This is a genomic window from Thioalkalivibrio sp. AKL10 (genome assembly GCF_000381845.1).
In the GTDB taxonomy this organism is placed as follows: Bacteria; Pseudomonadota; Gammaproteobacteria; order Ectothiorhodospirales; family Ectothiorhodospiraceae; genus Thioalkalivibrio; species Thioalkalivibrio versutus.
Genome location: NZ_KB907145.1, coordinates 56415 through 112556, shown reverse-complemented (window position 1 = coordinate 112556; position 56142 = coordinate 56415). Strand labels below are relative to the sequence as shown.

The 56142-nt window shown below is 66.7% G+C and carries 53 protein-coding genes, 1 tRNA gene and 2 pseudogenes (1 of these 56 cut by a window edge); 19 read left to right on the top strand and 37 right to left on the bottom strand.

Going from position 1 to position 56142, the window contains the following annotated elements; all coding sequences use genetic code 11:
* A protein-coding gene (rnr, locus tag G333_RS0111575) for a ribonuclease R (RefSeq protein ID WP_019628525.1) crosses the window boundary here: on the bottom strand, nucleotides 1-1924 show its 5' portion. Its footprint begins 965 nt before the window's first position; the window shows 1924 of its 2889 coding nt (coding positions 1-1924); its start codon is at nucleotides 1922-1924; its stop codon lies beyond the left edge, outside the window.
* Between the two features lie 245 nt (nucleotides 1925-2169).
* Here rnr and G333_RS0111570 point away from each other — a divergent pair.
* Nucleotides 2170-2256, top strand: a tRNA-Leu gene (locus G333_RS0111570).
* 152 nt (nucleotides 2257-2408) lie between these two features.
* Here G333_RS0111570 and G333_RS0111565 read toward each other — a convergent pair.
* From G333_RS0111565 to rpoE, 18 genes are all read right to left on the bottom strand, one after another.
* Nucleotides 2409-3710 carry an adenylosuccinate synthase gene (locus G333_RS0111565; protein WP_019628524.1) on the bottom strand — a complete coding sequence of 434 codons (1302 nt, stop codon included), beginning with the start codon at nucleotides 3708-3710 and terminating at the stop codon, nucleotides 2409-2411.
* The gene (locus G333_RS0111560; RefSeq protein WP_019628523.1) at nucleotides 3710-4894 is read right to left on the bottom strand and encodes an ATP phosphoribosyltransferase regulatory subunit; all 1185 of its coding nucleotides are present in this window, start codon (nucleotides 4892-4894) and stop codon (nucleotides 3710-3712) included. Before G333_RS0111560 ends, G333_RS0111565 begins: the two co-directional genes overlap by 1 nt.
* Before the next feature lie 133 nt (nucleotides 4895-5027).
* A complete protein-coding gene (hflC, locus tag G333_RS0111555; protein WP_018938413.1) occupies nucleotides 5028-5912 on the bottom strand; it encodes a protease modulator HflC in 885 nt (294 codons plus the stop codon).
* Nucleotides 5912-7126, bottom strand: coding sequence for an FtsH protease activity modulator HflK (hflK, locus tag G333_RS0111550; RefSeq protein ID WP_018144056.1), 1215 nt, complete (start codon nucleotides 7124-7126; stop codon nucleotides 5912-5914). Before hflK ends, hflC begins: the two co-directional genes overlap by 1 nt.
* Nucleotides 7127-7253: 127 nt before the next feature.
* Nucleotides 7254-7652 carry a holo-ACP synthase gene (gene acpS / locus G333_RS0111545; RefSeq protein ID WP_019628522.1) on the bottom strand — a complete coding sequence of 133 codons (399 nt, stop codon included), beginning with the start codon at nucleotides 7650-7652 and terminating at the stop codon, nucleotides 7254-7256.
* Between the two features lie 7 nt (nucleotides 7653-7659).
* Nucleotides 7660-8427, bottom strand: a complete 768-nt coding sequence (locus G333_RS0111540; RefSeq protein ID WP_019628521.1) for a pyridoxine 5'-phosphate synthase — start codon at nucleotides 8425-8427, stop codon at nucleotides 7660-7662.
* A 35-nt stretch (nucleotides 8428-8462) separates the two neighbouring features.
* Nucleotides 8463-9119, bottom strand: coding sequence for a recombination protein O N-terminal domain-containing protein (locus tag G333_RS0111535; RefSeq protein WP_018168144.1), 657 nt, complete (start codon nucleotides 9117-9119; stop codon nucleotides 8463-8465).
* Entirely contained in the window at nucleotides 9116-10036 is a 921-nt protein-coding gene (era, locus tag G333_RS0111530) for a GTPase Era (RefSeq protein WP_019628520.1), read from the bottom strand. Before era ends, G333_RS0111535 begins: the two co-directional genes overlap by 4 nt.
* Nucleotides 10033-10710: a ribonuclease III gene (rnc, locus tag G333_RS0111525; RefSeq protein ID WP_026289529.1), complete on the bottom strand. Its 678-nt coding sequence runs from the start codon at nucleotides 10708-10710 to the stop codon at nucleotides 10033-10035. Before rnc ends, era begins: the two co-directional genes overlap by 4 nt.
* 43 nt (nucleotides 10711-10753) lie before the next feature.
* Nucleotides 10754-11110 (bottom strand): DUF4845 domain-containing protein, encoded by a 357-nt coding sequence (locus tag G333_RS0111520; protein WP_018144062.1) that lies wholly within the window; start codon nucleotides 11108-11110, stop codon nucleotides 10754-10756.
* Nucleotides 11111-11169: 59 nt separating this feature from the next.
* The gene (gene lepB, locus G333_RS0111515; RefSeq protein WP_018144063.1) at nucleotides 11170-11940 is read right to left on the bottom strand and encodes a signal peptidase I; all 771 of its coding nucleotides are present in this window, start codon (nucleotides 11938-11940) and stop codon (nucleotides 11170-11172) included.
* 67 nt (nucleotides 11941-12007) lie between these two features.
* The gene (lepA, locus tag G333_RS0111510) at nucleotides 12008-13816 is read right to left on the bottom strand and encodes a translation elongation factor 4 (protein WP_018144064.1); all 1809 of its coding nucleotides are present in this window, start codon (nucleotides 13814-13816) and stop codon (nucleotides 12008-12010) included.
* Nucleotides 13813-14052: a glutaredoxin family protein gene (locus tag G333_RS0111505; RefSeq protein ID WP_018144065.1), complete on the bottom strand. Its 240-nt coding sequence runs from the start codon at nucleotides 14050-14052 to the stop codon at nucleotides 13813-13815. The genes lepA and G333_RS0111505 overlap by 4 nt, the downstream gene beginning before the upstream one ends.
* A gap of 110 nt (nucleotides 14053-14162) precedes the next feature.
* Entirely contained in the window at nucleotides 14163-15587 is a 1425-nt protein-coding gene (locus G333_RS0111500) for a DegQ family serine endoprotease (RefSeq protein WP_018938409.1), read from the bottom strand.
* 81 nt (nucleotides 15588-15668) lie between these two features.
* On the bottom strand, nucleotides 15669-16157 hold the full coding sequence (locus G333_RS0111495; RefSeq protein WP_019628518.1) for a SoxR reducing system RseC family protein: 489 nt from the start codon (nucleotides 16155-16157) through the stop codon (nucleotides 15669-15671).
* 22 nt (nucleotides 16158-16179) lie between these two features.
* Nucleotides 16180-17166: a MucB/RseB C-terminal domain-containing protein gene (locus tag G333_RS0111490; protein WP_018144068.1), complete on the bottom strand. Its 987-nt coding sequence runs from the start codon at nucleotides 17164-17166 to the stop codon at nucleotides 16180-16182.
* A gap of 6 nt (nucleotides 17167-17172) precedes the next feature.
* On the bottom strand, nucleotides 17173-17739 hold the full coding sequence (locus G333_RS0111485) for a sigma-E factor negative regulatory protein (RefSeq protein WP_019628517.1): 567 nt from the start codon (nucleotides 17737-17739) through the stop codon (nucleotides 17173-17175).
* A gap of 12 nt (nucleotides 17740-17751) precedes the next feature.
* Nucleotides 17752-18333 carry an RNA polymerase sigma factor RpoE gene (gene rpoE, locus G333_RS0111480; RefSeq protein WP_018168138.1) on the bottom strand — a complete coding sequence of 194 codons (582 nt, stop codon included), beginning with the start codon at nucleotides 18331-18333 and terminating at the stop codon, nucleotides 17752-17754.
* 144 nt (nucleotides 18334-18477) lie between these two features.
* Here rpoE and nadB point away from each other — a divergent pair, with 144 nt between their 5' ends.
* Nucleotides 18478-20118, top strand: coding sequence for an L-aspartate oxidase (gene nadB / locus G333_RS0111475; protein ID WP_019567746.1), 1641 nt, complete (start codon nucleotides 18478-18480; stop codon nucleotides 20116-20118).
* Between the two features lie 234 nt (nucleotides 20119-20352).
* On the opposite strand, the gene G333_RS0111470 is transcribed toward nadB, so the two are convergent.
* Genes G333_RS0111470 through G333_RS0111460 form a run of 3 tightly spaced genes read right to left on the bottom strand, consistent with a single transcriptional unit; the run spans nucleotide 20353 to nucleotide 22788 of the window.
* On the bottom strand, nucleotides 20353-21081 hold the full coding sequence (locus G333_RS0111470; RefSeq protein WP_019567747.1) for a ferredoxin--NADP reductase: 729 nt from the start codon (nucleotides 21079-21081) through the stop codon (nucleotides 20353-20355).
* Nucleotides 21078-21992 (bottom strand): nucleoside triphosphate pyrophosphohydrolase, encoded by a 915-nt coding sequence (mazG, locus tag G333_RS0111465; protein ID WP_019628515.1) that lies wholly within the window; start codon nucleotides 21990-21992, stop codon nucleotides 21078-21080. Before mazG ends, G333_RS0111470 begins: the two co-directional genes overlap by 4 nt.
* Before the next feature lie 43 nt (nucleotides 21993-22035).
* Entirely contained in the window at nucleotides 22036-22788 is a 753-nt protein-coding gene (locus tag G333_RS0111460) for an MBL fold metallo-hydrolase (RefSeq protein ID WP_018168135.1), read from the bottom strand.
* 216 nt (nucleotides 22789-23004) lie between these two features.
* On the opposite strand from G333_RS0111460, the gene G333_RS0111455 reads away from it, so the two are divergent.
* The 6 genes from G333_RS0111455 (at nucleotide 23005) to lipA (ending at nucleotide 27749) form a co-directional block, all read left to right on the top strand.
* Nucleotides 23005-23244 (top strand): BolA family protein, encoded by a 240-nt coding sequence (locus G333_RS0111455; protein WP_018144075.1) that lies wholly within the window; start codon nucleotides 23005-23007, stop codon nucleotides 23242-23244.
* Between the two features lie 20 nt (nucleotides 23245-23264).
* A complete protein-coding gene (locus tag G333_RS0111450) occupies nucleotides 23265-23669 on the top strand; it encodes a hypothetical protein (protein ID WP_019628514.1) in 405 nt (134 codons plus the stop codon).
* Nucleotides 23666-24220: a hypothetical protein gene (locus G333_RS0111445; protein ID WP_019628513.1), complete on the top strand. Its 555-nt coding sequence runs from the start codon at nucleotides 23666-23668 to the stop codon at nucleotides 24218-24220. Before G333_RS0111450 ends, G333_RS0111445 begins: the two co-directional genes overlap by 4 nt.
* Nucleotides 24221-24306: 86 nt before the next feature.
* Nucleotides 24307-25518: an HDOD domain-containing protein gene (locus G333_RS0111440; protein ID WP_018952211.1), complete on the top strand. Its 1212-nt coding sequence runs from the start codon at nucleotides 24307-24309 to the stop codon at nucleotides 25516-25518.
* A gap of 6 nt (nucleotides 25519-25524) precedes the next feature.
* On the top strand, nucleotides 25525-26730 hold the full coding sequence (locus G333_RS0111435; RefSeq protein ID WP_018952210.1) for an HDOD domain-containing protein: 1206 nt from the start codon (nucleotides 25525-25527) through the stop codon (nucleotides 26728-26730).
* A gap of 62 nt (nucleotides 26731-26792) precedes the next feature.
* The gene (gene lipA / locus G333_RS0111430) at nucleotides 26793-27749 is read left to right on the top strand and encodes a lipoyl synthase (protein ID WP_019571158.1); all 957 of its coding nucleotides are present in this window, start codon (nucleotides 26793-26795) and stop codon (nucleotides 27747-27749) included.
* A gap of 346 nt (nucleotides 27750-28095) precedes the next feature.
* Here the strand turns inward: lipA and G333_RS15295 are convergent.
* The 10 genes and pseudogenes from G333_RS15295 to ppa all read right to left on the bottom strand — a co-directional run bounded on the left by G333_RS15295 (nucleotide 28096) and on the right by ppa (nucleotide 37497).
* Nucleotides 28096-28301: pseudogene (locus tag G333_RS15295) on the bottom strand (hypothetical protein).
* A 359-nt stretch (nucleotides 28302-28660) separates the two neighbouring features.
* On the bottom strand, nucleotides 28661-29365 hold the full coding sequence (gene lipB / locus G333_RS0111425; protein WP_018951492.1) for a lipoyl(octanoyl) transferase LipB: 705 nt from the start codon (nucleotides 29363-29365) through the stop codon (nucleotides 28661-28663).
* A complete protein-coding gene (locus tag G333_RS0111420; protein ID WP_018144082.1) occupies nucleotides 29362-29625 on the bottom strand; it encodes a YbeD family protein in 264 nt (87 codons plus the stop codon). Before G333_RS0111420 ends, lipB begins: the two co-directional genes overlap by 4 nt.
* The gene (locus G333_RS0111415; protein WP_019628512.1) at nucleotides 29622-30509 is read right to left on the bottom strand and encodes a D-amino acid aminotransferase; all 888 of its coding nucleotides are present in this window, start codon (nucleotides 30507-30509) and stop codon (nucleotides 29622-29624) included. The genes G333_RS0111420 and G333_RS0111415 overlap by 4 nt, the downstream gene beginning before the upstream one ends.
* A gap of 14 nt (nucleotides 30510-30523) precedes the next feature.
* A complete protein-coding gene (locus G333_RS0111410) occupies nucleotides 30524-31771 on the bottom strand; it encodes a D-alanyl-D-alanine carboxypeptidase family protein (protein ID WP_018951494.1) in 1248 nt (415 codons plus the stop codon).
* A gap of 85 nt (nucleotides 31772-31856) precedes the next feature.
* Complete coding sequence (locus tag G333_RS0111405; protein WP_081624540.1) at nucleotides 31857-32870, bottom strand: septal ring lytic transglycosylase RlpA family protein; 1014 nt, start codon at nucleotides 32868-32870, stop codon at nucleotides 31857-31859.
* Nucleotides 32827-33858, bottom strand: coding sequence for a lytic murein transglycosylase B (gene mltB / locus G333_RS0111400; RefSeq protein ID WP_019628510.1), 1032 nt, complete (start codon nucleotides 33856-33858; stop codon nucleotides 32827-32829). The genes G333_RS0111405 and mltB overlap by 44 nt, the downstream gene beginning before the upstream one ends.
* Nucleotides 33855-34973 carry a rod shape-determining protein RodA gene (gene rodA / locus G333_RS0111395; protein WP_018938396.1) on the bottom strand — a complete coding sequence of 373 codons (1119 nt, stop codon included), beginning with the start codon at nucleotides 34971-34973 and terminating at the stop codon, nucleotides 33855-33857. Before rodA ends, mltB begins: the two co-directional genes overlap by 4 nt.
* Entirely contained in the window at nucleotides 34970-36847 is a 1878-nt protein-coding gene (gene mrdA, locus G333_RS0111390; RefSeq protein WP_019628509.1) for a penicillin-binding protein 2, read from the bottom strand. Before mrdA ends, rodA begins: the two co-directional genes overlap by 4 nt.
* 113 nt (nucleotides 36848-36960) lie before the next feature.
* Nucleotides 36961-37497 (bottom strand): inorganic diphosphatase, encoded by a 537-nt coding sequence (gene ppa / locus G333_RS0111385; RefSeq protein WP_018144089.1) that lies wholly within the window; start codon nucleotides 37495-37497, stop codon nucleotides 36961-36963.
* A gap of 239 nt (nucleotides 37498-37736) precedes the next feature.
* Here ppa and G333_RS0111380 point away from each other — a divergent pair, with 239 nt between their 5' ends.
* From G333_RS0111380 to G333_RS15400, 9 genes and pseudogenes are all read left to right on the top strand, one after another.
* A complete protein-coding gene (locus G333_RS0111380) occupies nucleotides 37737-38378 on the top strand; it encodes an adenylate kinase (protein ID WP_018144090.1) in 642 nt (213 codons plus the stop codon).
* A gap of 7 nt (nucleotides 38379-38385) precedes the next feature.
* Entirely contained in the window at nucleotides 38386-40635 is a 2250-nt protein-coding gene (locus tag G333_RS0111375; protein WP_019628508.1) for an LPS-assembly protein LptD, read from the top strand.
* Nucleotides 40619-42061: a peptidylprolyl isomerase gene (locus tag G333_RS0111370; RefSeq protein WP_019628507.1), complete on the top strand. Its 1443-nt coding sequence runs from the start codon at nucleotides 40619-40621 to the stop codon at nucleotides 42059-42061. Before G333_RS0111375 ends, G333_RS0111370 begins: the two co-directional genes overlap by 17 nt.
* Entirely contained in the window at nucleotides 42027-43085 is a 1059-nt protein-coding gene (gene pdxA, locus G333_RS0111365; RefSeq protein ID WP_019628506.1) for a 4-hydroxythreonine-4-phosphate dehydrogenase PdxA, read from the top strand. Before G333_RS0111370 ends, pdxA begins: the two co-directional genes overlap by 35 nt.
* The gene (rsmA, locus tag G333_RS0111360; protein ID WP_019628505.1) at nucleotides 43082-43885 is read left to right on the top strand and encodes a 16S rRNA (adenine(1518)-N(6)/adenine(1519)-N(6))-dimethyltransferase RsmA; all 804 of its coding nucleotides are present in this window, start codon (nucleotides 43082-43084) and stop codon (nucleotides 43883-43885) included. The genes pdxA and rsmA overlap by 4 nt, the downstream gene beginning before the upstream one ends.
* Before the next feature lie 34 nt (nucleotides 43886-43919).
* Nucleotides 43920-44897 carry a glucokinase gene (locus G333_RS0111355; protein ID WP_018951501.1) on the top strand — a complete coding sequence of 326 codons (978 nt, stop codon included), beginning with the start codon at nucleotides 43920-43922 and terminating at the stop codon, nucleotides 44895-44897.
* Between the two features lie 58 nt (nucleotides 44898-44955).
* Nucleotides 44956-45354 carry a Co2+/Mg2+ efflux protein ApaG gene (gene apaG, locus G333_RS0111350; protein WP_018144096.1) on the top strand — a complete coding sequence of 133 codons (399 nt, stop codon included), beginning with the start codon at nucleotides 44956-44958 and terminating at the stop codon, nucleotides 45352-45354.
* A gap of 9 nt (nucleotides 45355-45363) precedes the next feature.
* Nucleotides 45364-46197 (top strand): symmetrical bis(5'-nucleosyl)-tetraphosphatase, encoded by an 834-nt coding sequence (locus G333_RS0111345; protein ID WP_019628504.1) that lies wholly within the window; start codon nucleotides 45364-45366, stop codon nucleotides 46195-46197.
* A gap of 393 nt (nucleotides 46198-46590) precedes the next feature.
* Nucleotides 46591-46796: pseudogene (locus G333_RS15400) on the top strand (hypothetical protein).
* 229 nt (nucleotides 46797-47025) lie between these two features.
* Here G333_RS15400 and ilvA read toward each other — a convergent pair.
* A complete protein-coding gene (gene ilvA / locus G333_RS0111340; RefSeq protein WP_018952087.1) occupies nucleotides 47026-48540 on the bottom strand; it encodes a threonine ammonia-lyase, biosynthetic in 1515 nt (504 codons plus the stop codon).
* A gap of 103 nt (nucleotides 48541-48643) precedes the next feature.
* Here ilvA and rpiA point away from each other — a divergent pair, with 103 nt between their 5' ends.
* Both rpiA and G333_RS0111330 read left to right on the top strand, forming a co-directional pair.
* Nucleotides 48644-49306, top strand: a complete 663-nt coding sequence (gene rpiA / locus G333_RS0111335; protein WP_026313012.1) for a ribose-5-phosphate isomerase RpiA — start codon at nucleotides 48644-48646, stop codon at nucleotides 49304-49306.
* Between the two features lie 19 nt (nucleotides 49307-49325).
* Nucleotides 49326-49535 carry a DUF2905 domain-containing protein gene (locus tag G333_RS0111330; RefSeq protein WP_018168112.1) on the top strand — a complete coding sequence of 70 codons (210 nt, stop codon included), beginning with the start codon at nucleotides 49326-49328 and terminating at the stop codon, nucleotides 49533-49535.
* A 72-nt stretch (nucleotides 49536-49607) separates the two neighbouring features.
* On the opposite strand, the gene G333_RS0111325 is transcribed toward G333_RS0111330, so the two are convergent.
* The 4 genes from G333_RS0111325 to G333_RS0111310 form a co-directional block, all read right to left on the bottom strand.
* On the bottom strand, nucleotides 49608-50441 hold the full coding sequence (locus G333_RS0111325; RefSeq protein ID WP_019628503.1) for a rhodanese-like domain-containing protein: 834 nt from the start codon (nucleotides 50439-50441) through the stop codon (nucleotides 49608-49610).
* A gap of 186 nt (nucleotides 50442-50627) precedes the next feature.
* The gene (locus G333_RS0111320; protein ID WP_019628502.1) at nucleotides 50628-54470 is read right to left on the bottom strand and encodes a DUF3683 domain-containing protein; all 3843 of its coding nucleotides are present in this window, start codon (nucleotides 54468-54470) and stop codon (nucleotides 50628-50630) included.
* 181 nt (nucleotides 54471-54651) lie between these two features.
* A complete protein-coding gene (locus G333_RS14905; RefSeq protein WP_018144103.1) occupies nucleotides 54652-54801 on the bottom strand; it encodes a DUF3096 domain-containing protein in 150 nt (49 codons plus the stop codon).
* An 88-nt stretch (nucleotides 54802-54889) separates the two neighbouring features.
* Nucleotides 54890-55807 (bottom strand): MBL fold metallo-hydrolase, encoded by a 918-nt coding sequence (locus tag G333_RS0111310; RefSeq protein WP_018144104.1) that lies wholly within the window; start codon nucleotides 55805-55807, stop codon nucleotides 54890-54892.
* Nucleotides 55808-56142 lie beyond the last annotated feature (335 nt).

Genomic DNA, 56142 nt, shown 5'->3' with positions numbered 1-56142 from the left:
CGACCTTGTCCTGCATGTACTCGGCCTTCAGCCAGGCCACCGCGTCGCGGGTCGCGTCGTCGGCGCGTCGCTCGGCCATCGAGCAATGCTCACCCAACTGCTCCATGTCGCCATGCGAGTACGGAAAGGCCTTGCCACTGCCCTTGCGCAGCACATGGCGAATACCGCGATGCACCAGCAGGTCCGGATAGCGGCGGATCGGCGAGGTGAAGTGCGCGTAGTCGTCCAGCGCCAGACCAAAGTGGCCATCGAGCTCCGGGGCATACACGGCCTGGCTCAGCGAACGCAGCAGCACGGTCTGGATCAGCTGCTGGTCGGTGCGCTGGCGCGCTGCCTTCAGGACTTCGGTGTAGTCGGCGGGGCTCGGCTCGTCACCACCGCCCAGGCTCAGACCCGCGCCATTGAGGAAGTCGCGCAGGTCATCGATCTTGTCCGACGGCGGCTGATCATGGATGCGGTACAGCGCCGGCACCTTGTGCTTCTTGAGGAAGCGCGCGGCGGCCACGTTGGCCATGATCATGCACTCCTCGACCAGGCGATGCGCATCATTGCGCACCGTCGGCACGATCTTCTCGATCTTGCGGTCCTCGCCAAAGACGATCTTGGTCTCGGTGGTGTCGAAATCGATCGCGCCCCGGCGATTGCGCGCCGCGTGCAGGGCCTTGAAGGCCTGGTGCAGGGTCTCCAGGTTCGGCATCACATGCGCGTTCTGCTCACGTTGCGCCGCGTCGCCGTCGAGCATCGCGGCCACGTCCTCGTAGATCAGGCGGGCGTGCGAACGGATCAGTCCCTCGTGGAAGCGATAGCTCTTCAGCGCCCCGCGCGCACCGATCTCCATCTCGCAGATCATGCTCAAACGATCCACGTTCGGATTCAGCGAGCACAGACCGTTGGACAGGGCCTCCGGCAACATCGGGATCACGTTGTTCGGGAAGTACACCGAGGTGCCGCGCGTGCGCGCCTCGCGATCCAGCGCGGCGTCACGCTGGACGTAGTGCGACACGTCGGCGATCGCAACCCACAGCCGCCAGCCCTTGCCTTCCGGCTCGCAGTACAGGGCGTCGTCGAAGTCGCGGGCGTCGTCGCCATCGATGGTGACAAACGGCTTCTCGCGCAGGTCCAGGCGATCCTTCTTGTCCGCCTCGGCCACCTCGGCGCCCAGCTCGTCGGCCGCCGCGGTGACCTCGTCCGGCCACTCGTGCGGCAGGGCGTGGGCACGGATCGCGATGTCGATCTCCATGCCCGGTGCCATGTGCTCGCCCAGCACTTCCTGCACGTCCCCACGCAGGCGCGCCGTGCGCGAAGCGGATTCACGGATGCGCACGACCACGATCTGGTCGTCCTCCGCCTCGCCCAGGCCGTCCGGCGGCACCAGGATGTCGTGGGTGATGCGCTTGTTGTCCGGGGTCAGGATGCCGACACCGTCCTCGATCTTCAGGCGCCCGACCACCTGGGTGGTGTTGTGCTCCAGGACCTCGACAATCCCGCCCTCGCGGCGGCCGCGACGATCAACGCCCATGACCCGGGCCAGAACCCGGTCGCCATGAAATACCCCGCGCATCTGCTTCGGCGACAGGAACAGGTCGTCATCCTGCTCGTCCGGCACCAGAAAACCAAAACCATCCGGGTGACCGATCACGCGCCCACGGATCAGGTCTTCCTGGTTGACCGGCAGATAGGCACCGCGACGGTTGCAAAGGGCCTGCCCATCGCGCTCCATCGCCTTCAGGCGGCGGCGCAGGGCCTCGAGGCGATCGTCGTCGTCGATCTTCAGACGTTCCGCGATCTCGTCGTAGGACAACGGATTGTCGGCTTCCTGCAGAAGCCCGAGGATGAACTCGCGACTGGGGATGGGGTTGTCGTATTTCTGCGCCTCGCGCTCGAAATTGGGATCGGCGGGGGTCTTGCGACGTTGTCTTGGCATTCAGTGAACTCTGTGGATGTTGCAATGGGCAGCCCCTCGCCGGGAATCCGGCTGGGCGCGCAAAGCGCCCATTATGAGGCATGCGGAATTTTGTTGCGCAGGGGACGCGTTTGCGCGCCCCCTGCCGACCACACCGGAGGGAAACATTCCCGCTCCGGGGCGTTGACAGCCCCCCAGCCGCGCACTATATTGCGCGCTCCTGAAGCGCAGGACACACGGTTTCCTCATTGTGTGTCGTCCCTCGTGCCGAGGTGGCGGAATTGGTAGACGCGCTAGCTTCAGGTGCTAGTGGGGGTAACCCCGTGGAGGTTCAAGTCCTCTCCTCGGCACCATTTTTCAGCTGTATTCGAACCCCTGTTATACGTGAAGCGACACCCGTGAGGGTGGCGGCTTTTTTGCGTGGCGAATCCCACCTGCTCCGCCACTCGGCTCGCCGGAGCCCGCACGGTGGTGCGCGCCCCGACGTGCCCAGGGAGACAGTCAATCAGCTGTCGAACGGGTCGCGCAACACCAGGGTCTCGTCACGATCGGGCCCCGTGGAGACCATGTCGACCGGCACCCCGACCACCTCGCTCAGGCGCTCCAGATAGGCGCGGGCATTAGCCGGCAACTGGTCATACTCGCGGATCCCGACCGTGGATTCCGTCCACCCCGGCATCTCCTCGTAGATCGGCGTGCAGGCCGCATAGGCCTCGGCGCCGGACGGCGGCGCCTCGCGGGTCTCGCCATCGCAGTTGTAGCCCACGCAGATCTGCACGTTCTCCAGGCCGTCCAGCACATCCAGCTTGGTCATGCACAATCCGCTGATGCTGTTCACCTTGACTGCTCGCTTCAGCGCGACGGCATCGAACCAGCCGCAGCGCCGTGCGCGCCCCGTGGTGGAACCGAACTCATTGCCCTGCCGCGCCAGGTGTTCACCCATGTTGTCGAACAGCTCGGTCGGGAATGGTCCGGCGCCCACCCGGGTCGTGTAGGCCTTGGTGATCCCCAGCACGTAGTCGAGGTCGCGCGGCCCCACACCCGACCCGGTGGACGCACCACCGGCGGTGGTATTCGACGAGGTCACGAACGGATAGGTGCCGTGGTCGATGTCCAGCAGCGTGCCCTGGGCCCCCTCGAACATGACGTCCTTGCCCTGCTCGCGCAGCTTGTGCAGGCGGCCCGCCACGTCGGTGACCATCGGCTGCAGGCGCTCGGCGTGCGCCAGGCACTGCTCCAAGACATCTTGTTGGTCGATGGTCGGGGCCTTGAAGTAATGCTTCAGCGCGAAGTTGTGATAGTCCATCACCTCGCCCAGCTTGGCCGCCAGGCGTTCGCGGTGGAACAGGTCGTCCAGGCGCAGGCCCCGGCGCGCAACCTTGTCCTCGTAGGCGGGACCAATGCCGCGCCCGGTGGTCCCGATCGCGGCCTTGCCACGGGCCTTTTCGCGCGCCAGGTCGAGGGCCACATGGTAGGGGAGGATCAGCTGGCAGGCATCCGACAGGCGCAGACGGTCCGCCACCGGCACACCCTTGGCCTCCAGTTCTTCCATCTCGGTGATCAGAGCCTCGGGCGAGAGCACCACGCCATTGCCGATCATGCATTCCACGCCCTCCCGCAGGATGCCCGACGGGATCAGGTGGAGCACGGTCTTCTCGCCATCGATCACCAGGGTATGCCCGGCATTGTGCCCGCCCTGGAAGCGCACGACGGCCGCGGCATCCTCGGTCAGACGATCGACAATCTTGCCCTTGCCCTCGTCACCCCACTGGCTGCCCAGTACGACTACAAAACGTCCCATCGCCATCAATGCTCCACTACTGTCCATTCCCCGGCGCGCTGCTCGAGCCGCGCGCCCCCGGGTACTTCGTTGTCCTGGCCTTCCAGCTCGCGCACTACGCGCACGCCGCGGGCACGGAGATCCGCAATGGCCGCTTCCAGCGCCACATCGCCGGTGGCCGGGGCCAGCACCGTCTGACGAGGCGTCATCGGCGCCCCGGCCTCGCGGCGCACGAAGGCGCGCAAATCGGTGCTGAAACCGGTGGCCGCCCGTGCGCGGCCGAAGACGCGACCGATCTCGTTATAACGGCCACCGCGCGCGATCGCCTGGCCGGAGCCGGGCACGAAGGCCGCGAACACCAGACCGGTGTGATAGGCATAGCCACGCAGCTCGGCCAGGTCCAGGTGCAGGTCCAGGCCCGGCTCGCTCGCCTCAAGCCGTGCGACCACAGCCTGCAGGTGATCCAGCGCCACCGCCACCTCGGCGGGTGCACCGGCCAGGGCGCGACGGGCAGCGTCGAGTACCGTGGCATCGCCATTCAGATCCACCAGCGCGCGCAGCCGCGCACAGGCCGCCGGATCCATGCCGCCGGCCTCCCAGGCCGCGAGGGTCTGTTCGATCTCGGGCACGCTCTTGCGCTGGAGTTGATCGAAAAATTCCTGCTCCTGGCTCGCATCCAGACCCGCATCCTGCGCCAGGGCACGATAGATCCCGACGTGGCCGAGATCCATGCTAGGACGCTCCACTCCGCAGGCGGCCAGGGTCGCCAGCATCAAGCGGATAATCTCGAGATCACTATCGATCCCGTCATGGCCAAACAGCTCGGCCCCGGCCTGGAGCGGACTGCGTGAACCCGACCATTCATCTGCCCGAGTACGCAGCGCACTGCCCACGTAACAAAGCCGATTCGGGCCCTGGACACGAAGACGGTGAGCATCGATCCGCGCCACTTGCGGGGTCAGGTCGGCGCGCACGCCCATCATGCGGCCAGTGAGCTGATCCGTCAGCTTGAAGGTCTGCAAATCCAGTGCGTGCCCGGCACCAGTCAACAGGGACTCCAGATACTCCGCCAGCGGCGGCATCACCAGGTCATAGCCCCAAGTGTCGAACTGGTCCAGCACGCGCCGGCGGAGGTCCTCCAGACGGCGCGCAGCATCCGGAAGGGCCTCCTCCAGCCCGTCCGGCAGCAACCAGCGGTTGATATCGGTCATCTCGTCCCTGCTCTTGTGCTGTGATCCGCCACGCCCGAGTGGCGGCCCGGCAAAAATCGGGCCCGGAATCTTCCGGGCCCGTTGCAAACGGCCACCTTCGAGGCGGCCACGGCGGACCGCCTCCGCCCCTCCTTTACCGGGTCGGCAACGGCGCCGGGCGTTCGCCACCGGGGGCGTTGAAGAACTGGAAGAACTCGGAGTTCGGTTCCAGGATGAAGGTGCTGTTCTCGCCACTCATGCTATTGCGGTAGGCGATCAGGCTTCGATAGAAGCGGAAGAACTCCTGATCCTCGCCAAACGACCGGCCGAGGGTCTCGGTGGCGATCGCATCACCGGCACCGCGGATCTCTTCCGAGTCCCGATAGGCGTTCGCCAGGATGACCGTGCGTTCACGGTCGGCGCGCGAGCGGATGCGCTCGGCCTCTTCCTGACCACGGGCGCGGAAGTCCTGGGCGACCCGCTGACGTTCGGCGCGCATGCGCTCGTACACCGACTCGGACACCTCTTCCGGCAGGTCCATGCGGCGGATGCGGACATCAACCAGGTCGATCCCCAGCTCCTGCGCGGTCTCCAACGCAGTCTGGCGCACCGCACCCATGATCGTCAGGCGTTCGCCAGCGACCACGTCCTGCAACTCGAAGCGCGCAAACTCGTTACGCATCCCGTCGCGCAGGATCTGGGCCAGGCGCTCCTCGGCCAGACGCTCGTCACCACGGGTGGCACGGTAGAACTGACCGACATCGTCGATCCGCCACTTGGCGTAGAAGTCGACAATGATGTTCTTCGCCTCGGAGGTCAGGAACCGGTCCGGCGGGATATTCAGCGTCATGATCCGGGCGTCGAACTTCTCGACGTTCTGGATCAGCGGGAACTTGAAGTGCAGCCCAGGGGCCGGGTCGACCTCCCGAATCTCCCCGAGGGCGAACTTGATCACGCGGTCACGCTCGTCGACGGTGTAGGTCGACAGCGCGACCACGATCCCGAGCACGACTACGGCAATACCGACGATGCGTAACATTAGCGAACCTCCCGCGAACGCTGGGCGGCCGGGCTGCGATCGCCCAGTCGGTTCGTGCCCGTGCCACTGTTGCCGAACGTGCTGCGGCTGGTATCCAGCGGCCGCGGTGTTGGCGTGTCACCGGAATTAGTGGTGGAGCGCTGCCCCTGGAACAGTTGATCCAGCGGCAGCATCATCAGGTTGTTACTGCTGCCAACATCCAGCATGACCTTGCGGGAATCCTGCAGCACGGCCTCGACGGCCTCGAGATACAGACGGTCGCGAGTCACATCCGGCGCCTGCTGGTATTCGGCCAGCAACTGATCGAAGCGCGAGGCGTCACCCTCGGCGCGCGCGATCACCTGGTCCCGGTAACCCTCGGCCTCCTCGATGATACGGGCGGCCTGACCGCGTGCCCGCGGAATCACACCGTTGGCGTAGGCCTCGGCCTCGTTGCGGAAACGCACCTCGTCCTCGCGGGCACGAATCGCGTCGGCAAAGGCCTCCTGCACCGGCTCCGGCGGCTGCGCCTGCTGCATGGACACGGCCGTCACGATAATGCCCGCGCCATAGGAATCGAGGTTTTCCTGCATCACCACTCGCGAGGAGGATGCGATCTCGCCACGCCCCTCGCCGAGAATGAAGTCCAGGTTGTTCTTGCCGATACGCTCGCGGATCGCCGACTCCATCACCTGGTTCACGGTGGTGTCGGGGTCGCGCACGTTGAACAGGTAGTCGACCAGATCGAGGACGCGGTACTGCACCGCGATGTCGACATCAATGATGTTCTCGTCACCGGTCACGATCAGGGCACGGTGGGAGAGCGTACGCACGTTGTCGACATTCTCGATCTCGACGCGCTCGATCGGGTACGGCAGGTGCCAGCCCGGCCCAGGATTCTTCACTTGCTGGAATTCGCCGAAACGCAGCACGACCCCGCGCTCGCCTTCCGAGATGATATGAAATCCGGAGGCCAGCCAGACAACCACGGCAATGATCAGGCCGAGGCTGACCAGGGCCTGTGTGCCGCGGCCCATGCCGCCGCTTCCGGAACCACCGGAGCCGCCACTGCCGCCCCCGCCGAAGATGCCGTTCAGCTGACGCGACAGCTTGCGCATCATTTCTTCGAGATCGGGCGGCTGGTTACCGCCTCCGCCGCCACCGCTACCGCGCTGGCCGCCACCACCCCCACTCCAGGGGTCGCGGTTGTTGTTTCCCGGTTCGTTCCAGGGCATGGAGTGGACTCCGTCGCTCGCTCAGGGCTGCGCCCGACGCGGAATCCATGGAGACCGGCGGGCATAAGGGGTCACATTCTAGGGAGGCGCCTCCGGGCGGGCAACCACGTCCGGAGGGAAATGGGGGTTACTCGGTGCGCATACCGGCCGGCTCGGCCTCAATCACGACAAACGCCTGGGCGTAATCGCGCTCGTCGCTGATGCTGAGATGGATGGTCCCGGCGCCCAGACGCTCGGCCGTGGCGCGGGCACGCCCCTCCAGCACAAACTCCGGCCGACCACGGGCATCATGGGTCACGCCGGCCTCGGCCAGTGCCATATCCGCCCCGATACCGCAGCCGAGCGCCTTGGACAGGGCCTCCTTGGCGGCGAAGCGCCGGGCGAGAAAACCGGCCGGGTTTTCAGGCGGCAGGTCCACGCGCTCCAGCGGGTGCAGGATACGTTCCGCCAGGCGCGCACCGTGGCGCGCCCACATGCCCTGCATGCGCGCGACCTGCACCAGATCGGTTCCGATGCCCAGGATCATCCGGCGCTCAAACCGGGTACTGACCGGGCGGCAGACCCTGGCGCGCGGCATCCATCAGGCCGCGCATATGGCTGACCGCCTCGGGCAGGCCGGTGAACAGGGCCCGGGCCACGATCGAATGCCCAATGTTCAGCTCGTGAAACACCGGGTTGGCAGCAATCGGCCGCACGTTGTCATAGTCCAGCCCGTGCCCCGCGTTGATGACCAGCCCCATGGCCCGGCCGGCCGCAGCGGCCTCGTTGATCCCGCCCAGGAGCCGCTCGCGCTCGGCGACATCGCGGGCATTCGCATAGGCGCCGGTGTGCAGCTCTACCACCGGGGCGCCGATGGCCACGGCGGCCTCCAGCTGCCGCGCATCCGGCTCCACGAACAGCGAGACCTCGATCCCGGCGGCGGTCAGCGGCGCAACAAACTCGCGCAAACGCTCCAGCTGGCCCAAGGCATCCAGGCCGCCCTCGGTGGTCAGCTCCTCGCGTTTTTCCGGCACGATGCAGCACGCCTCCGGGAGCAGCTTCAGGGCGATCGCCTGCATCCCCTCGGTGGCGGCCATCTCCAGGTTCATCGGGACCTTCAGCCGCGGCTTGATCCCGAACACGTCGTCATCCTGAATGTGGCGCCGGTCCTCGCGCAGATGCAGGGTGATCGAATCCGCCCCGCTGGCCTCGGCCAGGCGCACGGCCTGCATCAGGTCCGGATACGGCGTATGCCGCGCCTGGCGGATGGTGGCGATATGGTCGAGATTGACCCCGAGCTTCAGCGGAGCAGGATGCGACATGATGCGGTGCCCTTGTATGGCTGCGGTCCGGGCCACTACAGCAGACCCCGGGTCCGCAGCGGCCGCCCGGCCAGATGGGTGTCGATCAGCCGACGCATGAAATCGCGGCTGACGCGGGCCTGATTATCCGGCACGTCGCAGGCGCTGGCCAGCGCCTGCAGCGCGACACCGGGGATCGCCTCGCTGCGACCGGCGGCCACACGCTCCACCCCCGCCTCCGGGTCGTAGCGGTACCAGGCATCGGGGTCCAGCTCGGCCGGGTCCACGTGTTCGAGCCCGGAATCGAGCGGTGCGAGCAGGGCCCATTCCGCGCGGCGCAGGACCGTATCGGCGCGCTCGCGGGCGGCCAGCCGGGCATAAGCGGATAACAGCGCCGGGAGGGCCTCCGGGATCGGTGCGTCGCGTGGGTACAGGCGCAGGATCAGCTCGTTCAGGTACAGCCCGCAGACCAGGGCCCGCCCGGTCAGCGGGAAGACCCGCTGCTGCTCGGCCACATTCAGCGTCGGCAGCTCGCCGCGCCCACGCCAAGCGAGATCCAGCAACACGAAGGGCTGCACCGATCCGGCCTTGCCGCGCACCACTGCCGACAGGCGTCCGGCCTCGGCGGTGAGCAGGTCGAGCACCCGGCTGTTCTCGCGTAGCGGGCGGGCGTGCAGGACCACCCCCTGGGTGAGCCCGGCGGTCGCGCTCACCGCGATTCTTCGATCCCGAGGTCACGCAGGGCGCGCGGGTTGCGGGTCCAGTCGGCCTCGACACGCACGGTCAGGCGCAGCATCACCTTGCGCTCCAGCAGTGCCTCCAACTGGACGCGCGCGGCCTGGCCGATGCGCTTGAGTCGCTGCCCACCCTTGCCAATCACGATGCCCTTCTGGCTGTCGCGCTCGACCAGGATCACGGCATCAATATGAGTGGTGCGCGGCTCGTCCGCCCATTCCTCCACGCGTACCGCCACCGAGTACGGGACTTCCTGCCCGAGATGCTCCAGCATGGACTCGCGGATCATCTCTTCGGCACGGAAGCGCTGCGGGCGATCCGAGAGCTGATCCGGGTCGTACAGGAACGGCCCCTCCGGGATATGCGCCCGAATCTCCGCGATCAGACCGTCCAGGTTGGATCCGGTCTTCGCCGAAAGCGGTACCACGCCGACATAGCCGAAGGCCGCGGCGCGGGCCTCGATGAACGGCAGCAGTTCTTCCTTCTCCCGACACTGGTCCACCTTGTTGATCACCAGGAGTGCCGGACGCCCGGAATGACGGATGGTCTCCTCGATGCGCTCGTCGCCGGGGCCGAACTCTCCAGCCTCGACGATGAAGCAGACCAGATCGGCATCCGCCAGCGCCTGGCTGGCCGTGCGATTGAGGACCCGGTTCACCAGCTGGGTACGCTCGGTATCGATCCCCGGGGTATCCATCAGTACGACCTGGTCCTGCCCCTCGGTCACGATGCCGAGGATGCGATTGCGCGTGGTATGCGGCCGGCGGGTCGTCGCCGCCAGCTTCTCCCCAACCAGGCGGTTCATCAGCGTGGTCTTGCCCACGTTCGGTCGGCCAATCAGCGCGACCAGTCCGCAGTGCGTGGTGGCGGGTTCGGGGGCTACGGTTTCACTCATTGTTCCTGTACCTGTTGCAGGCGTTTCAGGGCCGCCTCGGCCGCGGCCTGTTCGGCGCGACGGCGCGAGGAGCCCTGGCCACGTTGGCCCCAGCCCTGGGTGGGCAGGTGGACCGCCACGGTGAACTGGCGCTTGTGATCGGGGCCGACCACCTCCAGCACCTCGTAGACCGGCAGATCCGCATTGCGGCCCTGCAGTTGTTCCTGCAGCCGGGTCTTGGGGTCCTTCAGCGATTCGGCCGACGGGAGATCGTTCAGGCGCTCGACATACAACGCCAGGGTAAAGTCGCGCGCGGCCTCCATCCCGGCCTCGCGGTAGGTCACCCCGATCAGGGCCTCCACCGCATCGGCCAGGATGGAGTCGCGGCGCTGGCCGCCACTCTTGCGCTCGCCCTGCCCCAGGTTCAGCGTGCCCTCGAGGCCGGTCTCCCGAGCCAGATCCGCCAGCGACTCGCGATTGACCAGGGCCGCACGCAGGCGGGTGAGATCCCCTTCCGGGGCGTCCGGGAGCTTCTCGTACAGGGCGTCGGCGATCACCAGCCCAAGGACGGCGTCACCCAGGAACTCCAGGCGCTCATTATTGCGCCCGCCGGCGCTGCGGTGGGTCAACGCCTGGTCAATCCCGTCGCCGTCGCGCACGGCCGCGGGCAGCAGACTGCGAAAATCCCGGCTCACGAACCCACCCGACAAAGCATGCAAGGAACCGACGCTGACCCCATCAGGGGGCCAGCGTCTCGCTGTTCGAGAAGCGCGCCACCACGTCCACATTGCCGAGGAATTCCCGGCGCACCTCGTACTGCAGATGCAGCTGGCGGCTGGCGCCATTCTCGGTCACGCTGAAGTCCTCCTCGCCGATCCCGTCGTATACGGAATTGATCTGGAAGCGGCGGTTGATCTCGCGCCACAGTTCGCGTTCGCTCTTCTCTGCCGCGCCAGCCTGAGTGGCGACGTCCTGCATGATCGAGCGCACGGTGAGGAACTGGGTGTACTGCGTGCCCATCTTGATCACGAAGGTACCGACCAGCAGCGCCAGGAAGATCAGCGCGAGAATGGTGATCGCGCCCGCGCCCTGCATCGAGTGTCTGGAATGTTGCATGAAAACCCCGTCCCTGTTTGCCCGCCCCCGCGGGGCTACTAGCGAATCGCCTGGCCGATCCGGGAAAAGTCCCGATGGCCTTCATTGTAATCCCAATGCAGCCAGATGAAGAGCGCACGCCCAACCAGATGCTCCTCGGCGACAAAACCCCAGGACCGGCTGTCGTTGGAATTATCGCGGTTGTCACCGACCATGAAGTAGTGCCCGTCGGGCACGGTGACCGATCCATCCAGGCTGGCCTGCTGCTCGCGCATCAGGGTGTTGTACGTGCGCCCGTCCAGGGTCTCCTCGAAGATCGAGGCACCCGACATCACCTGCCCCGAGCCCTCGCCTTCGAAGGTCCCGACGCGCTCGGCCGACTGCGGCTCCCCATTCACGTACAGGACGCGGTCGCGGAACGCGATGGTGTCGCCCGGCAGGCCGATCACACGCTTGATGTAGTCCTCGGCCGGGTTGCGCGGGTACTTGAACACCACCACCTCGCCCCGCTCCGGTTCCCCGGTGTCGAGAATCTTGGTACGCGTCACCGGCAGACGAATGCCGTAGGAAAACTTGCTGACCATGATGAAGTCGCCCACCAGCAGGGTGGGCATCATCGAACCCGAGGGGATGCGAAAGGGTTCGGCCACGAACGAGCGCAGGATCAGCACGATCAGCAGGACCGGGAAGAACGAGCGCGAGTAATCGACGAACCAGGGCATTTCGCGCTGGCGCTCGGGGCTCCGACGCCGCCGCAGGATCACCCAGCCCAGCCAGATCAGGCCGGTCACGGCGGTTGCCAGCACCAGGATCAGTTCGAGATTTGCCATGCCGTGTCCTCTGTTCCCGGTCCGCCGGGGATCGCCCTGCGACCCGTCCGGGCCGCAGGCCTGGTTGTTACTTCTTGTCGTCGTCTACCGACAGCACCGCGAGGAAGGCTTCCTGCGGGACATCCACCCGGCCGATCGACTTCATGCGTTTCTTGCCGGCCTTCTGCTTTTCCAGCAGCTTGCGCTTGCGCGAGACATCCCCGCCGTAGCACTTGGCCAGCACGTTCTTGCGCATCGCCTTGACCGTGGAGCGCGCGATGATCTTCGACCCGATCGCCGCCTGGATCGCCACCTCGTACATCTGACGCGGGATGATCTTCGCCATACGTTCGATGATCTGGCGCCCGCGCGACTCGGCGTGGTCGCGATGCACGATTGCCGACAGCGCATCCACCCGGTCGCCGTTGATCAGGATATCCACACGTACCAGCGGCGCCGCCTCGAACCGCAGCGGCTGATAGTCGAACGACGCATAGCCACGGGTCGCGGACTTCAACCGATCGAAGAAGTCCAGCATCACCTCGGACATCGGCAACTCGTAGGCCAACTGCACCTGGCGCCCCAGGTACTGCATCTTGGTCTGCGACCCACGCTTTTCCACGCACAGCGTGATCACCGCGCCGACATACTCCTGCGGGACCAGGATATTGGCCTCGATGATCGGCTCGCGGATCTCGCCGATCTCGTTGTTCGGGGGCAGCTCCGAGGGGTTGTGCACCATGACCACCTCGCCGTCGCTTCTTTCCACCTCGTAGACCACGGTGGGCGCGGTGGTGATCAGGTCGAGGTCGTATTCACGTTCCAGGCGCTCCTGCACGATCTCCATGTGTAGCATGCCGAGGAAGCCGCAGCGAAAGCCGAAGCCCAGCGCCTGCGAGGTTTCCGGCTCGAAGGACAGCGCGGCATCGTTCAGGCGCAACTTGTCCAGGGCATCGCGCAGGTCGTTGAAGTCCTCTGCACTGACCGGGAACAGCCCGGCAAAGACCCGCGGCTGAACCTCCTGGAAGCCCGGAACGGGTTCGGAGGCCGGGTTGTTGAAGTCCGTGAAGGTATCCCCGACCTTGGCCCCGGAGATGTCCTTGATGGTCGCGATCAGATAGCCGACATCGCCGACCTCCAGGGTCGCGCGATCCACCGGCTTGGGCGTGAACACCCCCACCCGGCTGACCTCGTGGGCACGCCCGACCGACATCGCCTTGATCTTCTGCCCGGCGCGGAAGCGTCCGGCCTTCACCCGCACCAGCGCGACCACGCCCAGGTAGTTGTCGTACCAGGAATCGATCACCAGCGCCTTGGGTGCAGCCTCGGAATCGCCCTCCGGCGGCGGGATACGACGCACGATCTCTTCCAGCAGTTCGGCCATCCCCTCGCCGGTCTTCGCGGAGACTCGCAGGGCGTCGGTGGCCTCGATACCGATCACATCCTCGATCTCGGCCGCCACCCGATCCGGCTCGGCGGCCGGCAGGTCGATCTTGTTCAGGACCGGCACGACCTCCAGGCCCTGGTCGAGCGCGGTGTAGCAGTTCGCGACGCTTTGCGCCTCCACCCCCTGCGACGCATCGACCACCAGCAGGGCGCCTTCGCAGGCGAACAGCGAGCGCGACACCTCGTAGGAGAAATCCACGTGCCCCGGGGTGTCGATGAGGTTCAGCTGGTAGCGCTGACCATCCTGGGCGTCATAGAACAGCGACACGCTCTGCGCCTTGATGGTGATTCCGCGCTCGCGCTCCAGATCCATCGAGTCCAGCACCTGCTCCGACATCTCGCGCTCGGTCAGGCCGTTGCAACCCTGGATCAGGCGGTCCGCCAGCGTGGACTTGCCATGGTCGATGTGCGCGATGATGGAGAAATTGCGGGTAAGGCGGGTTTCGGTCATGCAGGGGCCAGTAGGTCCAGCAGTGCCTTTCGGTCGAGGAAATGGCAGCAGAGAATGTCGTCGTCGACCGCGAGCACCGGGACCTTGACGTTGAAACGCGCCTGCAGGTCCGGGTCCTCGTCGATGTCGACGACCGTAAGCGCGAAAGTATAACGGCTTTTGAGGGCCATGATCTCGGCCAGCATGTCATGGCAGAGACCGCAGCTCTCGCGATGATAAAGGGTCAGTTCGGTCATCCAGAAACGATTGGGAGGGCTGCCGAACCCGCCGGCAGCCCTCCCGTTCTCCATTGCTGCCCCGCAGCACCCGCGCCGTTGGACCCGCGCGAGCGCAGCACGAGGCGGTTTCAGTCCCGCGGAACGCGCAGGGCGATATAGGTCGGATTGCCGCCACGGTACACCAGCACCGGCACCGTGCGCCGCTCACCCACCTCTTCGATCTGCTTCTCCAGGGTCTCCACCGAGTCGACCGCATGGCCGCCAAACTGGACGATCACGTCGCCGGAGCGCACCCCGGCCGAGCGCGCCGGATTGTCGGTGACGTCCCGGACCACCAGGCCGCCATCGACGTCCAGCTCTGCGGCACGCTCGGCATCCAGCGGCTCCAGGACCATCCCCAACAGGCTTTGCGGCTCGGTTCGCTCCGGGGCCTCACGCTGCGGCCCGCCGCGCTGGGCGGAGATATCCTCCGGCAGACGCTCGATCTCGACGATGATGGTACGAGTCTCGTCACCACGGCGCACCTCGACCTCGGCCTCGGCGCCCACCGGCGTGCGCCCGACAATCGGCGGCAGTGCGGACGAGTTCGGCACCTCGATGCCGTTGAACGACAGGATTACGTCCCCGGTTTCAAAGCCGGCCTTCTGCGCCGGACTGTCCGGCTGCACGCGCGAGACCAGCGCCCCGGCCGGCTTGTCCATGCCGAAGGAGTCGGCCAGCTCGCGGGTCACTTCCTGGATCAGCACACCCAGCCAGCCACGCGTCACCTCGCCGTGCTCGCGCAACTGCTGTACCACGTCGCCCACCATCTCGATGGGCACGGCAAAGGACAGCCCCATGAAACCGCCGGTCCGGCTGTAGATCTGCGCGTTGACGCCAATCACCTCGCCATCCAGGTTCAGCAGCGGCCCGCCGGAGTTGCCCGGGTTGATAGCCACATCGGTCTGAATGAACGGCACGTAATTCTCGCTCGGGAGGCTGCGCCCCTTGGCACTGACGATGCCGGCGGTCACCGAGTGGTCGAAGCCGAACGGTGAACCGATCGCCAGCACCCATTCGCCAACCTTCAGATCGGACGAGGAGCCCAGTTTCAGAGTGGGCAGGTTCTCGGCGTCAATCTTGAGCAGGGCCACATCACTCTGCGGGTCCTTGCCAACGATCTCGGCGTCGAACACGCGCCGGTCGGACAGGTGCACGACAACCTCCGAGGCGCCCTCCACCACATGGTTGGCGGTGATGATGTAGCCATCTTCGGTATAGATGAACCCGGAACCCAGCGAGTTGCGCTCGAAGCGCTCCGGCCCGCGCGGGCCTTCGCCCCCGGGGCCCCCAAAGAAACGTTCGAACAGGTCCTCGAAGGGCGAGCCCTCGAAGTCCGGCATCTGACTGCGATGCGGGTTCTCGCGCTCGCGGGTGGTCGCGATATTCACCACCGCCGGGCTGTGCTCCTCCGCCAGCGGCACGAAGTCCGGCAGCATGCGCGCCGAGGCCGGCAGCGACAGGGCGACAAAGGTCAGGGCCACCAGTGCCCATTGCATCGGTTTCATCATCATCCAGCCCGCATTGGGAAGTCGTAGGTTCATGGCTCTAGAAAGCCGGCCCGGCCACAAGTTCCCGACGACCGGCGCGAAGATTCAGGGCCGGGGCGCAGCCATGGGTGCCGCAGCGCGGTGGGTTCCCATGGCCGGATGGCGCTCCAGCAGCACCGGCGCCAGATCCGGGGCGCGCCGGCGCAGCCAGGCGCGCACGCCGAGCAGCCCGCCCGCGAACCCCAGGGCCCCGGCCAGCAAATGAAAGCCCTCCCCGAGGCCGGGCACGACCAGCATCAGCAGTGCCGGCGCCGCCACCAGGCCGGCGAGCGGCAACAGGTACATCGCCAGGGCCCCCGAAACCAGCGCCTGATCGCGAATACCCAGGGTCACGGTATCTCCCGGCTGCAGCGAGCCGGGATGGCCGATGGACACCTCCACTGCCTTGCGGCCCAGCACCTCGGACAGGACGCCGCTGCCGCAGCCCGTCCGGGCCGAACAACTGCCGCAGGTCGAACGACGCTCGATACGCACACGCGCCGCGTAGCCCTCCACCGAGAGCACGGTTCCCTGTTCGCGGATCCATTCACTCATGCTTGCGGGCCCATGTGGCGATTCAATTGCCGGGGTGATGCACCACGGCGTCCAGCACGCCCCGCACCGTCGCCTGCGGGACATCGCCCACCGCAGTGACCTGGTGCCCCGCGATCGAACGCGCGGCCCCGTGCGTGGCCCCGGCACGTGTCGTGCCCTCGAACATCTGCTCGCCGCTGGCCTTCTCGATATAGACCGAAACCGAGGCCAGACCGTCGCTCAACACGAAATGACGCAGGCTGGCCTGGTCGTCTCCGACACGGCGTTCGGACGCGGCAATCGCGGAAAAGCCATCCGGCAGGTTGGCAAAGCTCCAGCCGTCCATGCCGGTCTGCTCGTCCCAGTCGGGCTTCTTGTGCCCATGGTCGGCTCGCACCTCGACATGCTCGGCGTCCTCGCGGGTCGCCTCGAGGGCGGTTTCCGCGACCTCGTCAAGATGCTCAAGATCGGTAAAGGCCAGGCGCTCAAGCAGCGCCCCGTGACCGTCGTACAGTTCGCTGAGCAAGGGGAGCGCGGTCGCGGTGTGCAGGCAGTAGCGATGGCTGTAACGCAGCATATCGCGGGCACGCGCTAGGATCATGCGGCACTCGAGTCCGGCGACTCGGTCCACGCCCATGTCTTCCAGGGCGTAGTGATCGTGATGCTCGAGCAGGAAGACCGGCGCTCCGGCCGGCCAGTGCGGGGCCCCTCCACCACCTTCGCCGGCTGCGGCCCGGGCTCCCTTCAACGCGCTCAGACGGTCGACCGACCGCAGGATCTCGCGGTGGCTTCCGGTCAGGGTTTCCAGGCGCTCGCGGTAGCCACCGTTCTCGGCGGCGTGCACCACACGAATGGCGTCCAGTCGGTCATCCCGCTGGAGCACGAAGGTTCCCTGGTAACTCTCCGAATGCAGGCTACTGGTCATCCGCTGCAGCCAGTCTGCCGGGGATTGATCCCCGGCCAGAACCGGCAACGGAACACAGCAAAGTGCAGTGGCGGCAACCAGGACGAACGGCAGGCCGCGGCGCATCACGCGTTACTCGTCACTCACCGAGTAACGAACCCGGCCCAGGGCGGTAGAACCCGGCCCGGTCAGTTCCGCGTGATTTTCGAGGTAGCGGGCAAAACGTGGGTCCAGCGACTCGCGTCCGGCGGCCGGGGCCTCGGCGTCGGAGGTACTGGCCCGCTGCACGCCATCGGCGACCTGTGCCGGGGTACGGGTCTCGCTGGCGACCGGAGCGGCCTCCTGCGTGCCCGTGTCGGGCCCCAGCATCTGCATCCCGACCAGGGTCACCATCGCGACCGCGGCGGCCACGCCGGTGCCCGCAACCGGCTTCAGCCAGCGCGGCTGCGCCGGCTTGTGGGCAGCCGACAGCGGCGCCTCGTCAGCCAGGGCCGCATGGACACCGTCCATGAAGTTCGCGGGGGCCGTGCGGCGCATCCCGCCGCGCAGACTATCGCCGATCAGGTGATAGCGTTCCCACTGGCCGCGGTCCTCTTCGGACTTGACCAGTTCATCCATCAGGCGACGCGTCTCGAAGTCATCCGTTTCTCCGTCCACCAGGGCCGAAAGACGTTCATTCTTTGAGACTTGCTCTGTCATGGCGCTACTCGTTCAGTTGTTGTCTAACAAAGGACGCAAGGTCCGGTCGATGGCCTCGCGGGCCCGGAAGATACGCGACCGGACCGTGCCGATCGGGCATCCCATCGTCTGCGCGATTTCCTCGTAACTCAGTCCCTCGATCTCGCGCAGTGTGATGGCCATCCGAAGGTCGTCGGGCAGTTCCTCGATGGTGCGACGCACCGCCCCTTCAATCTCTTCGGACAACAGCTCCCCCTCCGGGGTTGCACTGTCCTTCAGGGCGGAGTCACCGCCCATCTGTTCCGCGTCCTGCGCATCGATTTCGGCCTCGGGCCGCCGCCGTCCCTGGGAGACAAGGTGATTCTTGGCCGTGTTGATGGCGATGCGGTAGAGCCACGTATAGAACGCGCTCTCGCCGCGAAAGTTCGCCAGCCCCTTGTAGGCCTTAATAAAGGCCTCCTGAGACACGTCCAAGGCCGCTGCATGGTCATGGACATAACGCCCAACCAGGTTGACGATCTTGTGCTGGTACTTCAGCACCAAGACGTCGAAGGCCGCCTTGTCGCCCTTCTGAACTCGCTTGACCAGGGCCTCGTCGGAAGCCTTCTCGCTCATGCGGGGACTCCCGCCAACACGCCAGTCTCCGGTATTCTATGTTGCATGGACCGCCTGACTCGCATTAAGTTCGCTTTGCGCACAACACTGTTGCGCAAGGGCCACAATTCGCTCTGGCAACAAGCGCAGCACGTTACCTGACCCATGGGGACAGTACAACAACCGCGCCTGGCGGACGTCCTCGTGATCGGAAGCGGCGCGGCGGGGCTCTCCGCAGCCCTGCATCTGGCCCCGCACCGTCGCGTCACCGTGATCAGCAAGGGCCCGGTGGACGAAGGTTCTACCCGCTATGCCCAGGGCGGGATCTCGGCAGTCCTCGACCGCACCGACTCCTTCGATGCCCACATTCAGGACACCCTGGACGCGGGCGCGGGCCTGTGTGACCCGGACGCCGTGCGCCGCACCGTGGCGGCGGGCCCCGAGGCGATCCACTGGCTACTCAACCTCGGCGTGCCGTTCACCCGCGAGCCGCTCGAGGGCCGCAGCCGGCTGCACCTGACCCGCGAGGGCGGGCACAGCGCCCGGCGCGTCGCGCACGCCGCCGATGCCACCGGGCGAGCCATCGAAGAAGCCCTGGTGCGCAGCGCCTCGGGCCAGGGCAGCATCGAGGTGTTCGAACGCCACGTGGCCGTGGACCTGATCACCCAGCCGGTGGACGGCACCCGCCGCGTGGTTGGCGCCTACGTGCAGGACGCCAAGACCCGCGAGGTGGAGACCATCCTCGCCCCGACCGTGATCCTCGCCACCGGCGGCGCCAGCAAGGTCTACCTCTATAGCTCCAATCCGGACGGCTCCACCGGCGACGGCATCGCGATGGCCTGGCGCGCCGGCTGCCGCATCGCCAACATGGAATTCATGCAATTCCACCCGACCTGCCTGTTCCATCCGCGGGCCAAGTCGTTCCTGATCTCCGAGGCGGTCCGCGGCGAGGGTGGTGTCCTGCTCCTGCCGAACGGCGAACGCTTCATGCCGCGCTTCGACGAGCGCGCCGAACTGGCCCCGCGCGACATCGTCGCCCGTGCCGTCGACCACGAGATGAAGCGCCTCGGCATCGACCACGTGAACCTCGACATCAGCCACAAGCCGGCCGAGTTCATCCGCGAACACTTCCCCACCATTCACGAGCGCTGTCTGGAATACGGTTTCGACATGACCCGCGAGCCGCTGCCGGTGGTGCCGGCCGCGCACTACACCTGCGGCGGCGTGATGGTGAATCACTTCGGCCAGACCGACCTGCCGGGGCTGTACGCCGCCGGCGAGGCCTCCTACACAGGCCTTCACGGCGCGAACCGCATGGCCAGCAACTCGCTCCTGGAGTGCCTGGTGTATGCCCGTGCCGCGGCCGACCACATCCTGTCGCAGACCGATCTGCCCGCCCCCGAGAAGCTCCCCGTGCCGCCGGCCTGGGACGAGTCCCGAGTGACCGAGTCGCAGGAAGAGGTGGTGGTCGCCCACGACTGGGACGAGCTGCGCCGGCTGATGTGGGATTACGTCGGGATCGTGCGCGCACGCGAACGCCTGCACCGCGCCGAGCGGCGCATCCGCATCCTGCAGGAAGAGATCCACGAGTATTACAGCCACTTCCGCATCTCCCCGGACCTGCTGGAGCTGCGCAACCTCGCCATGGTCGCCGAGATCATCGTGAAGAGTGCCCTGTCGCGCAAGGAAAGCCGCGGGCTGCACTTCATCCGCGACTACCCGGACACCGACCCGGCCCTGGACGGCCAGCCGACCATCCTCGCCCCCGAAAACGCCCTGCGCCCGGGCGACACCCGCCGGCCGTAATCCTTCCGAGTTCGAGCACCGCGCCTGCCTTCCCTCCCGTCATTGCGAGGAGCGCAGCGACGAAGCACAAAAGCAGCGAAGCTGCGTTGAATGGCCGCAGGCCGGCCCGAAGGGCGAGCGGAGCGAGTAATCCCCCCACGCTGGCAAAGCGCTGGGATCAGGTGGCCGAACACATCGATTGCCACGTCGCCTGCGGCGACTCGCAATGACGGGTTCAGCTAGACACGCGGCGCGTTACCACCACTTCTCGTATTTCAGCTGCGCCTCGGGGATGCCCCATTCCGCCAGCAGGGTGGCCATGTCCTCGATGAACTCGCGCGAACCACAGAAGTAGAACAGCGCATCGCGCGGCAGATCGAGCGACTCCAGCAGCCGATGACTGATACGTCCGGTATGGCCCAGCCAGTCCTCGGCCTCGCGGGTTACGGTCAGACTGACGTCGATATTCGGCGCCTTGGCCATCGCCTCCAGCTCCTGCGGGAACAGCACCTCGTCCTGGTGCGCCACGCTGTACACCAGATGCGCATAGACCTCGGGCATGTCGGCGTGGATCGCGCGCAGGATGCCGAACAGCGGCGTCACGCCGATGCCGGCCCCCAGCAGCACGACATTCCTTGCCATGCCGGGCTCGAAGAAGAAACTGCCCTGTCCCGGCGTGATGTACACGGTGTCGCCTTCCTGCGCGACCGCGTGCAGGTGATGCGTCGCGTGGTGGTGGTCAGCGTACTTGATGGCCAGTTGCAAACGGCCATCCGCGCGCGGCGCGGACACGACCGAATAACCACCGACGAAGGGCTTGCCCTCGGGTTGCGGGATCACCAGATCCAGCCACTGGCCGGCCTTGCTGGTAAAGCGCTGCGGGTCCGCGGCCAGGGTGAACACCTTGATCAACGGGGTGACCTGCTCGATCGTCTCGATCCGGGCCGGCAGAAAGTGGTCGGGCAGTTCGACGGCGTCGCTCATCTCGGGTCCTTGGTCTCGGATTCGTCGTAAGGCTGGCGCTCGCGGCGCCGCGCCTCCTGATAAAGGGTCTCCTGGGCCGCGAAGTCCAGCGCCCCCAGGGTCTCGCCGCGCGCGGCGGCCAGGGCCTCCATATGCCGGAAGCGGGCCTCGAACTTGCGCGTACTTCCGCGCAGCGCCCCCTCCGGATCCACACCCAGGTGGCGCGCCCAGTTACTGACGGCAAACAGCACGTCGCCGACCTCCTCGGCGATACGCGCCTCGGCCTCGCCCTGATCCACGGCCTCCTGTACCTCGGCCAGCTCCTCGTGGATCTTGGCGACCACCGGCGCCGGATCGTCCCAGTCAAAACCGAGCCGGGCGGCGCGGCGCTGGCTCTTCACCGCCCGCGACAGGGCCGGCAGAGCCAGCGGGATGTCGTCCATGGCGCTGGTCTGGGCACGATCGGCACGCTCCCGGGCCTTGTCCGCCTCCCAGGCCGCCTCGCGCTCCGCATCCGAGGCATGCTCGACATCGGCAAACACGTGCGGATGCCGGCGCACCAGCTTGTCGCCGATCGCGCGCGCTACATCATCCAGATCGAAACGCCCGGCCTCCTCGGCGATGCGCGCCTGGAATACCACCTGGAACAGCAGGTCCCCCAGCTCGTCGCGCAGCTCGCGGGTGTCCGCCACCGCGCCCTGGTCGCGCGCGATCACGTCGGCCAGTTCATAGGCCTCCTCCAGGGTGAACGGGACGATAGTCCCGGCCGTCTGCGCCCGATCCCAGGCACAGCCGGATTCGGGATCACGCAGCCGCGCCATGATCGCGCGCAGGCGATCCAGCGGACCCAGCACGTCAACGGGTGTGTGTTCGGTCATCGCGGGAGTGTACGGGGTCCGGCAGGCGGTAAAAACCGCCCACCGGATGAACATTCGGAACCGGTGGCTCCTGGCGGGGCCACCGGAAGGGGTCGGACTAACCCTGCTGATCGGTCTCGCAGAGGCGCCTCTTCTCGTCCGGCAGGTTGTCGGGGCAGATCCCGCAACCCTCGTTGCCCGGCAGGGCCCAGTCGATCTTCTTCGGGTACGGCAGGTCCATCTCGTCCATGATCTTCACGAACTCCGCCTCCGGCTTGCCCTTGCCCAGGCGCGGGTTGCGCATCTTCTCCTGGCCGATGGTGGTGATCTGGCGCTCTTCGTAATCATGCGCGGGATACACCAGGGTCTCGTCCGGCAGGGTGAAGAACTTGTCGTGGATCGAGTGATAGAGCGTCTTGGCATCCCCCGACTGGAAATCGGTGCGGCCACAGGCCTCGATAAGCAGGGCGTCGCCGGAGAACAGCATTTTCAGGCCCACGTGATCCATCAGGTAGGCGTGGTGCGCATCCGTGTGTCCCGGGGTATAGAGCGGGTTGACCACCAGGTTGCCCACCTGGAAGGGCTCGCCCTCGCGCAGGCCGAAATCGCGACACGGCAGTTCGTCCATCGCCGGCCCGCCCAGCTTGCAGCCGGTCTTTTCGCGCAGCATCCGGGCGCCGGTGATGTGGTCGGCGTGGATATGGGTCTCGATGACGTAATCGAGGCTCAGGCCCATCTCCTGCAACACGCGCATGTCGCGGTCGACGGTTTCGATGACCGGGTCGATCAATGCGGTCTTACCGGTATCCGGGCAGCTCAGAAGATAGGTATAGGTGGACGACTCGTCCTCGAACAGTTGCTTGAAGATCATTGCGATTGCCTCCATGGCCCGGCGGGCCGAACGTTAGTGACCTGATACTAGCGCAGCCAACCCGGAACAACCCAAACCAGCCCGACAATCCATGCAGGTGTTTTCCTACGAACCCGTGCCGCGGGAACGAGTTCCCCGCGTGGGGGAACTTCTGTCAGGCCCATCGCCCGGCTATCATCCGCGGCTGACCAATACGCACCAATCAGGGGACTTATCATGGATGCCAATCAAGTGGCCGAACTCATTCGCGCCGGCCTGCCGTCGGCCGAGAAGGTCGAGGTTACCGGAGGCGAGGGCAAGTTCGAGGCCCTGGTCGTCAGCCCGCAGTTTGCTGGCATGAACGCGGTCAAGAAACATCAGACCGTCTACGCCACCGTACGCGAGCAGATCGACTCCGGCGAACTCCACGCCCTGTCCATCCGCGCCTTCACCCCCGAGGATGCCCCGAACGCCTGAGGCGTTCAGCGCGCGTGCCGATGCTGTCGCCCAAGGGTCGCGAGGAGATCGAACGCCTGCTGGAGGGTGGCCTGGTACACGACTGGGGCGAGGCCGAGACCACCCTGCGCAACGTCACGCGCATGCTGCTGACCACCCGCCCCGACCTCCTGCGCCTGTATTTCACGCCCGAGGCCTGGGAGCAGATCACCGCCTGGCCGCAGAAGAAGGCCGCCAACGCGATCATCGCGGCGCTGCGCACCGGCGTGGTGGACACCCTGGGGCGGCCCGCCATCGCCAACCGCGAGCAGGCGCGGTTCTACCTGCTGTGCTTTCAGGACGACCTCACCGAGCGGGTCGACGCCTGGTGCCGCGAGCACCCCGAGGAATGCCCGCGGCGCAGCCGCAAGCGCACCACGGCCCTGCCCGACGACTCCAACACATGAACAACCCCGCGATCCAGACCTGTGGCGACCCGGCCCTGCAGGACGCGCTCGTGACCCTGTTCGCCCGCTACGGCCTGCGCCTGGTCGTGCACCCGCCCCAGGCGCCGCTGCCCGGCAGCTGGTGGGGCGAACCCGAGGCCGGGATCGTCGGCCATGACGTGCATGTCCGCCCCGACACCCCCATCCACTCGGCCCTGCATGAGGCCGGACACGTCATCTGCATGGACGCGGGACGGCGCGCCACCCTGCATACCAATGCGGGCGGCGATGACCTGGAGGAGTGCGGCGTATGTTATCTGCAGATCCTGCTGGCCGACGAGATCCCCGGCGTCGGCCGCGAGCGGCTGATGCGGGACATGGACGCCTGGGGCTACAGCTTCCGCCTGGGAAATACCGCCGCCTGGTTCCGCGAGGACGCCGCCGATGCGCGGGGCTTTCTGCAAGCCCATGACCTGATCGACGCCGCCGACCGACCGCGCTTCGCCTGCCGTGGGGCGGCGTCAGCGCTTCCCGCCTCCGGATCGGATGCTACACTGGCACCAGTCGAGTAACCCGCGTAGCGGGTACGCCCCGCGGCCCGCCACGCGGCGCTGCAGCGCGGGAACGGATTGGCACAGCACGGATCGGGAACCGCCCCATGGATAGCACCAGCATTGATGCCCTGCTTCAGGACCTGGACCTGACCTCAAGCCTGTCGGAGCAAGCCCGCAGCGAACTGGCCTCGGCCTGCCTGGCCCGGGAACTGGACGCCGGGCGGCGCCTGCGCCCGCAGGAGGTCGAGGATCGCTACCTGTTCCTGGTACGCGGCCAGCTGGTCCGCGTCAGCGGCGGCAATCCGGCCCGCATCACCCTGGAGTCGACCGATCCCGACAGCCCCCTGCAGATGTTCGACCAGAACATCGGGCAGCAGGACTTCCTCATTACCGAGAAGACCTGTCAGTTGCTGGAGATCCCCACAGCGGCACTGAAGAAGGCCCACAGTGCCTCGCTCGTAGTGCACGACACCGACCTGGACGACACCGAGGGCGCCTTCTTCGGCGAGCTCTACGACCTGATCACCAGCAATCGGCTGGAATTGCCGACCATGCCGGAGATCGCGCTGCGCATTCAGGAACTGACCAACGATCCGGATGCCGACCTGGACAAGCTCACCGAGGTCATCCAGCGCGACGGGACCATCGCCGGTGCGCTGCTGCACGCCACCAACAGCCCGCTGTTTCGCGCCGCCAAGCAGATCCAGTCCGTGCGCGACGCGGTCAACCGCCTGGGCTTTCGCAACACCCGCATGCTGGCGATGAACATGGCCCTGCGTCAGGCCTTCAAGGCCAAGCACGCCTCGACCCGCGACGCGATGGAGTCCAGCTGGAAACACGGCGCCCTGCAATCGGCCTACAGCTACCTGATCGCGGACTCGCTGAAGCAGCTGGACCGCGAGCGGGCACTGCTGGCCGGGCTGGTCGCCGGGATCGGCGCGGTCCCGATCATCCAGTTTGTGGAACTGCGCGAGGACCATCCCGACCGCGAGCGCGTGCAATCGCTGGTGCGGCGCCTGAGCAATCTCGCCGGCGTCCTGGTAATCAACTACTGGGATCTGGGCGGCGACCTGGTAACGGTCGCTGAACACACCGGAGACTGGGGCTATCGCGCCAGCGAACCGGACTACGCCAGCATCGCCCTGGTCGCGGAATGGGCCACCCGCCGCGCCGAAGGCGAGGCCGTCCCCGAGGCCACCGATGTCGCGGCCTTCGAGGTCCTCGGGATCACCCCGCCCCCACCCGGCGAGCCGATCGCGTTCCTGGAAGAGCGCGCCGAGGATCTGGCAGAACTCCGCGCCATGTTCAACGTCTGAACCGCGGTGATCGAGCAACGCCTCCCCCAGCTGCACCCGTTTGCCGAGCTGAGCGACCGGGCCCGCGACAAGCTACTGCAGCACGCCCGGACCATGACGGTGGATCCGGGCTTCAAGCTGCATGCACGCGACGAATTCCGCAGCATGATCTTCCTGCTGGAAGGCCGCATGATCCTGGCCAGCGGGCGCAATTCGGTCATGTTGAAAGGCGACAGCAGCGAAGCGCTGAACCCCCTGTTCGATGCGCACGACTACCACAGCCATGCCATCGCCGCGACTCGCTCGACCCTCGCCATGCTTGATCGCAAGGTCTATGAAACCCTGATCGACGGCGGCGGCCAGGACAGCGTCGAGGTCAGCGAGATCGAGCTATCCGATCTCGAGGGCGAACTGTTCAGCAGCATCTACACCCATGCCTACTCCGGGGAACTGGCCCTGCCCCAGCTCCCCGAAGTTGCCCTGCACCTGCAGCGGGCCCTCAGGGACCCGGATGTCTCCATCGCCGAGGCCACCCGCATCATCGAGGAAGATCCGAGCGTGGCCGGCCGCCTGCTGAGTGTGGCGAACAGCCCGGCCATGGGCAGCCGCCGTGTCGTCTCGCGCCTTCAGGATGCCGTCGCCCGGCTTGGACTGGAACGCACCCGCCAGTTGGTGATGGCCCTGGCGATGCACCAGGTCTTCATCCATCGCGACAACCCCTACCATGAACTGCTGGAACGCCTGTGGCGGCGCTCCGCACGCATTGCCGCGGTCAGTTGCGTGCTGGCCGACCAGTGCGAGGCCGCCGATCCGCAGAGTGCGTTGCTCGCCGGCCTCCTGCACCGAGTCGGGGCCTTGCCGGTCATCGCCGAGGTCGCCCGCACCCATCCGGACCGAACACCCGGGGAAGTGGAACGCGTACTGTTCCGACTGGAAGGCCTGATCGGCGAACTGGTTGCCCAGCAATGGGACCTGGCATCCGATATCATAGAGGCCATTCGCGATTCCGGCGGCCCGGAGAATCCGGAGGCTCACGCCCTGACCGACATCGTGCGAATCGCCCGCGCCGCATGCCCGCGGGATGCCGAAGACGACCTGCTCTCCGACCGCATCCCGCTCACCGACCTGCGGGCAGTGGAACGCCTCGGCTTTATCCTGGACGAGGACGGCAACCTGCCCGCCATCGAGACGGCTAGGCAGGAAGTCGAGGCGCTGATCCGCGAGGTTGCCTGAGCACGCCCGATCGCCCCACACCGGCCGCACAACCCGGCCGCCACGAAATTCAGGGAAGGTCCATGGACACTCGAATCCGCCCCCAGCCCGGTGAAAAACAGCGCGCCGCCGACAAGGTCGCGCGCATCCCGGTCAAGATCCATCCCACCGAGAAGCCCCAGCGCAAGCCCAAGTGGATCCGCGCGCAAAGCCAGGCACGGCCCGAGGTGCAGCGCATCAAGGGCATCCTGCGCGAACAGAAACTGCACACGGTCTGCGAAGAGGCGAGCTGCCCGAACCTCGGCGAATGCTTCGCCCACGGCACCGCCACCTTCATGATCATGGGCGACATCTGCACCCGCCGCTGCCCGTTCTGCGACGTCGCCCACGGCCGCCCCGAGGCCCTGGACGCGGACGAGCCCCGTCACCTGGCCGAGACCATCCAGGCGCTTGGCCTCAAGTACGTCGTGATCACCTCGGTGGACCGCGACGACCTGCGCGACGGGGGTGCCGGGCACTTTGTCGACTGCATCCGCGAGGTGCGCTCCCTGAATCCGGGCATGAAGATCGAGATCTTGGTACCGGATTTTCGCGGTCGCATGGATCGCGCGCTCGAAATCATGCACCAGGCCCCGCCAGACGTCTTCAACCACAACCTGGAGACGGTCCCGCGCCTGTACCGCGAGGCCCGTCCGGGCGCCGACTACGCCTGGTCGCTGGAGCTGCTCCGGCAGTTCCGGGAACAGCACCCCGGCGTGCCGACAAAGTCGGGCCTGATGCTGGGGCTCGGCGAGACCCGTGAAGAACTGCTGGAGGTCCTGCAGGACCTGCGCGACCACGGCTGCGACATGCTGACCCTGGGCCAGTACCTGCAGCCGTCGCGCCATCACCTGCCGGTGACGCGCTTCCTCTCCCCCGAGGAGTTCGACGAGCTCGGCGACCGCGCCCGCGAGATGGGCTTCAAGCAGGTGGCCAGCGGCCCAATGGTCCGCTCGTCCTACCACGCCGACCTCCAGGCCCAGGGCCTCGAAACCGCCTGACCCGTCCCGGGTGCCTTGCCGCGGCAACGCGTACGGTGCGGCCTGGCTGCTCCGAACGTTCACGTGTCGTACCAGCGCAGCCCGTAGCTAGAGCGGCTTGAAAACCGATTGTTTACAGGGCCTCGCGCCACCGCCTGCCTGGTCGTGGCTGGCCCCGGTTCATCCTCTGGTGTTTACGGTGGCTCCGGTCCGCATACTGCCCGGCGCTGACTCGCCAGCGCGCCCCGAGGCACTTTCTTGCTTGCCCAAGAAAGTGCCCAAAGAAGGGCACCCGGATTCCGCCCGGGAACCTTGCTCCAGGGCCCTCGGGCCGGCGGCGCTGAACTCGCTGCGCCTGCGGCTTCGCTCAGACATCCAGCGCCTTCTCCCGGCCCGAGCACCCTTCCGCAAGGGGCTCCATACGGGAGGCGAAGGTCAAGACAGAAGGTGTTCCGTCCCCCGGACATAACAATAGGCAATGCCGTCCGAAGGCCCCGGCGCCCGCCGCGCGGGCGCGGCACGCAACGGCCAAAGGCCGAGCGTGCCGAAGATGTCCGAAAGCCTAGCCATCATCCACTGGCAAGAACGTTGGGATAGCCGTTGTTTTGACCTGCCTCCCCGTTGTCGTCGCGCCGAGTGGAGAGGCTTTTCGCGGGAGAAGAGGCGCTGGATGTCTGAGCGGAGCCGCAGGCGCAGCGAGTTCAGCGCCGCCCGCGAAAAGCCTCGGAGCGAGGGAAACCCCGGCCCGCGTAGCGGGCCGGGGTCGCGGCAGTCGGGCGTCTTTCTTGGGTACTTCTTTGCACGAGCAAAGAAGTACCTCGCGGCGCGCTCGCGAGAGAGCGCCTGGCAGGCGGCCGGACGAAGGCACCGTAAACACCGAAGGACGAACCAGGACCAGCCACAACCCAGCCTTGGGAAGGCCAGGCGACGTGTTACGGCGCCGGGCAACGCCCCAGCGCCTGCACGCGCACCAGTTCGGCGGGCAACGCCGCCTCATGCCGAAGCGCGACATCCGCCCCCTCGTACAGCTGGATGGCGAGATTCGCCAGGAGCGCGTCGCGAACGCGGTCGATTGCGACCGGACCACCAAGCTGGACCTGCATGGAGGTCGTCGGCAGGCCCGCATAGCCACAGGGGTTGATGCGCGCAAACGGCGCCAGCACCGGCGCCACGTTCAGGGCGAGGCCATGGATGCTGCGGGCGTGGCGCACGCGCAAGCCGAGGGCCGCAATCTTCGCCTGCCCGACATAAACCCCGGGCGCGTTGGCCCGACGTTCGGCCTCGATACCCCATTGGGCAAGCGTATCGATGATGGCCTGTTCCAGGCACTCGACCAGACGGCGCACGCCGATCCCGAGGCGCCTGAGATCCAGCAGGGTGTAAACGACGAGTTGGCCGGGCCCGTGATAGGTGATCTGCCCACCGCGGTCGATCGCCACCACCGGCACGGCCCCAGGATCGAGCAGGTGCTCCGGACGGCCATTGCGTCCCTGGGTGAAGACCGGGGGATGCTGCACGCACCACAGGGCATCGGGGGCTTCGGCCGCGCGTTCGCGCCCATGCAGCTGCATCGCCTGCCAGACCGGGACGTAAGGGTGCAGCCCCAGCTCGCGCACCTCGACCGGGGCCGGTGTCACAGGATCATGCGCACCCGGTCGCAGCGGCCAAGGGAGCGGTAGAAGGCGTCCAGTTGTGCCTGGCTCGTCGCGGTAAAGGTGATGGTGATGCCGACGTAACGGCCGGCGCGCGAGGCCCGTTGCTCGATCACCGCGTCATCGGCATCCAGGTGTTCGGCCACGCAACCCTCTACGGCCTCCATCAACTCTGGATGGGCATCCCCCATCACCTTCACCGGGAACCGGCAGGGAAATTCGATCAGGGTCTCGCGGTCACTCATGCGGCACCTCCGGACTGCATTGGCTCACTCACGAGCGCACCCGGCTTGGCAGCCTGATAGGCCGCATGGAGGGCCTTCCAGACCGGACCAGGATGTCCCGTGCCCACGACCCGGTCATTAAGGCGCGTGACCGGGAGGATCTCGCGGGTCGAACTGGTCAGCCAGATCTCCTCCGCCCGTGCCAGCTCCGACTCGCTTACCGCGCACTCCTCCACCGGGTAGCCCAACTCGCGCGCCAGATCGAGAACCCGCGACCGCGTCACCCCGGGCAGCACCGAAGGCGCAAGTGGCGGCGTCACCAGACGGCCGTCGAGGACCACGAGGACGTTGCTGGCCGCACCCTCGGTGAGCTGTCCATCACGCAGCAGGATCGCCTCGACCGCACCCTGCTCGACCGCGGCCTGACGGTTCAGGACATTGGCCAGCAGCGTGGTCGCCTTGATGTCGCAGTGGCCCCAGCGGCGATCCTCGGCGGTCACGGCCGCCACACCCTCCGTGCGCACCGCCTCCGGCAGAGGCCGGATCGGGCTCACCATCGCGAGGACCGTCGGCCGGGCATCCGGCGGGAAGGCATGATCGCGCGGGGCCACGCCGCGGGTCACCTGCAGGTACACCCCCAGATCCGGGGTAGCGGGATCGGCATTGCGCGCCAGCAGATCTTCCAGAAGCGCAGTCCACTGCCCCGCATCAAAGGGGCTGAGAATGCGGATGGCCGCGAGGGACCGATCCAGGCGCTCGAGATGCGCGGGGAGCATGAAGAATTCGCCCGCGTAGCTGGGAATCACTTCGTAGACCGAATCCCCGAACAGGAAACCGCGGTCCAGCGGCGAGATCCGCACCTGGTCCAGCGGCAGGTAGTCCCCGTTGAAGTAGGCAATACTCACGCGCAACCTGCGTGTCAGAACGGCCAGGCCGCCTGGATACCCAGCGCTGCCCCATCCCAAAGGCGGCGCACGAGGCCACCTTGCTCCACCGTGTGCAACGCAACCAGTGGCTGGGTACGGATCACTTCGCCATCCAGGCGCACGACCACCTCACCGACCGGGTCACCCGCCGCCAGCGGTGCCTCCAACGGCTGGTGCACCTCCATCGAGGCGTCCAGGTCGTCCTCACGCCCCGGCGGAACCATCACCCAGAAATCCTCGGCCAGCCCCACGGCGACCTCGGTATCCGCCCCGCGGTAGACCCGTGGCGTTCCCAGTTCGTGCGCCCCTTCGAACAGTTTGCGGGTCGCGGTGAAACGCATACCCCAGTTCACCAGCGCCTGGGATTCGTTCGCGCGGCGGGTCCCGCCCTGCTGATGGTCGGCCGCTTCGATGCCCATCACCGCGGCCACCAGGCGACGATCATTGCGCTTGGCCGACGACACCAGGTTGTACCCGGCGCTCGAGGTCCAGCCGGTCTTCAGCCCATCAAAGCCGGAATCGCGCCACAGGAGCATATTGCGGTTGCTCTGGGAGATGTCGTTGTACTCGAAGGACCGCTCGCTGTAGTAGCCATAGAGATCCGGGAAATCGCGAATGAGCGCCCGCGCCAGCAGCACCATGTCCTGCGCAGTGGTGTACTGCGACTCCTCGGAAGGCAGGCCATGCGGATTGGCAAAATAGGACTGGCGCATCCCCAGTTCACGAGCCTGGGAGTTCATCATGTCGACAAAGGCCCCTTCGGAGCCGGCCACATGCTCGGCCAGAGCGGTAGAGGCATCGTTCCCGGACTGGACGATCATGCCCCGCAACAAGTCCTCGACCGCGACCTCCTCGCCGACCTCGATGAACATCCGCGATGCCCCGGTCATCCCGGTGCGCCAGGCACGCTCGCTCACCGTGACCGTATCGTCCAGCGCCATGCGGCCCTCGGTGATCTCGCCGAACACCACGTAGGCCGTCATCACCTTGGTCAGGCTGGCCGGCTCGCGCTCCACTTGCGGCTCGCGACTGGCCAGCATCAGACCGGAGTCGAAGTCCATCAGCGCATAACTCGCCGCCGTCACATCCGATGGCGGGCGCGGGATCCCGCTGGGGGTGATCGCCCCATCCCCGGCCACGGGCAGTTGTTGTTCCTGCGCGTGCACCGGAGCAAGCACCAGCATCGCGAGCAGGCAGGCCACCAGAAACGGCAAAAAGGGAATGCGGACGGACAGAGTCATGGCAGGGAAGGACCTCCTTAAGGACCGGTCTACGATAGCAGAGTGGGGCCCGGGACGGGCCGGAAAAACAACAGCGGCAGAGCCTTTACTGGGCGTTCTCGACCACGCGGTAATCAACGTGCGCCGCACCCTGCAGGCGATCCGTGATCGCGCGGACCGCATCGCCATCCGCCAACGGGCCAATCCGCACGCGATGGAGGTCCGCACCGTCGTCCCGCCCCAGGGTGGAGATACGAACCGGGTCGAAACCCAGGGCGCGCAGATCTTCGCGCACCTGTTCCGCGGACTGGCGCTCGGAAAACGCCCCGACCTGGACAAAACGCCCGCCCCCGGCGCCCTCGCCGTTGGACCCGGCGGCGGGCATCCCGGAGTCTGCTGTTTCCGGTAGCGGTTCGGGGGCTCGCTCGGCCACCCGTTCCGGCGAGGTCACGGCGGCCACGGCGGACACATCGACGACGGGCCCCGCGACCGCAACTCGGTCGTCGGACTCGGTATCACCCGGCCCCACCGAGCGCACACGCACCCGAGCCACCCCGGCATCGGTCATGTCGATGCGATGGGCCGCAGCGTAGGAAAGGTCGATGATGCGCCCATCCACAAATGGCCCGCGATCATTCACCCGCACCACCACCTGCTTGTTGTTCTCCAGGTTGGTGACCTCGACATAGCTTGGCAGCGGCAGAGACTTGTGTGCCGCCGTCATCGCATACATGTCATAGGGCTCGCCGCTGGACGTACGCCGGCCGTGGAATTTCGTGCCGTACCAGGAGGCAATGCCCTCTTCCTCGAAGCCGTCACTGGTCCGCAGGGTGCGATAACGCTGCCCGAACACCTCGTATTCCGACGGGTTGCCATAGCGACTGGGCGGCTCGTTGCGCGGCTCCGGTTCCGGGATCAGGGCGAGATCCTGCGGCACGTCGGCCGCATCGGGGTAACTGTCATAGGCGGCGTCACCCAGCGGGCGCGGGTCACGCTCCGGGGTACCGGAACAGCCAGCCAGCGCCAGCAACACAAACCCCAGCAGGAGCGCCCCGGGCGCAGGCCCGGAGGCCGGACTAGTCGGCCAGTGCCTCGGCAAGTTGGTGCACGGCCATCGCATACAGCGGGCTCCGGTTGTAGCGGGTAATCACGTAGAAGTTCGGGTATCCCAGGTAGTACTCGTAACCGTCATCGCCCTCGAGACGAATGAAGGAATACTCGCCATCCTCGTCCACGGCCTCGTCGGGGTAAATGCCGTGCTCGGCCAGTTCGTCGAGACCGAAGCGGGCCTGATAGTTACTGCTGATCAGGGCCTCGTGGCCATCCCCCTCGACCCGCGCCTTCGCCACCACCGGCTCGCCATGGTTCCAGTGGTGCTCGCGGAAGTAATTGGCCACCGAGCCGATCGCGTCCGGCCAGGAGTTCAACAGGTCACGCTGACCGGAGCCGTCGAAGTCCACTGCGTAGTGGCGGTAGCTGGACGAGATGAACTGACCGCGCCCCATGGCCCCGGCGTAGGATCCGCGCGTCTCGCGCGGATCCAGGCCTTCCTCGTCCACCAGGGTCAGGAATTCACCCAGCTCGCGGCGGAAGAAATCCGATCGCGGCGGGTAGTCGAAGCCCAGGGTCACCAGGGCATCGAACACGCGGAAGCCGCCAGTGTTGCGGCCATAGTAGGTCTCGACCCCGATAATGGAGGCGATGATCTTCGGCTCCACACCAAAGCGATCCTCGGCGCGCTTGAGCCAGCGGCCGTGTTCTTCCATGAAGTCGTGACCGCGCTCGATGCGCTGGTCGGTGATGAAGATCGGACGATAGTCCTTCCACGGCCGCGCCTCGGCCGGGCTGGAGATCAGGTCGAGGATGCGCTGCTGGGGGTCGGCGGCGGCAAACATCGCCTCCAGCGCCTCGCGGTCGCGGCCGGCCTCCACCTGTTCGTCGATGAACGCCTGCACCTCGTCGCGCTCGAGATACGGCGGATCGCCGGCACGGAATTCGCTTTCGGCCGCGACCGGGAGGGACACGGCAGCCAGGGACAGGACCAGCCCCGTCCGTAACAGGGTCGGGCGGACAATGCGGGCCCACACGGGGCGCAAGTTCAGGCTCATCGATTCACCAGGCGTTTCTGGGAGGCTATGCTCATGAGAATACCGAAGGCGACCATAAGGGTCACCAGCGAAGTACCCCCGTAACTGACGAGGGGCAGCGGCACGCCGACCACCGGCAACAGGCCGGTCACCATGCCGATATTGACCACCATGTAGACCGCAAAGGTCAGGCTGATACTCCCGCCCAGCAACCGGGCGTAGCGATCCTGTGCCAGCGCGGCGATCCAGAGCCCGCGCGCAACAATCGCAAAATACAGCAGCAGCAACAGCGCGACACCTATAAAGCCGAATTCCTCGGCGTAGACCGCAAAAATAAAGTCGGTGGAACGCTCGGGCAGAAACTCCAGTTGCGACTGGGTCCCGTTCAGCCAGCCCTTGCCATACAGCCCGCCGGACCCGATGGCGATCTTCGACTGGATGATGTGATAGCCGGCGCCCAGCGGATCGGACTCCGGGTTGAACAGCGTCAGCACCCGCTGGCGCTGATAATCCAGCATCTGCGACCACAGGATCGGGATGGCGGCGGCCGCCGTGAACCCTAGCCCAACGAACCAGCGCCAGCCCAGCCCCGCAAGAAAGATCACCAGGAACCCGGCGGCCCCGACCAGCATCGAGGTGCCCAGATCCGGTTGCTGCATGATCAGATAGACCGGCGCCAGGATCAGCGCCGCAGTCACCACCAGGTCTCGGAAGCGCGGACGACCATCCCGCTGGGACAGGTACCAGGCCACCATCATCGGCACCGCGAGCTTCATGATCTCCGAAGGCTGGAAGCGCATGAAGCCGAGATCCAGCCAGCGCTGCGCGCCCTTGCCAACATCCCCGACCCACATCACCGCCAGCAACAGCAGGACCCCGGCTACAAAGAGCCATGGCGAGATCGCGCGCAGGGCATGCATGGACACCTGGGCGACCAGCAGCATGGCGGCCACCCCCAGGCCGATCCGCATGACCTGTCGCTCCAGGGCGACCACGCTCTCGCCGGTGGCGCTGAACAGTACCGCCAGCCCCAGCAACAGCAGGATGGACAGCAGCACCAGCAGCACGCTGTCCAGGCGCAGGCTGCGCAGCGCCCACTGACTAACGGACATCTCGCGGCCGGTCACGCTGATCATTCGTCCTCCGGGACATCGATCGTCATGCCCGCCCCCTCCAGCAGGTAGGCGTCCAGGACCTCGCGGGCCACCGGCGCCGCCACCCGGCCACCGGAACCGCCGTGTTCCACCAGCACCGCCACCGCGATGCGCGGGTCCTCGGCCGGGGCATATCCGACGAACAGGGCATGGTCCCACAGGCGGCGCGCCAGTTCCTCCTCGTCGTATTCCTCGTCCTCGCCCAGACTGAACACCTGCGAGGTACCGGTCTTGCCGGCGATGGTGTACTCCGGCCGGGTACTTCCGATGCTACCCCAGGCGGTGCCATGACGCGCGTTCACGGCCTCCACCAGCGAGCCATGGATGGCGTCCCAGTGTTTCTCGTCGACCGTTACCGGATCCCGCAGCATGGGCAAGCGATATTCGGGTTCGCCCACTCCGTTGTCCATGGCGCGCAGCAGGTGCGGCTGATAACGCTCGCCACGGGCCGCAAGGGCCGCAGTGAAGTCGGCCATCTGCAGGGGGGTCGACAGCATGTAGCCCTGGCCGATTGCGGTGATCAGGGTCTCGCCGGGAAACCACACCTGGTCATGCGTGGCCCGTTTCCAGTTGCGGCTGGGCAGGATGCCTGGGCGCTCCCCGGTGGAATCGATCCCGGTCCGCTGCCCGATCCCGAAGGCCCCCAGAATCGGGACCATGCGGTCGATCCCCATGGTGTGGGCCAGGTCGTAGAAATAGACGTCCGACGACACCGCGATGGCGCGCGACATGTCCACGCGACCATGCCCCTCGCGACGCCAGTCGCGATAGCGCCGCTCATGCCCCGGGAGCTGGAAATACCCGCGGGCGAACATCTCGCGCTCGGCGGTGGTCACCTCTTCGTCCAGGGCCGCCAGACCCACCAGCGGCTTGATCGTCGAACCCGGCGGGTACTGGCCACTCAGGGCGCGGTTGAACAGGGGCCGGCGATAGTCGTCACGCACCGCGGCAAAGTCGGCCTGCGAGATCCCGTGGACGAACGACTCGGGATCAAAACCGGGGGCGCTGACCAGCGCAAGCACCTCGCCATTATTCGGATCCACGGCCACGATGGCCCCGTCCCGCCCGGCCAACGCCCGATAGGCCGCCTGCTGCAGGTTGACGTCGAGGGTCAAGGTCAGGTCCGTGCCCGGTTGCGGCGGGGTCACCGAGAGTTCGCGGATCACGCGCCCCTGGGCGTTCACCTCCACCTGGCGATAGCCCGGCCGCCCGTGCAGCAGATCCTCGTAGTAGCGCTCGACGCCGCTCTTGCCGATATGCGAAGTGCCGGCATAGGCACGCCCGTCGACCCGCTGCAGGTCATGCTGATTGATGCGCCCGACATAGCCGACCGCATGCGAGAACTTGGACCCCAGCGGATAGAACCGCAGCGGCCGCGCCTCGATCTCCACCCCGGGCAGCTCGTGGCGCGAAACCGCAATCCGCGCCACCGTCTCGTCGTCCAGGCCGGCCTTCAGCAACACCGGCTGGAACGGCCGCCGCTGACGCACCCCGCGCTGGAACCGCTCGACGTCCGCCTCGCTTAGCTCCACGTAACCGCGCAGGCGAGCGAGCAGGGAATCGAGATCGCCGGCCTGCTCGACCGTGACCTCCAGTTGATAGGAGGCGCGATTGCCCGCCAGAAGCACGCCATTACGGTCGCGGATCACCCCTCGAGTGGGGGCAATCGGTTCCACCCGTAGGCGGTTGTTCTCCGAGAGCGTGGTGAAGTGCGTGTGCGCACCGACCTGCAGGCCCGAAAGCCGCCAGCCCAGTGCCAGCAGAATGACCGCCAGGATCACCAGCGCCAGCAGGATGCGCACGGCAAAGCGTTCGCGGTCCTGCTGTTCCTCGCCGTAGGCGTCGCGTTCGGCCATTTCAGGGGGTCACGGGGCCGTGACCCCCACTGACCACCGCCCACGCAAAGACCGGACCGCCCCAAGGGGGTGGCCCGGCGCTGGCCTCGCGCTGCATGCAGCGGGTGGCGACGTCAGATCTTGCTCTTCTGGAAACGCTTGTAGCTGGCAACAATCTCCGCCTTGGCCGCCTCGGCGTCCGCCCAGCCCTCGACCTTGACCCACTTGCCCTTCTCCAGCTCCTTGTAGTGCTCGAAGAAATGCTTGATCGAGTCCAGCAGTTCCTGACCCACGTCCTCCGGCCCCTGATACTTTTCGTACTGCGGATGCAGTTTGGTCACCGGCACGGCCAGGATCTTGGCGTCCACACCCGCCTCGTCGGTCATCTGCAACACGCCGATCGGACGCGAACGCACCACCGAACCCGGCATCAGCGGCACCGGGGTGACCACCAGCACATCCACCGGATCGCCGTCTTCCGACAGGGTGTGCGGAACAAACCCGTAGTTGCACGGATAGAACATCGCGACCGTCATGAAGCGATCAACCATCAGGGCCCCGCTGTCCTTGTCGATCTCGTATTTGACGGGCTGCCCGTGGGCGGGGATCTCGATCACGACGTTGACGTCATTGGGGAGATCCTTGCCGGCTTCGATCTGGTTCATGTCCATGCTTGCTTCCCAAAAGTTGGTTTGGCTAGCCGGGCATTATACAGGGGACACGCACCTCAAGGGCACCCGGCCAGCGGCCCCAACGGTTGCGGGCAAGCACCTTCAGGCGGTATAAGACCGCGCTCGGGAAACGGTTTGCGTCTTCAGTGACCAGCCCCGTTTCGCCACCGCCATTCACCGTGCCGCCCCCGTTCCCGGCTAGTCCTGCGGTTCGGCGCGGCACCCGGCAGGAGTCAGCTATGCGTATCGTCCTGATGGGCGCCCCCGGTTCCGGCAAGGGCACCCAGGCCAAGAAGATGGTCGCCACCTTCGGCATCCCCCAGATCTCCACCGGCGACCTGCTGCGTGCCGCCGTCGCCGCCGAGACAGAACTCGGCAAGCAGGCCAAGAGCGCGATGGATGCCGGCCAACTGGTCCCCGACGACCTGGTGCTGGGGCTGATCCGCGATCGCCTGCAGGAACCCGATGCGCAGAAGGGGTTCATCCTCGACGGCTTCCCGCGCAACGTCGCCCAGGCCGAGGCCCTGGATACCATGCTGGCCGACATCGAGTCGCCGCTCGACCGCGCGATCCAGATCGACGTCCCGTTCGAGGAACTCAAGCAGCGCCTGACCGGGCGTGTCTCCTGCGGCGACTGTGGCGCAGTGTTCAACACCCATACCTTCCCGCCACAAAAGGAAGGCGTGTGCGACCTGTGCGGCGGTGACCTGGTCCACCGCGCGGACGACAACGAAGAGACCGTGGTCAACCGCCTCAAGGTCTACGAGGAGCAGACCCAGCCGCTGATCGAGTACTACGACGGTCATGGCCTGCTCAAGCACATCAACGGCACCCGCGACATCGAGCTGATCTTCGACGAGATCCGCCAGCTGCTGTCCTGAATTCGGGATGAGCCGACGGCCCGCCAGCTCCGCGCCTCGCCGTCACCCGATCGCGCGGCAGGTCGCGGTGAGCCTGGGCTTGGCGGCCGCCGGCCTGATCCCCGTAACCGTTCCCGCCGACGACCGCCCGTCGGGATGCGCGTTTGCCCCGGGGATCGAATGGCCCGAGCTGCGTACCCTCGAGGGCGGCCTGACCGAGATTGACGCCGATCACGTCCGCCGTGATGGCGAACGCATCTCGGCCACGGGCAACGTGCGCCTGTTCGAGGCCGGGCGACGCCTGGATACCGACTTCCTCGAATACGACCGCGCCTCCGGCACTGCGCGCACCGAGGGCGACACCCGGCTGTTCGACGGCGACCTGCTGCTGCACACCGAGGGCGGCGAATATCGTCTGGACGCGGAGACCGGCGAGTTCCGCCGAATCGATTTCCTGGTGCAGTCCATCCCGGCACGCGGTAGCGCCGAACGCGGCGTTCAGCATGCCCCGCACCTCCACGACTTCGAGGACGCCGAATACACCACCTGCCCGGTGGGCAACGACTCCTGGTGGCTGCGCACCGGCGACCTGGAGCTCGACCGCGAAAGCGGCGTCGGCGTGGCCCGCAACGCGACGATCCGTTTCAAGGGTGTGCCCATCGCCTACACCCCGTACATCAACTTCCCACTGGATGATCGCCGCAAGAGTGGCTTCCTGCTGCCCAGTGCGGGTACCGGCGGGCGCACCGGGTTCGATCTCGCGACGCCCTGGTACTGGAACATCGCGCCCAACTACGACGCGACCTTCACCCCGCGCATCATGGCCGACCGCGGGGTAATGCTGGGCACCGAGTTCCGCTATCTGCAGCCCCGGCACAATGGTGTGCTTGACGTCCGCTACCTGCCGGATGACCGCGAGACCGGCGAAGACCGCCACTTCGCCCAGTGGCGCCATCAGACCCGGATCACCTCCAACCTGAACCTGCGCCTCGACGTCGCGGATGTCTCCGATCGGGAATACTTCTTCGATTTCGGCAACTCCGACCGCTACGCCGGTTCCACGCCCTATCTGCGGCGCTCCGCCGACCTGACCTGGAACCAGCCGGCCTATCGCCTGCGCACGCGTATCGAGGACTACCAGATCGTCGACCCCGAGCTGAGTGCCGCCGGCGAGCCCTACCAGCGCCTGCCGCAGATCACCCTGGAGGCGGGGGAATACCTGGGCCACGGCCTGTCCTGGGACCTCGACACCGAACTGGTGCGTTTCGAGCGCAGTGAAGATCAGTCCGGGCGCCCGCTGGGCACCCGGCTCGACCTGAACCCCGAGGTGCGCTGGCGCCATGACACCGGCGGCTTCTTCTTCGAACCCGCCTTCGGGGTCCGTCACACCCGCTACGAGCTGGACCGCCGCGGCCGGACCGGTCCGGAATCGATCAGCCGCACCGTGCCGCGCGCCTCCATCGACACCGGACTGATCTTCGAACGTCCGATCGCGGACGGCCAGCGCCTGCAGACCCTGGAACCGCGCATCTTCTACGGCTACGTGCCCTACCGCGACCAGAATGACATCCCGATCTTCGATACCGGCGAGGCCGACTTCAGCTTCGACAACCTGTTCAGCCTGGACCGCTTCGTCGGCGCCGACCGGGTGGGCGACACCCATCAGGTCACCACGGCCCTGACCACGCGCATCTTCGACCAGCAGACCGGGCGCGAACGCCTGAGCCTGTCTGCCGGGCAGATCCACTATCTGGAAGACCGCGAGGTCCGCCGGCGCTCGGGAGATGACCCACTATCCGAGTCACGCTCCGATCTCGCGCTGGAAGGCCGGGTCCGCATCGGCGATGCATGGGACGGCCGCGGATCCATCCTCTACAACCAGGATGCCGGCGAGACCACCCTGGCGGCGGTCTCGGTCGGCTACAGCCCGCGCGAACGCGCCCGGATCAACGTGGGCTACCGCCAGCGCGAGGCCGGCGCCCGCTCCATCGACCAGACCGATGTCTCCGTGATGTGGCCGGTCACCGAGCGCATCGACGCCATCGGGCGCTGGAACTACAGCCTGCAGGAGGAACGCGATCTCGAACTTCTGGCCGGGCTTCAGTATCGTAGTTGCTGCTATGGTATCCGCGTGGTCGCACGCCGCGCGTACTCCTTCGACGAGACCTACGACAACTCGATCTACTTCCAACTCACGCTGGACGGCCTGGCACGGTTCGATTCCGGCGTGGATTCGCTATTGCGCGAGGGTATTGCCGGATATGACGCACGTCCCTGAACAACGCCGCCGCGGCAAGGCCCGCGCCCTGCTGCCGCTGCTGGCCGCCCTGGTCTACGGCCTCGGCCTGCCGGCGATGGCCCAGACGACCGCGCCCGCGGCCGGCGACCTCTCGCAGGGCGCGGTCCAGGCCCCGGTCACCCCCGGGGCCGCCCGCGACAGCGGGGCCCCGGCCGCCCCCATCACCCCGGAGGGCGACCGCTTCACCGACCGCATCCTGGCCGTGGTGGGCGACGACGTGATCACCCAGCGCGAGCTGGTGGAACGCATGAACCTGATCGCCCAGCAGATGGTCGAGCGCGGCACCCGCCCGCCGGATCAGGACACCCTGGCGCGGCAGGTCATGGAGCGCCTGATCGTCGAGCGCGTGCAGCTGCAGGAAGCCGAGCGCGTCGGCATCAATATCGACGAGATGACCCTGAACCGCGCGATGGAAAACATCGCCCGCGAGAACCGCATGACCCTGCCGCAACTGCGCCAGGCCCTGATGCAGGACGGGGTGGACTTCAACGCCTTTCGCGAACAGATCCGCCACGAACTGACCGTGAACCAGCTGCAGCGCCGCCAGGTCGATCAGCGCATCCGCGTCTCCGACCCGGAGATCGCCGACCTGATCGCCTCCGAGAGCGGCGCGATCGACCGCGGCGTGCGCTACCGCATCGCACAGATCATGGTCCCCCTGCCCCAGGGCGCGGATGCCAGCCAGATCGCCGAGGCACGCGAGAAGGCCGAAGCGCTGCGCCAGCGCGTGCGCGAGGGCGAGGACTTCGCCACCGTCGCGATCAGCGAGTCCCAAGGCCCTCAGGCCCTGGAAGGCGGCGACCTCGGCTGGCGCTCGGCCGGCGAAATCCCCGGCATGTTCGCCCGCGAAGCGGTGCTGATGCGCACAGGCGAGATCAGCGAGGTCCTGCGTTCGCCCGGCGGCTTCCACATCATGAAACTGCTGGACCGCGAGGGCGGCGACCAGACGCGCGTGCAGCAGACCCGCGTGCGCCATATCCTGATCAGCCCGGACCAGGTGCGCAGCGACGAGGACGCCCGCCGCCAGGCGCAGTCGCTATACAACCGCATCCGCGAGGGCGCGAGCTTCGAGGACCTGGCACGCGCCAACTCGGACGACCCCGGCTCGGCCGCCCAGGGCGGCGCCCTCGGCTGGGTCAGCCCGGGCGAACTGGTGCCCGGCTTCGAGGAGGCCATGGACGCCCTGGAACCGGGCGTGGCCAGCGAACCGGTGGAGAGCCAGTTCGGCTGGCACATCATCGAGGTCCTGGAACGCCGCGAGGTCGACACCTCGCGCGAACAGATCCGGGCCCGTGCCCGCGAGATCCTGCAAAACCGCAAGCGCGAGGAAGAACTCGAGTTGTGGCTGCGCCGCCTGCGGGACGAGGCCTATGTCGAATACCGGGTCGACGGCTTCGGCTCCTGATCCGCGCGGGGCCCACGCGGTCCCGCGCCTGGCCCTGACCGCCGGCGACCCCGCCGGCATCGGGCCCGATCTCCTGATCGCAATGGCCCGGCAGCGCGGCCACGCGCAGCGCGTCGCCATCGCCGACCCGGACGTCCTCGAGGCCCGTGCCCGCCAGCTCGGCGAGTCCCTGCGCCTGATCCACTTCGACCCGGAACGCCCGCGCGCGGTCACCCCGGCCCACACCCTGGAGATCCTGCCCGTACCGGTGGCAACCCCGGTGGTCGCCGGCACCCTGGACCCGGCCAACGCCGAGCACGTGCTGGCCTTGCTGGCCACGGCCGCCACCGGCTGCCTCGACGGCACCTTCGAGGCAATGGTCACCGGTCCGGTGCACAAGGGCGTAATCAACCGCGCCGGGATCGCCTTTAGTGGTCACACAGAGTGGCTTGCCGAGCGCGCCGGCGCCCCGATGCCGGTGATGATGCTGGCCACCGAGGGCCTGCGGGTCGCGCTGGTCACCACCCACCTGCCACTGCGCGCGGTCCCCGACGCCATCAGCGCAGACCGCCTGGAGGCCGTGACCCGCGTCCTGCATCACGACCTGCAGCGCGACTTCGGTATCGCCGACCCGGTGATCGCCGTCTGCGGGCTGAACCCGCATGCCGGCGAGGATGGCGTCCTCGGACGCGAGGAGATCGAGATCATCACCCCCACCCTGGACCGCCTGCGGGAAGCCGGCATGCGTCTGCGCGGGCCACTCCCGGCCGACACCGCATTCACCCCGCGCGCCCTGCACGGCGTCGACGCCGTGCTCGCCATGTACCACGACCAGGGGCTTCCGGTCCTCAAGCACTCCGGCTTCGGCAGCGCCATCAATGTCACCCTGGGCCTGCCCTTCATCCGCACCTCGGTGGACCACGGCACGGCACTGGATCTGGCCGGCACCGGGCGCGCCGAGGTCGGCAGCTTCCAGGCCGCCGAACGCCTGGCCGAAACCCTCGCGGCGCGAGCCGCCGCACGCCGGAGCACCCCCAGGGCATGACCCGAATCAAGACCTCGTCGCCGATCCGCAAGCGTTTCGGCCAGAACTTCCTCCACGATGCCGGCATCCTCGCGCGCATCGTCGCGGCGATCGCCCCGCAACCCGGCGATGCCGTGCTGGAGATCGGTCCTGGCCGTGGCGCCCTGACGGCCGCCCTGCTGGAGCGCCTGGAGCATCTGGTCGCGGTGGAGATCGACCGCGACCTGGCGGCCGGCCTGCGCGCCGGCTTCCCCCCAGAACGCCTGGACCTGCACGTGGGCGACGCCCTGCATATGCAGCTATCCGACCTCGGCGCGTTGCCCGAGCGGGGCTGGCGTGTGGTCGGCAATCTGCCCTATAACATCTCCACCCCGTTGATGTTCCACCTGCTGGATCAGGTCGGCGCCATCCGCGACATGCACTTCCTGCTGCAACGCGAGGTCGTGGAGCGCATGACTGCCGCCCCCGGCAGCAAGCGCTACGGGCGCCTGACGGTGATGCTGGCCGCCCGCGCCGAGGCGACCGCCCTGTTCACCGTGCCCCCCGAGGCCTTCCACCCCCCACCCAAGGTCTACTCCAGCGTCGTGCGCATCACGCCCCTGGCCGAACCGCGCGTCGCGCCGACGCTGTACCCAACCTTCGCGCGGGTGGTCAACCAGGCATTCTCCAGCCGCCGCAAGACCCTGCGCCGCGGTCTCTCCGGCCTGGCCGAGATCGCCGACCTCGAGGCCGCCGGCCTGGATCCGGGCGAGCGCCCGGAGAACATCGACATCACCGGCTTCGAAGCCCTGGCTCGACGCCTCCACCCCGCCACCCCCTGAACAGCCGGCGGCCGCGATCCGCTACCATGGGTCCATGGACCTGATCGTTGCTGATGTTGGCGGGACCAATACCCGCGTTGCCCGCGCCCACCGCGATGCGGACGGGTGGTCTTTGCACGAGGGCGAGCGCTACCGCAGCCGCGAACACCCCGACCTGGCCAGCATCCTCGAACGCTGGCGCACCGAGGTTGCGACAGTGGATACCTTTGCTGCGGCGGGTCTGGCGGTGGCCGGCCCCGTGCATCACGGCCGGGCGCGCGTCACGAACCTGCCCTGGCCAGCGCTGGACACCACCACGCTCGCGGATCACCTGGGGCTGCCCGTCACTCTGTTGAATGACTTTGCCGCCATCGGCGCGAGCCTCGACGCCCTGCAGCCACAGGACTATGAAACCCTGCAGGAAGGAGCGCACGATCCCGCCGGCCTGCGTCTGGTCGCGGGCGCCGGTACCGGGCTCGGCACCTGTCTGGTGGGCCCGCCCGGCGCCGCCACCATCTTTCCCGGCGAGGGCGGCCACGCGCGCTTCTCGCCCAGCGGGGCGGAGGAGGCCGCACTGGGCGATTTCGTAGCCCGCGAACTGGGATACTGCACACGCGAGCATCTGCTCAGCGGTCGCGGAATCGCCCGCATCGGGCATTTCGAGCTTGACCGCCAGCCTGACCCCGAATTGGCACAGGCCCTGGAGACCGCCGAACCCGCCGCGGCGATTGGCGAACTGGCGCTCGCCGGGCACCCCGCGGCTCAAGCCGTCATCGATCGCTTCGTCGGCGTCTACGCCGGGCAACTGGCGGACATGGCCCTGACCGCGCTCCCCAGCGGGGGGGTCTTCCTGGCCGGTGGCATCGCCCCGCGCTGGCTCGAGGCATTCCGCGGACCACGCTTTCGTAGCACCTTCCGTAATCGCCCACCGATGACCCACTTGCTTGAGCAATTGCCCGTGGCCCTTATCATGCACCCCGAACCGGGCCTGCTCGGCGCTGCCGTTTACGCCAGCCGGTCCGTGAAACCCTGACGCCGGGCCTGCCCCGCGCACGGGCGTTTCCCGCTCACGAATCTGGAGCCGCAACCGCATGAACCAGCCCCAAGAGCACGACACCGAAGCCCACACCATCGAGATCGAGGTCTCCACTGCCTATGTGGAAGACCAGTCGGAACCCGATGACGACCGCTATGTCTTCGCCTATCACGTGGTGATCCGCAACGCGGGGGCGCTGACCGTGCAACTGCTCAACCGCCACTGGATCATCCGCGATGGCCGCGACCAGACGCAGGAGGTACGCGGCGAGGGCGTGATCGGGGAACAGCCCAGCATCGAGCCCGGTGACAGTTTCGAGTACACCAGTGGCACGGTGATCGAGACCCCGGTGGGCACCATGGAAGGCAGCTACGGCATGCGCGACGAACGCGGCAACACCTTCGACGCGCCGATCCCGCCGTTCACGCTATCCGTCCCGCGCACGCTGCACTAGGCCGGCCCGATGGCCCTCTACGCAGTCGGCGACCTCCAGGGCTGCCTGGCCCCGCTGGAACGCCTGCTGGAGCAGGTGCGCTTCGACCCGGCGGCCGACCATCTATGGCTGGTCGGCGACCTGGTCAACCGTGGCCCGGACTCGCTCGGCTGCCTGCGCCGGGTCCGGGCGCTGGGGGATGCCGCGACCGCGGTACTGGGCAACCACGACCTGCACCTGCTGGCCACTGCGGAAGGCGTGCGCTCCCCCGGCGGCAAGGACACCCTGCGCCCGGTGCTGGACGCCCCGGACGCCGCCGACCTGCTGGACTGGCTGGCGCGGCGCCCGCTCCTGCATTCCGACGCGTCCAGCGGCTGGACCCTGGTGCATGCGGGCCTCCCGCCGGCCTGGGACCCGGACACAGCGCAGACCGAGGCACGGCGCGTGGAGGCCGATCTACGCGACCCCGCCCGCCGTCAGGCGCTGTTCGAGGTCATGTACGGCGATGAACCGACGCTGTGGAGCCCCGATCTCGACGGCTACGACCGCTCCCGCTACACCATCAACGCCTTCACCCGCATGCGCTACATCACCGCCGACGGTGCGCTGGAATTCGCCGGCAACGGCCCGCCGGAAGAGGCCCCATCCGGCCTCACCCCCTGGTTCCAGGTACCCGGCCGCGCGGCCGCCGGCCACCCGATCGTGTTCGGCCACTGGGCCGCCCTCGGACATCGCGTCGGGCCGGACTGGCTGGCCCTGGACAGCGGCTGCGTCTGGGGCAACCGCATGACCCTCGCCCGCCTCGACAACACCGACGTCGATCCCGCCCGAGTGACCACCTGGCAGACACCCTGCCCCACCTGACCCGGCCGCTACCGCGCAGCACCTTCCAGGCACCCGCCTACCATCCGGCCGCATATGCCATGTTGTGGCTGGCCATGGTTCATCGCTCGGTGTTTACGGTGGCTTCGGTCCGCATACTGCCGTGCGCTGTCTCGCCAGCGCGCCGCGAGGTACTTCTTTGCTCGTGCAAAGAAGTACCCAAGAAACACGCCCGACTGCCGCGACCCCGGCCCGCTGCGCGGGCCGGGGTTTCCCTCGCTCCGAGGCTTTTCGCGGGCGGCGCTGAACTCGCTGCGCCTTCGGCTCCGCTCAGACATCCAGCGCCTTGAATCCCGCGAAAAGCCTCTCCACTCGGCGCGACGACAACGGGGAGATAGGCCAAGACAACGGCTACCCCAGCGTTCCTGCCAGTAGATGATGGCTAGGTCTTCGAGCATCTTCGGCACGCTCGGCCTTTGGCCGTTGCGTGCCGCACCCGCGGAGCGGGTGCCGGGCCCTTCGAGCGGCGATGCCTGTTGTCGTTCCATGGCGCCGGAATACCTGCTGTTTTGACCTTCCCCTCCCGTATGGAGCCCCTCGCGGAGGGCGTGATGGGCCGGGAGAAGGCGCTGGATGTCTGAGCGAAGCGCAGCGTAGCGAGTTCAGCGCCGCCGGCCCAGCGCGTCCGGAGCGAGGTTCCCGGGCGGAATCCTGGGGCCCTTCTTTGGGTACTTTCTTGGGCAAGCAAGAAAGTACCTCGCGGTGCGCTCGCGAAAGAGCGCCTGGCAGGCGGCCGGACGAAGGCACGTAAACACCGGAGGACGGCCCAGGGCCCGCCTAGAACATGCCACCCCCTAAGGAAACGCGCGGTCAGCGCAGGAAGAGGGAGTAGGCCGGATTCCCGGTCTCCTCGTGCCATGGATACCCGACCTCCTTCAGAAACTCGCGGAACCGCGCCCGATCCTCGGCGGGGATCTGCATGCCGACCAGCACGCGGCCATAGGCGGCACCATGGTTGCGATAGTGGAACAGGCTGATGTTCCAGGTCTGGCCCATGTGCGTCAGGAAATTCAGCAGCGCGCCGGGGCGCTCCGGGAACTCGAAGCGGTAGATCCGTTCGTTGCGGACCTCGCCACCGTGGCCGCCGACCATGTGCCGGAGGTGGAGCTTGGCCACCTCGTTCTCGGTCATGTCCAGAACGTCGTAACCCGCCTCCTCCAGGGCCGCCAGGATTTCCTGGCGCTCGGGGTCGCCCCCCTCCAGTTTGATACCGGCAAAGACCTGGGCCTTCTCGTCATCCGCGTAGCGGTAGTTGAATTCGGTGACCCCGCGCTTACCGATGGCCTGACAGAACTGACGAAAGCTACCTGGACGCTCGGGGATGGTGACCGCAAACAGGGCCTCGCGATGCTCGCCGATCTCGGCGCGCTCGGCCACGTGGCGCAAGCGATCGAAGTTGATATTGGCCCCGCTGAGTACCGCCGCCAGGTTCGCGCCCTGCAGGCCCTCGCGCTGGATGTACTGCTTCATCCCGGCCACCGCGAGGGCCCCGGCCGGCTCGGCCACCACGCGGGTGTCATCGAAGATGTCCTTGATGGCCGCGCAAATGGAGTCGGTGTCCACGAGGAGGACCTCGTCGATCAGGTCGCGGCACAGGCGGAAGGTCTCCTTGCCGACCTGACGCACGGCCGCGCCGTCGGCAAAGATCCCGACCTGTTTGAGGGTGACCCGGCGGTTCTGTTGCAGCGCCTTGTACATCGAGGGCGCATCGTCCGGCTCCACGCCGATGACCTTGATCTCCGGACGCAGGCGCTTGATGTAGGCCGCCATGCCGGCCGCCAGGCCACCGCCACCGATGCAGACAAACACCGCGTCCAGATGACCCGGGTGCTGGCGCAATAGCTCCATCGCCACCGTGCCCTGCCCGGCGATCACGTCGGGATCGTCGAACGGATGGATGAAGGTGTAGCCGTGTTTCTGTTCCAGTTCGCGGGCGTGGGCGGCCGCCTCGTCGAAGGAGTCGCCGTGCAGCACAGCCTTGCCACCGAACCGGCGCACCGCGTCGATCTTGATCGACGGCGTGGTCACCGGCATTACGATCACGGCCTTGATGCCGAGGTGACTGGCCCCCAGCGCAACGCCCTGCGCATGGTTGCCGGCGGAGGCGGCCACCACGCCCTTTGCGCGCTGTTCCGGGGTTAGCTGGGCGATCTTGTTGTAGGCGCCGCGCAGCTTGAACGAGAAGACCGGCTGCAGATCTTCGCGCTTCAGCCACAACGTGGAGCCAAGGCGCTCCGACAGATTCGGCATCGGGTCCAGTGGCGTCTCGCGCGCGACATCGTAGACGCGTGCCGTCAGGATCTTCTCGAGATAGGGGAATTTCATGGCCCAAACGATAGCATGCGAGGCCTTAACGCTTCCGCTTGTCCCGGGGACGGAGCAGTCGGTATCCTCAATGGGTTACGGACAGAATATTCGGGAGACGGTGATGAATCAGGACGAAATGAAAAAGGCGGTCGCCGAGGCGGCGCTGGAACGGATCGAGAGCGGCTGGATCGTGGGTGTGGGCACCGGTTCCACCGCGAACTACTTTATTGACGCCCTGGCCGGCATCAAGGGCAAGATCGATGGCGCCGTGGCCTCCAGCGAGGCCAGCGCCGAGCGCCTGCGCGGCCACGGTATCGAGGTACTGGACCTGAACTCCGCCGGTCCGCTGCCGATCTACGTCGACGGGGCCGACGAGGCGACCCGGCATCTGCACCTGACCAAGGGCGGCGGCGGCGCGCTGACCCGCGAAAAGATCGTCGCGGCGGCGTCGAAGACCTTCGTCTGCGTGGTCGACGAGACCAAGGTCGTCGATTATCTCGGCGCCTTCCCGCTACCGATCGAGGTCATCCCGATGGCGCGCAGCCACGTGGCCCGCGCCCTGTCGAAGCTGGGCGGCAACCCGGAACTGCGCGAGGGCTTCAAGACCGACAACGGCAACGTGATTCTCGACGTGCACAACCTGCGCATCATGAACCCGGTTGAGCTCGAATCCGAGCTGGACCATATCGCCGGCGTCGTGACCAACGGACTGTTCGCCCGCCGTTCGGCGGATGTCATGCTGGTGGGCTCCGCCTCGGGCGTCGAGGAGATGACCGCCGGTTAAGCGGATCGAGTCCGCCACGGTGAACGCGACGGGCAAATGGCTGATCATCATCGGCGGGCTGATCGTCCTGATCGGTCTGCTGTGGCCGTGGCTCGGAAAAATCCCCTGGGGCCGGCTCCCGGGTGACATCGTGATCGAACGCGAGAACGCCCGCTTCTACTTCCCGCTCACCACGATGATCATCGTCAGCGTGGGGATCACGATCCTCCTGGCGCTGTTTCGTCGCTGATACCGCTCCAAAAAAAGGCCGGGATCATACGATCCCGGCCTTTTTAACGTGGGCAAGCGGTGAGACGGACAATCAGCGCGTCATCACCTCGTCGTAGAACTGCTGCAGGCCGCCTTCCAGGAAGTGGTAGTTCTCGATGCCGCGTTCCTCCAGGTGATACTGCAACCAGCGCACCTGCTGACCGTTCTGGTCGAAGATCAACAGCGCATCACCATCCCTGTTGGCCTGGCCGAGGATGCGGTTAAGCGTATCGATGTTCTCCAACGGGGCCGACATCTCGCGCCCGGCAAACAGCGAGATCTCGTCACGCTCCTCGTTGCCGCGCACGTCCAGCACCACCGCATTGTCGTCGTTGCGAACACGACGGGCGAAGGTGTCGGCATCCAGCAACCGCGCCTCGAAGGCCTCGTCCGTGATGAGTTGGGTCTCGGGGTCCTCGATCGGCTCGCCGCGGAGCATGGCCAGCCCCGGGTAGCGGTCTGCCCAGTCCGCGACACCGGCGTCATAGGCCTGGGTCGGGCCGAGCCCGGCCGCGTTGGCCCGCGCGGCAGCGCGATAGGACATGTAGCTCTCGCGCCCGTTGCAGTAGAACACCAGGGGCCCGCCATGCTGCTCTTCCAGGGCCCGTACCTGATCCTCAAAATCCGGGGCGCCCAGCGGTACATGATGGGCCCCCTCGATGTGCAGGATGTCGTATTCCAGACGCGGGCGGACATCGATCACCGTGGAGCGCGACAACTGGCCCCGCAGATCGAACAGGTCCACGGCATCCACGCCGAATCGCTCGTAAAGACTGCGGCCGGGGAATTCGACAAAGGCCTGGGCACTGGCCACGACGGGGGCCGCCGCCAGCCCGAAACAAAGGGCCATGACGGCGAGACGGGGACTCAAAGAGCGAAAGGTCATGCGAACTCCCTTGCATGGACGGGTGGACATGCCGCATACACTGCCGCGGCCTTGACGGGCATTGCGTACGCCCGATGGGGCGACGCGACGTGACGATCCTTTATTCCGTCGCGACCGCCCGGTGCCCCCGATTGTAGCCAACCCGGGCGGGCCATGTGCAGCACCCGCTTGTGCCGGCTCCAAGCCCTACAGCAGGACCTTCTCGATCCCACCCTCGCGGGCCCGTTCGATGAAGGCCTTCTGCCAGCCATCGCCCATCAGACGGTTGGCCATCTCCACCACGATGTAGTCGGTATCCATCCCGGTATCCTCGCGATAGCGCTCCAGGCCCTGCTGGCAAGCCGGGCAGGAGGTCAGCATCTTCACGTTGCCGTCCTTCGCCTTCTCCTCTCCGGTCAGCTCCTTGATGCCCTTGTGCAGCTCTTCCTGCTTGCGGAAGCGCACCTGGGTGGCGATATCCGGACGGCTGATCGCAAAGGTCCCGGCCTCGCCACAGCAACGGTCGGACTGCAGGACCTCCTGACCCAGCAGCTTGGCCGCGACGTCGGTCGGCTTGTGCGACTTCATCGGCGAATGGCAGGGATCGTGGTACATGTACTGCACGCCCTCGAGCCCCTCGAGATGGACGCCCTTCTCCATCAGGTACTCGTGGATGTCCAGCAACCGGCAACCCGGGAAGATCCGCTCGAACTCGTATTTCAGGAGCTGATCCATGCAGGTGCCACAGGACACCACGACGGTCTTGATGTCGAGGTAGTTGAGCGTGGTCGCGAGGCGATGGAACAGTACCCGGTTCTCGGTACTGATCTGCTGGCCCTTCTCGAAATCGCCACCGGCATTCTGCGGATACCCGCAGCACAGGTAGCCCGGCGGCAGCACGGTCTGCGCGCCGACGTCGTAGAGCATGGCGAGCGTAGCCAGACCCACCTGACTGAACAGGCGCTCGGAACCGCACCCGGGAAAGTAGAACACCGCATCCGAATCCAGATCGGTCTTCACCGGGTCGCGCAGGATCGGCACGTAGCGCGAATCCTCCAGTCCCAGCATCTGGCGGGTGGTCTGGCTCGGCAGCCCGGCGGGCATCGGCTTTTTCACGAAGTGCACAACCTGCTCGTGCATCGGTGCCTTGCCGGTGGTCGAGCGCGGGGTCTTGCCCTCCCCGGTCAGGTTCAGCTTCTTGAATGCGAAATGCCCCAGGCGCTGGGCGGCGTAGCCCATCTGGATCGCGCCCTTGCGGATGCCCTTGATGGTGGCCGGGTCCTTCGCGTTGAGGAAGGCCATGGACATCATCGTCGCCGGCGTCGCCTTGCGCTTGCCCTTCTTGTTCAGGATCGAACGCATGTGCATGGTCACGTCGCCAAAGTCGATGTCGACCGGGCACGGATTCAGGCACTTGTGGCAGATCGTGCAGTGATCCGCGACGTCGTTCATCTCCTCGAAGTGATTCAGCGACAGCCCGCGCCGGGTCTGCTCCTCGTAGAGGAACGCCTCGACGATCAACCCGGTCGCCAGGATCTTGTTGCGCGGCGAGTACAGCAGATTGGCGCGCGGGACGTGCGTGTTGCACACCGGCTTGCACTTGCCGCAACGCAGGCAGTCCTTGATCTCGTCGTTGAGATCGCCCAGCTCGCTTTGTTCAAGGATCAACGCCTCCTGCTTGACCAGGCGCAGCGACGGCGTATAGGCATTGGACAACCCGGAGCCCACCAGCAGCTTGCCGGCGTTGAACACGCCATTCGGGTCGACGTCCTTCTTGTACTTCGCGAACGACTCGATGCGTTCGGGCTCGAGATACTGCATCTTGGTCAGCCCGATCCCGTGCTCGCCGGAGATCACCCCATTGAGCTCGCGTGCCAGGCGCATCACTTCATCCACCAGGCGCTCGGCCTGGTGCATCATCTGGTAATCATTGGAATTGACCGGGATGTTGGTGTGCACGTTGCCATCGCCCGCGTGCATGTGCAGGGCGATGAACAGGCGGCTGGTCAGTACCCGGTCGTGGATCGCGGTCAGCCGCTTGCGCACCGGCTCCAGCTGGTGCCCGCCAAAGATCTCGAACAGCGGGCGCTCGACCTCGGCGCGGTAGGAGATGCGCAGGCTGCGCCGCAGCAGCACATTGATCAGCTTGTCATGGTCGCGCAAGTCCGCACGAGCGGGCTCGTCCAGCAGCTCGTCACATTCCGAGGCCTGGGTGAAGAAGTTGTCCGAGATTGCCTCCCAGCGCTTCTTCACCGTCTCCAGGACCTCCACCGCACGCTCGCGCTTGGCCTCGAACCACTGCTGGCCCTCGCCACCGGTGTCGTCCAGCAACTCGCGCAGCTCCGGATGGTCACCGCGCATGCACTCCTGCATCTCGTCGACCATTCGGAGCTTGTTCGTCAGCGACTCGCGCACGTTCAGGGTCTCGATCCCCTCGGTGTACTCCGCCAGGCGCTCCAGCGGGATCACCACGTCCTCGTTGATCTTGAACGCGTTGGTGTGGTGAGCAATCGCCGCGGTGCGGGCGCGATCCGCCCAGAAGCGCTTGCGCGCCTCGGGGCTGACCGCAACGAAACCCTCGCCATTGCGGGCGTTCGCCGCGCGCACCATCCTGGCCGCCAGCTTGCCCAGGGCATCCTCGTTGTCGGAGACAATGTCGGCGACCAGGACCATCTTCGGCAGGTCACCACGGGCGCCCTTCGGGGTGTACTTCACCGCGCGCACGTAGCGCTCGTCGAGGTGCTCCAGGCCCGCCAGCAGGACTTCGTCCTCGGCGTCCACCGCATCCTTGATCTCGACGATCGCCGGCACGGCCTGGTGCAGATCGGTCCCGTAGAACTCCAGACACACGGTGCGGATGTTGTCCGGCATCCGATGCAGGATGAACTCGGCCGACGTAATCAGACCGTCGCAGCCTTCCTTCTGGATACCCGGCACGCCCATCAGGGTCTTGTCGGTCACGTCCTTGCCCAGCCCCAGCTTGCGGAAGCTCTGTCCCGGCATCTCCAGGATCTCGGGCTCGCCCTTCGGGGTCTTGCCGTCCGGGTGATAGCGGCTCACACGGAAGCGCACGATCTCGGCGTCGTGGATCTTGCCGAGGTTGTGGTCGAGGCGCTCGACATACATCCACTCCGCCTCGGGGGTCACCATGGTCCAGGCGGCCAGGTTGTCCAGCGCGGTACCCCACAGCACGGCCTTCTTGCCGCCAGCGTTCATCGCGACGTTGCCGCCGATGGTGGAGGCGTCCTGCGAGGTCGGATCCACCGCGAACACCAGACCGTTGCGATCGGCCAGCTCGGAGACGCGCTTGGTGACCACACCGGCCTCCACGCGCACCACCGGGACATCACGCTCCACGCCCGGCAGGGGTCGGCGCTCGACCTCGCCCAGGCCTTCCAGCTTCTCGGTGTTGATGACCGCCGAGCGCTTGGACAGCGGGACGGCACTACCGGTGTAGCCGGTGCCACCGCCACGCGGGATCACCGTCAGGCCGAGCTCGATGCAGGCCGCGACCAGCGGGCCCATCTCTTCCTCGGAATCCGGGGTGAGCACCACGAACGGGAGCTCCACACGCCAGTCGGTCGCATCGGTCACGTGGGAGACCCGCGCCAGGCCGCCGAACTGGATGTTGTCCTTGTGCGTCAGGGCCTTCATGCGCTTGCGCACCTGATCGCGCAGCGCGGCGGTATCGGTGAACTCCTGCGCAAAGGCAGACACTGCCGCCTGCGCGCGCTGGCCCAGCTTGAGCGCCTTCTCGTTGCCGTCAGCCCGGGCCGTGATCTGGCCCAGACGATGCTGCATGGCATCAATCAGCGCCTTGCGGCGCTTCTTGTCCTCCAGCAGATCATCCTGGATGTACGGGTTTCGGGTGACCACCCACATGTCGCCCAGAACCTCGAACAGCATGCGCGCAGACACACCCGTCCGACGCTCCCCACGCAACTCATTGAGGAGGTCCCAGGTATCGGAACCCAGGAAACGGATAACGATTTCGCGGTCGGAGAATGAGGTGTAGTTATAGGGTATTTCTCGGACGCGTTCGGCGGTCATTGAGGCGTAGCCCCCCGATCAGAATGTGGCCAAAGAGTAACGGGTCCGCACGCCCTGCGCACGAAGTCGCACTGTTGGTCCATGCTTTTGGGCACCAAACTATCGGTGACGGGGACCTTTACGTCGCCAGGGCGGCGCTGATCGATTCACGCATCCGCGCTGTGGCCCCTTGAGCATCTCCCTAGAAATACGCCAGCAGGCCCAGCACCCCGATAACAATCAGATAGATCGCGACGATGTAGTTCAGCAGGCGGGGCCGGATCAGGATCAGGATGCCCGCCACCAGGGACAGGATGGCCATGAGCAGGCCCGGTTCAATATTCAGCGTCATTGGCGATCATTCCTTTCGCTTGTGGGATTCAGGGATACATCAAGGACCCGCAACGCACGCACCGACCGGGCTTCCCCTGGGGCCGAGCTCAAAAGAGCTTCTCTTCCATCTCCAGATAGACCGCGTTGGCGTTGCTGCGGTTGGTCTGTTCGAAGGCCGGCAGGTCTTCGTAGTCACTCCAGTCCATCGCGGAGTAGGCCTCGTCGAAGGAATCCATGTTCTCGACCGCCACGGCCATGTGCTCGCGCAGCTTCACCAGGTAGTCGCGGGTGAACCTGACCGCCCGGGCCGCCTGATCGGTCGCCTCGCCATGCCCCGGAATCAGGAACTTCAGGTCCATCTCCATCAACTCTTCCAGGCGCTTGACCCAGTTCTCCGAATCCAGCGCATCGTCGCCCAGAAACGGGATCCGGCCATCGAACACGATGTCGCCGGCGAACACCACGCCGGTCTCCTCCACCACCATGATGATGTCGTCCGGCGAGTGTGCGGGCCCCGCGTGCACGCACCGGAAGGTCTTCCCGCCGAGACGGATGGTGTACTCGTCCTCGAAGAATTCGTCCGGCGGAATGATCTGGGTGTCCTCGTCCACCCATGGGGCCAGCACGCCCCGGCGCTGCTCGAGCCGCGCCACCGCACCGGCGCCTCCCAGATAGTCTCTCGCGCGCGCCTGCCCGATGATCTTGGCATCGGTGTGGTCCGCGAACGCCTGCAGGCCATAGATGTGATCCGCGTGATAATGACCAGCAATCACGTACTTGATCGGCTGGTCGGTCACCTCGCGGATCCGGCGAATCATCTCGAAGCCAAGTGGCGGCGTCCCCAGGGCGTCATATACCACCACGCCCTCGTCGGTCACGACGAACCCCGCATTCGAGGTATGCCCCTCGTTGTCGGGATCCGGAATACCGGAGATCCCGATCATGTACCAGGTGTCCAGACCTTCGACCTCGTGGGCTGTCACATCCACGCTGACCGGCTCGTAGGGATTCTCGGGTACCGACATGGTCAATCCTCTCTTCTCTGGCATTTTGATCGATCCGACCCAGTGCGGCCGGGTTCTGCGGAATTGGACGGAAAAAGGGCGGGAGAATTCCCTGCATTTCCCGATCACTGCCGAGGGATTGTAGCGGAGTCGGGAGCGGGGTTGACGGGATGCCGGGGTCCGGGCGCTTGTGGCTACCGGGGACCGGTCGCCAAGGTCGGCGGTGGCTGGCCATTTAAAGGCAGGGAGACCGGAAGCAGGGTCGGCGTCCACAAATCAGCGGGGCGGTGCCGAAACGTTCTGGCCCGAATCGTTGCCATGGCTGGAGGACCAGGATGATTCGGCGGCTGCGCGCG

What these genes read in the sequence shown, in the direction of transcription:
- G333_RS0111565 (WP_019628524.1), bottom strand. Translation starts at nt 3,710, where the DNA reads ATGGCGATGGGACGTTTTGTAGTCGTACTGGGCAGCCAGTGGGGTGAC.
- G333_RS0111560 (WP_019628523.1), bottom strand. Translation starts at nt 4,894, where the DNA reads ATGACCGATATCAACCGCTGGTTGCTGCCGGACGGGCTGGAGGAGGCC.
- hflC (WP_018938413.1), bottom strand. Translation starts at nt 5,912, where the DNA reads ATGTTACGCATCGTCGGTATTGCCGTAGTCGTGCTCGGGATCGTGGTC.
- hflK (WP_018144056.1), bottom strand. Translation starts at nt 7,126, where the DNA reads ATGCCCTGGAACGAACCGGGAAACAACAACCGCGACCCCTGGAGTGGG.
- acpS (WP_019628522.1), bottom strand. Translation starts at nt 7,652, where the DNA reads ATGATCCTGGGCATCGGAACCGATCTGGTGCAGGTCGCGCGCATGCAG.
- G333_RS0111540 (WP_019628521.1), bottom strand. Translation starts at nt 8,427, where the DNA reads ATGTCGCATCCTGCTCCGCTGAAGCTCGGGGTCAATCTCGACCATATC.
- era (WP_019628520.1), bottom strand. Translation starts at nt 10,036, where the DNA reads ATGAGTGAAACCGTAGCCCCCGAACCCGCCACCACGCACTGCGGACTG.
- G333_RS0111520 (WP_018144062.1), bottom strand. Translation starts at nt 11,110, where the DNA reads ATGCAGGGCGCGGGCGCGATCACCATTCTCGCGCTGATCTTCCTGGCG.
- lepB (WP_018144063.1), bottom strand. Translation starts at nt 11,940, where the DNA reads ATGGCAAATCTCGAACTGATCCTGGTGCTGGCAACCGCCGTGACCGGC.
- lepA (WP_018144064.1), bottom strand. Translation starts at nt 13,816, where the DNA reads ATGACCGAAACCCGCCTTACCCGCAATTTCTCCATCATCGCGCACATC.
- G333_RS0111505 (WP_018144065.1), bottom strand. Translation starts at nt 14,052, where the DNA reads ATGACCGAACTGACCCTTTATCATCGCGAGAGCTGCGGTCTCTGCCAT.
- G333_RS0111500 (WP_018938409.1), bottom strand. Translation starts at nt 15,587, where the DNA reads ATGATGATGAAACCGATGCAATGGGCACTGGTGGCCCTGACCTTTGTC.
- G333_RS0111495 (WP_019628518.1), bottom strand. Translation starts at nt 16,157, where the DNA reads ATGAGTGAATGGATCCGCGAACAGGGAACCGTGCTCTCGGTGGAGGGC.
- G333_RS0111490 (WP_018144068.1), bottom strand. Translation starts at nt 17,166, where the DNA reads ATGCGCCGCGGCCTGCCGTTCGTCCTGGTTGCCGCCACTGCACTTTGC.
- G333_RS0111485 (WP_019628517.1), bottom strand. Translation starts at nt 17,739, where the DNA reads ATGACAGAGCAAGTCTCAAAGAATGAACGTCTTTCGGCCCTGGTGGAC.
- rpoE (WP_018168138.1), bottom strand. Translation starts at nt 18,333, where the DNA reads ATGAGCGAGAAGGCTTCCGACGAGGCCCTGGTCAAGCGAGTTCAGAAG.
- nadB (WP_019567746.1), top strand. Translation starts at nt 18,478, where the DNA reads ATGGGGACAGTACAACAACCGCGCCTGGCGGACGTCCTCGTGATCGGA.
- G333_RS0111470 (WP_019567747.1), bottom strand. Translation starts at nt 21,081, where the DNA reads ATGAGCGACGCCGTCGAACTGCCCGACCACTTTCTGCCGGCCCGGATC.
- mazG (WP_019628515.1), bottom strand. Translation starts at nt 21,992, where the DNA reads ATGTTCATCCGGTGGGCGGTTTTTACCGCCTGCCGGACCCCGTACACT.
- G333_RS0111460 (WP_018168135.1), bottom strand. Translation starts at nt 22,788, where the DNA reads ATGATCTTCAAGCAACTGTTCGAGGACGAGTCGTCCACCTATACCTAT.
- G333_RS0111455 (WP_018144075.1), top strand. Translation starts at nt 23,005, where the DNA reads ATGGATGCCAATCAAGTGGCCGAACTCATTCGCGCCGGCCTGCCGTCG.
- G333_RS0111450 (WP_019628514.1), top strand. Translation starts at nt 23,265, where the DNA reads ATGCTGTCGCCCAAGGGTCGCGAGGAGATCGAACGCCTGCTGGAGGGT.
- G333_RS0111445 (WP_019628513.1), top strand. Translation starts at nt 23,666, where the DNA reads ATGAACAACCCCGCGATCCAGACCTGTGGCGACCCGGCCCTGCAGGAC.
- G333_RS0111440 (WP_018952211.1), top strand. Translation starts at nt 24,307, where the DNA reads ATGGATAGCACCAGCATTGATGCCCTGCTTCAGGACCTGGACCTGACC.
- lipA (WP_019571158.1), top strand. Translation starts at nt 26,793, where the DNA reads ATGGACACTCGAATCCGCCCCCAGCCCGGTGAAAAACAGCGCGCCGCC.
- G333_RS0111420 (WP_018144082.1), bottom strand. Translation starts at nt 29,625, where the DNA reads ATGAGTGACCGCGAGACCCTGATCGAATTTCCCTGCCGGTTCCCGGTG.
- G333_RS0111410 (WP_018951494.1), bottom strand. Translation starts at nt 31,771, where the DNA reads ATGACTCTGTCCGTCCGCATTCCCTTTTTGCCGTTTCTGGTGGCCTGC.
- G333_RS0111405 (WP_081624540.1), bottom strand. Translation starts at nt 32,870, where the DNA reads ATGCGATGGCCGTGCACCAACTTGCCGAGGCACTGGCCGACTAGTCCG.
- mltB (WP_019628510.1), bottom strand. Translation starts at nt 33,858, where the DNA reads ATGAGCCTGAACTTGCGCCCCGTGTGGGCCCGCATTGTCCGCCCGACC.
- rodA (WP_018938396.1), bottom strand. Translation starts at nt 34,973, where the DNA reads ATGATCAGCGTGACCGGCCGCGAGATGTCCGTTAGTCAGTGGGCGCTG.
- mrdA (WP_019628509.1), bottom strand. Translation starts at nt 36,847, where the DNA reads ATGGCCGAACGCGACGCCTACGGCGAGGAACAGCAGGACCGCGAACGC.
- ppa (WP_018144089.1), bottom strand. Translation starts at nt 37,497, where the DNA reads ATGGACATGAACCAGATCGAAGCCGGCAAGGATCTCCCCAATGACGTC.
- G333_RS0111380 (WP_018144090.1), top strand. Translation starts at nt 37,737, where the DNA reads ATGCGTATCGTCCTGATGGGCGCCCCCGGTTCCGGCAAGGGCACCCAG.
- G333_RS0111375 (WP_019628508.1), top strand. Translation starts at nt 38,386, where the DNA reads ATGAGCCGACGGCCCGCCAGCTCCGCGCCTCGCCGTCACCCGATCGCG.
- G333_RS0111370 (WP_019628507.1), top strand. Translation starts at nt 40,619, where the DNA reads ATGACGCACGTCCCTGAACAACGCCGCCGCGGCAAGGCCCGCGCCCTG.
- pdxA (WP_019628506.1), top strand. Translation starts at nt 42,027, where the DNA reads ATGTCGAATACCGGGTCGACGGCTTCGGCTCCTGATCCGCGCGGGGCC.
- rsmA (WP_019628505.1), top strand. Translation starts at nt 43,082, where the DNA reads ATGACCCGAATCAAGACCTCGTCGCCGATCCGCAAGCGTTTCGGCCAG.
- G333_RS0111355 (WP_018951501.1), top strand. Translation starts at nt 43,920, where the DNA reads ATGGACCTGATCGTTGCTGATGTTGGCGGGACCAATACCCGCGTTGCC.
- apaG (WP_018144096.1), top strand. Translation starts at nt 44,956, where the DNA reads ATGAACCAGCCCCAAGAGCACGACACCGAAGCCCACACCATCGAGATC.
- G333_RS0111345 (WP_019628504.1), top strand. Translation starts at nt 45,364, where the DNA reads ATGGCCCTCTACGCAGTCGGCGACCTCCAGGGCTGCCTGGCCCCGCTG.
- ilvA (WP_018952087.1), bottom strand. Translation starts at nt 48,540, where the DNA reads ATGAAATTCCCCTATCTCGAGAAGATCCTGACGGCACGCGTCTACGAT.
- rpiA (WP_026313012.1), top strand. Translation starts at nt 48,644, where the DNA reads ATGAATCAGGACGAAATGAAAAAGGCGGTCGCCGAGGCGGCGCTGGAA.
- G333_RS0111325 (WP_019628503.1), bottom strand. Translation starts at nt 50,441, where the DNA reads ATGACCTTTCGCTCTTTGAGTCCCCGTCTCGCCGTCATGGCCCTTTGT.
- G333_RS0111320 (WP_019628502.1), bottom strand. Translation starts at nt 54,470, where the DNA reads ATGACCGCCGAACGCGTCCGAGAAATACCCTATAACTACACCTCATTC.
- G333_RS14905 (WP_018144103.1), bottom strand. Translation starts at nt 54,801, where the DNA reads ATGACGCTGAATATTGAACCGGGCCTGCTCATGGCCATCCTGTCCCTG.
- G333_RS0111310 (WP_018144104.1), bottom strand. Translation starts at nt 55,807, where the DNA reads ATGTCGGTACCCGAGAATCCCTACGAGCCGGTCAGCGTGGATGTGACA.